Genomic DNA, 57671 nt, shown 5'->3' on the forward strand with positions numbered 1-57671 from the left:
ACCTCCATCACGGCGTTCCTCGGCAGGACCCGCCGCGGCCCGGTGGACCGGGCCACGGTCGTCAACAACTTCGCCGACTACCAGCGGATCTTCGGCGGGCTGTCGACGGACAGCACGGTGAGTTCCGCGGTGCGCGACTTCTTCGCCAACGGCGGCGGTCAGGCTCTGGTGGTCCGGGTGACTCCCGGCACCGTCAAGGCGACCCCTGCCCGTCTCACCCGCCCGGCGGCGACGCCGGGCGGCAAGGACACCGCCGCCGACACCACCGCCGTCGACACCGGCACGGACCTGGTGCTGGTGGCCGCCGAACCCGGTTCGTGGGCCGACCAGTTGACCGCCGCGGTCGTCTACGACAGCACAGTGGACCTGACCGAGGTGGCCACGCGGCTCGGCACGACGGCCGACGAACTGTTCAACCTCGTCGTCACGGACGGCGCCACCGGGCAGCAGGAGACCATCCGCAACGTCACCGTCACCGCCGGCGCCCGGCGGCTGGACCAGGTGCTGCAGGCCGAGTCACGGCTGGTGCGCGTGTCCGACACACCGGGTCTGCCCGAGCAGCGCCCCCGGGAGACGACGGCCGACCAGCCGCTGGCTGTGGCCGAGGCCGACGCCGGCACGGACGGCGGCGATCTGACAGAGGACGACTACACCGCCCCCGCGCTGCAGGCCACCCACGGCGGACTGTACGCCCTGGACCAGGCCGACCTGTTCAACCTGCTGTGCGTACCGCCGCCGGTCGCCGGGGGCGACACCCCGCCGGGCGTCTACCGGGCCGCGCTCGCCTACTGCGTTCGGCGCCGGGCGGTGCTCATCGTCGACCCGCCGGGCGGGATGACCGTGGCGACCGCCGCCACGACTCTGTCCGGCCTCCAGCTCACCGGCTCGGACGCGCGCAACGCGGCGCTGTACTACCCCCGCATCCTCCAGGCCGACCCGGCGGCGGGCGGACGGCTCGGCACATTCCCCGCGTGCGGGGCGATCGCCGGGGTCATCGCCCGTACCGACGCCTCACGCGGAGTGTGGAAGGCTCCCGCCGGACTGGACGCCGCCCTCGCCGGCGCGGCCGATCTCGCGGTCGGCCTCACCGACGCGGAGACCGGCGAGCTCAATCCGCTGGGCGTCAACTGCCTGCGGGCGTTCCCCGGCGCCGGGCTGGTGGTCTGGGGCGCTCGGACGCTGCGCGGTGCGGACCAGCTGGCCGACGAGTACAAGTACCTGCCCGTGCGGCGGCTGGCCCTCCACATCGAGGAGAGCCTGTACCGGGGCACGCAGTGGGCGGTCTTCGAGCCCAACGACGAGCCGCTGTGGGCGCAGATCCGGCTCAACCTCGGGGCGTTCATGCAGGGCCTGTTCCGGCAGGGGGCCTTCCAGGGCACCACCGCCCGCGACGCCTACTTCGTCAAGTGCGACCGCGAGACCACCACGGCGGACGACGTGAACCTCGGGCGCGTCAACATCGTCGTCGGTTTCGCGCCGCTGCGCCCCGCGGAGTTCGTGATCCTGCAGATCCAGCAGATCGCCCAGGCGTAGGCCGCACCGGGCACGAGGAGCAGACCATGGCCCAGTTCAGCGTGAACGCGCAGCGCTTCGATCCGTACAAGAACTTCAAGTTCCGGGTGCGCTGGGACGGCCGCTATGTCGCGGGCGTCAGCAAGGTCGGAGCGCTCAACCGCACCACCGAGGTGGTCACCCACCGGGACGGCGGAGATCCCAGCAGCAGCCGCAAGTCGCCGGGCAGGACCGAGTACCAGGCCATCACGCTGGAGCGGGGCGTCACCCACGACACGGACTTCGAGACATGGGCGAACAAGGTCTGGACGCACGGCTCCGGGCTCGGCTCCGAGGTCTCCCTGCGCGACTTCCGCAAGGACATCGTGATCGAGGTCTACAACGAGGCCGGCCAACTCGCCCTCGCCTACAAGGTGTTCCGCTGCTGGGTCTCGGAGTACCAGGCGCTGCCCGAGCTCGACGCGAACGCCAACGCGGTCGCCATCCAGCACCTCAAGCTGGAGAACGAGGGCTGGGAACGCGACCTCGACGTACCGGAGCCGACCGAGCCCGGCTTCACCCCGCCCGGCGGGTGACGCACATGACGCGGCAGGCAGTGGACACGGCGGACCCGTCGTGGACCCTCGCGGCCTGGGAACGCGGGCTGCGCGAGGACCCGTTGGACCGGGCCGTGACCCTGCTGTCCGCGGTCGCCGGGCTGGGGCGCGAGGACGCCGAACGCACCGAACTGGGCGTGCGGGACGCGATGTTGGCGACGGCGCTGGAGCGGCTCACGGCAGGCACGGCCATCTGGGGCTGCGTACGCTGCGCGAGGTGCGGAGAGCAGCTCGACGTGCCGGTCCATCCGGCGGCGCTGCCCCGCGGGCCGCGGTACGACCCGGCGCGGCCGCTGGAGGTGGAGGTCGCCGGCGTCCGGATCGCCTTCCGGCTGCCCGACACCGGTGACCTGCGGGCGCTGGCCGGCACCGACGATCCGCGGGCCGGCCGGTGGCTGCTGCTCGCGCGCTGTCTGCCGGACGGCGCGGACGGCATCGACGAGGAGGCCGCGGCGCTGATCGAGGCCGCGATGGAGGAGGCCTCGCCGGGCGCCGCGGTGACCCTTGCCGTGGACTGCCCGGTGTGCGCGGCGTCGACCGTCGCGGCCCTGGACCTCCCCGCCCTGCTGTGGGCACAGGTGCAGACCCGGGCCCTGACGCTGCTGCACGAGGTGCACGTGCTGGCCCGCGCCTACGGCTGGACCGAGCCGGACGTGCTCGCCCTCAGCCCGGCGCGCCGCGCCGCCTACCTGGAACTGGCCGCCGGATGAGCGGGCTGCTGACCGGCCTCGTCGAGCGCACCCTCGGGCTCGTGCCCGTGCTGGAGCCGCGGCCGAGATCGCGGTTCGAACCCGTGGCCGAGGACGGTTTCGAGGTCGTCGTGCCCGAACCCGTGGACGGCCTCGTCCTGGCGCGCCAGGACGCACGCCCGCCGGACACCGACGTGGCACCCGAGCATGCCCCACGGCAGGAACGGCGAGCCGAGTTTCCCGCCCCCGGACAGCCGCCGGAGCCGATCGCCCCGACCCGTGAGGCCTCTGACGCCGGCGCGCCCGTAAGCGATATGACGCCGCAGCAGAAGGAGCAGGCCGCCGCGCGGACAGGACACCGGCCAAGCCCGAAGGAGTCCGTCCGTCCGTCGCCTCCGGAGCGGGCCACCGCGCGGCCGGCGTCCCCACGCCGCCCGGACGAGGAGCCCCCAGCCACCGCCCGGCAGACAGGACACCGGCCAGACCGGGAGGAATCTGTCCGGCCGTCGCCTCCAGAGCAGACCTCCGCGCAGCCGCCGTCCCCACGCCGCCCGGACGAGGAGCCCCCAGCCACCGCCCGGCAGACAGGACACCGGCCAGACCGGGAGGAATCTGTCCGGCCGTCGCCTCCGGAGCAGACCTCCGCGCAGCCGCCGCCCCCACGCCGCCCGGACGAGGAGCCCCCAGCCACCGCCCGGCAGACAGGACATCGGCCAGACCCGAAGGAGCCGGTCCGGCCGTCGTCTCCGGTGCGGGCCACCACGGGCCGCGACGTCCCCGAGGAGCCGCCCGCCGCCGTGAGCGGGCGTCCGCGGCCCCGCTTCGCCCACGGGTCCGCCGCGGCCGAAACAGCCCCTCGTACGGAACCGGTCGTCACCAGCCCCGTAACCGCGTCCGGCGCGCCTCTCGGCGAACACGGCCCGCTGATCGCCGGCCGGACGGACGGTGGCGCGGCCGCTCCCCCGGCCGCCGGGGGCACGCACCCGGTCTCCACATCCATGAGCCCCCCAGGAGAGCCGGCCGGCCCGCCGCCGGACCCGGCCGTCGTCCGCGCCGCGCTGCGACAGGCCCTCCCCGCGCCGCGGGCTGGGACGGGCGGTGCCGGGGACCCGGAACGGGCCACCGCGGCGCCCCGCATCACGGTCAACATCGGCCGGGTCGAGCTGCGGACCGTGGCCCGGCCCGCCCCTTCCGGCACCGCCCGGCCCGCCGGCCCCGGACCGCGCCAGGAGCCGGCCGACGGCGCCCGGCCGCTGTCGCTCGCCGACTACCTCGCCGGCCGCGACCAGGGAAGTGGCGCATGAGCAACCACCTCGCCGTCGCGATGGTCACCGCCGTGATCAGCCGGCTGCTGAGCGAGTCGCTGGCGGCGGCCGGACCCGGCGGTGTGGAGAACGCCACCGTGACCACCCTGCGCCCGCAGACCCTCGCGGCAGCGGCGGACGACACCTTGCACGGCATCAACGTCTACCTCTACCGGGTCGTCCCCAACGCGTCCTGGGCGGCGTCCGCGCTGCCGACCCGCCGTGCCGACGGCACCCTGGTGGACCACCCCAGGCAGGCGGTCGACCTGCACTACCTCCTGACCTTCTCGGGCGACGACTCCGCGCTGGAACCGCAGCGGCTGCTCGGGCTCGCGGTCACCACGCTCGCCGCGCATCCGGTGCTCGGCCGCGAACTGGTGCGGTACGTGGTCCAGCAGGCGGCACAGACGGATCCGGCCGGCTGGCAGCAGTACACGGACCTAAACCAGCAGCCGGACGTGGTCCGCACGAGCCTGCTGCCGCTGGACGTGGAGGAGATGAGCAAACTGTGGTCGATGCTCTTCCACAGCCCCTACCGGCTCTCTCTCGCCTACCAGGCGACGGTGGTGCTGCTGGATGCTGCGGAGTCCCCCGCCGCACCGGCGCCCGCGGTGGTCACGCGCGTGGTGACGGTGCAGCCGTCGGCCGCCGCTGCCGCAACCGGCGGAAGCTGAGCGGCCGATGACCGAGCCCGCCGAGCCCACGGACGCCTGGCTGTCGGCCAACCACCGCTATCTGGTCGCGGCCCTGGAGGCCCTGCGCTGCCGGCTCGACGACGACGATGATCCCGCGCCGCTGCGGAAGGCCCAGAGCGCCCGCAACCGGGTGCGGCGTGCCATGACCGAGCCGCCCGCGCTGGACCGGATCGCGGACGGCTTCGGCCTGTCGCCGTTCGAGCGGGACGTGCTGCTGCTGGCCGCGGGCCCCACGCTCGACACGCCGTTCGCGCACGTCTGCGCACAGGCGCAGGGCGACAGTTCGCGTACCTATGCGACCTTCGCCCTGGCCCTGACCAAGCTGCCCGGGGCGCAGTGGAACGCCCTCAGCCCGGCGGGCCCGCTGCGCCGGACACCACTGCTGCGGCTCGCCCATCCCGACATCCCCACGACGAGCGCCCTGTACGTCGAGGAACGGATCCTGCACGCGCTGGCCGGTCTCTCGTACCTCGACCCCGAGCTGGAACCGCACACCGCGCCGCTCGCCGAGCCCGGGGCCCTGTCCCCTGCACTCCAGGAGGCCGCGCGGTCCGTGGCGGCGATCTGGTCGGCCGAAGGGGCGCCGGGGGCGGTGCCGGTGCTGGTGCACGGTCGTCAGCGGGCCGGACTGCGGCATGCCGCGGCTGCGGCCTACCGGTCGGCGGGGCTGCGGTCGGTCTGTCTGCGGGCGGCGGATCTGCCGGCCGACCCGGTGGCGCGGGACCGGCTGGCGCGGCTGTGCGAACGGGAGTCGGTCCTGGCCGGGATCGGCTGGATCATCGATGTGGACGATGCGGTGCCCGAGTGCGGCCGGACGGCGTTGGACCTGGCGGGCCGGCTGGCGGCGCCCGTGGTGGTCACTGCACACGAGCCGTTGGACGGGCCGGGGCCGCGCCGTCCCGTCCGGGTGGCGGTCGGCCGCGCCTCGGCGGACGAACTGCGCACCGTCTGGCGGCAGGCGCTGGGCCCGGCCGCCGCGGGCCTGGACCGCTGGATCGACATGGCCGCCGGTCAGTTCGACCTGGACGCGGACGACGTGGCCTCCGTGGCCGGGCAGGTTCCGGCGGCGGCCGACCCGGACGACACCGGGGCGCGGTTGTGGGACGCCTGCCGCCGCCAGGCCCGGCCCGCCCTGAACGGCCTGGCCGAGCGGATCGAGCCCCGCGCCCGCTGGGAGGACCTGGTGCTGCCGGACGTCCAGCTGCGGGTACTGCGGCAGATCGCCGCCCACGTACGGCACCGGCTCACCGTCTGGGAGGACTGGGGCTTCGCCGCCCGCAGCGGCCGGGGCCTGGGCACCGCCGCGCTGTTCTCCGGGCCCAGCGGCACCGGCAAGACGCTGGCCGCCGAGGTGATCGCGGGCGCGTTACGGCTCGACCTGTACCGCATCGACCTGAGCCAGGTGGTCGACAAGTACATCGGCGAGACGGAGAAGAACCTCAGCCGTGTCTTCGACGCCGCCGAAGCCGGCGGCGCCGTCCTGCTCTTCGACGAGGCCGACGCGCTCTTCGGCAAGCGCAGCGAGGTCCAGGACAGCCACGACCGGCACGCCAACATCGAGGTGGGCCATCTGCTCCAGCGCATCGAGGCCTACCAGGGGCTGGCCGTCCTGACCACCAACCTCAAGGACGCCCTCGACCCGGCGTTCCTGCGCAGGCTGCGCTTCACGGTCCCCTTCCCGTTCCCGGACGCATCAGCCCGCGAGGAGATCTGGCAGCGCGTCTTCCCCGAGCAGACGCCCGCCGAGGGCCTCGACCCGGCGGCCCTGGCCCGGCTGTCCGTCTCCGGCGGCACGATCCGCAACATAGCCCTCGGCGCCGCCTTCCTCGCCGCCGACGCGGGCCGCCCGGTGGGCATGGACCATCTGCTGGCCGCAGCCCGCACCGAGTACGCCAAGTTGGAACGCCCGCTGACCGGTGCGGAGGTGACCGGATGGACGGCGCGGTGAGCGGAGGGGGGCGCTGATGTCCTGGGATCTGAGCAAAAGCCCGAGCAAGTCCGAGTCGGCCATGGTTGCGGTGCGGCGTGTGCTCAAAGCTCGGCGCACCGGGAACCCGCCCGCGCCACGTGACGGCATGGCCTTTGTGGCTCTTAAACCGGCCGCGGGAAAACGCGGACGGGACGACGACGCCTCTGGGCGGGGCAAGAAGGCCCGGGACGAGGAGCCGGAACCCGTCAACAGAGAGAGTCTCCGCGCATGGGCGCAGGGGAGTCTGCAGGTGTCCTGGAACTGGAACACCGGCGTGCTGACCCAGAGTGGCCGGCCACGGCAGCAGTTCAGTTCCGGCGAGGGCACGCATACGGTGGCCTGGACGTCCGTGGACCGGGCGGTGCAGGCCAATCTGAGCGGATCGAAGGACGTCTCCGAGGCGCTCGTCCGGCTGGAGGAAATGGCCGGGCATCTGGCCAAGTCGCCGCTGGCCGGCATCGCGCCGCCGATCGACCAGCAGTTGCGCAAAAAACAGGGAACTGACTACACGGTGAGCGGCGTCGCCGTCGACAACCTGGAGGACAGTCTCGCTTCGGCCAAGGACAAGAAGGACGAGCAGAGCCTGAACGAAGCCATCAAGGACTTCCTGGTGCTGCGCAACACCCTCCCCTTCGCCTCGATCCAGGGACCTGCCCCCGGCGCCGCGGAGGGAACGTACGCACAGCGGCTGACGGAGCGTGAGGCGCTGTTGCAGTCCCGGTTGCAGTCCGGCCGCGTAGCCCGGGCACTTCCGAAACGTACCCAGGCAGAGATCAAATTCGCCACCTGGCGGCTGGTCGACACCGCCGCGCTGTTGGGCGAGCTGACCGACTCGGACGTGACCTACGGATCCGACGTGGCCACCACGACCTTCAGCGCGGTGGTCGCGACCCTCCTGGACGAAATCTCCCGATGGGCTCCCCTGTCGCTGCAAGCGGCGAACTTACTCGTGCCTGGCGCGGGAGCGACGAAAAACGCGGAGGCGGTCGTGGCCTCGCTGGAAAGCTATCTGGGCGAAGAGCTGAGCCAGGCCACCGCCGAGGACAAGAGAGCCGCGGCCCAGTGGCAGCGCGAGACCGGGGGCACTGGGCAGGCGGCTTCCAGGCCCCGTGAGACGGCCAAGGCCTGGCAGGCACGTGCCGACTGGCTCGGCCGTCACAACAAGGCTTTGGAGAAGCAGATCAGGACGCACCTGGAGTGGGTGGGGGTCTACGGGTTCGCGCCGACCCACGTCGTCCGCGGCAAGGAGCCCCTCACGGTGACCGCCGACTTCTCCGGCGGCACCCTGAGAGTGGCGATCTCCGGCAGGCCCCAGTCACCGTACAGCGGCAGCCAAGGCAGTCACATCACCGCCTGGGAGGTGGAGCGGCTCGCCACTGAGAACCGTCTGCAGGACAAGACCCCGGAAGACGTCGCGGAAGAACTCCAGGCCATGTACGACGAGTGCCGGTCGACGCCCAGTGCGAAGCTCGTGAAACGCCTCCCCGAAGATGAGCGGGCTTCCACCGCAACGCTCATGAAGGACGCGCTGGAGGCCCTGGGCGAAGCGATCGAGGATCTTCCGGCAGCGGACGACCTGGCTCCGGTGGTCGTCAAGGCCGTACAGGCTTACCAGGACTACAGGAATGCCCTGCCCTTCGCCACGACCTTCGCCGGAAGCCGCTCGGGGCATGGCGAGGGGACATATCTGAAGAACGCCGGGAAAATGAGCCGCAACGACCTGAGCAAAGCGCTCTTCGACAACGAATCGCTTGAGGACGAGATCGATTACCTGGGCTTGCTGAAATACCGCGAGGCCATCTTCAAGGCCAGGCGTCTGGAGCACCGCACGCAGTTCAACCTGGCCTTCCCGGAGTGATCCGCCGCCACCGGGACCAGAGGGACGACACCGTGACCACCGAAGTGACCGTCGCCATCGACACCCTGGTCGTCGAGGTGGACGAGGCGACCGCGCGCGCCGTCGCCGAGGGCCGTGTCGAGGCCCTGGCGCCGGCGCTGCTGGCCGCGCTGCGCGGTCACCCGGCGTTCACGGACGCCGCTCAGCCGGCGCCCAGCCGGATCACCCACAGTGTGGGCCCGTGCAGGGACGCCGTCGCTCCGAAGGCACCGCCGGTGGCCGCGAACTGCACGGTGTGACTGCCTGCGGTCACCTGGGCGGAGCCGATCGTGGTCGCCGGTACCCACGTCGTGGCTCCTCCCGGAAGGGCCACAAAGCCGACTCCCCACTCCGCTGTGCCTTCCTTGTTGGTGATGGCTCCGTCGACCATGACGTGCAGGATCAGGGGGTGGTTCGGGTCCGTGGTGCTGGCGTGGCCATGGCCGATGAGCAGCAGGGTGGCCGGCGTCTGGAACTGGATCTGCCCGCTGATCATCGTGGCCGTGGACGCGTTGAAGTCGAAACCCCACTGCCCGTTGTCCGGCTTCAGCAATTGCACGCCGAGGGACTGGCTGCTCAGCGCCGGTGCGGTGAGCCCGCCCTGCGCCGTGAGCGGGCCGGTCACCGTGCCGCCCGAGAGGTCGAGCTTGCCGGTCTCGTGCCGCAGTACGGCTGCGGCGATGTCGTTCCAGTCGGCGGACCGCACCGGGTCGCCGGGGGCCTTGTCGGCCAGGTTCTGGTCAAGCGTCATCGCTGTGTCTCCTCATCGGCTCGCCGCCATCGGCAGATCACTGGAAAACTCGCTCGTCGAACGACGAGGCGTCGAACACCGCGCCGTCGGGGGAAAGCTGCACCCAGAACCAGCTGGTGAAGTCGGCGCCGCGCACGTCGTCCACGGTCGGCAGCAGCAGGTCGGTACCGCCGTCCTCGGGCCGGATCCGGCCGAGCGCGAGGCCGTTGAGGACCCGTTCGGGGTCGGCCGCGTGGACCACGGCGCGGCCGCAGACGGTGAGGCGGCAGTAGAGCCGGTCGGCCAGTGCGCCGTCGAGCAGCCGGATCGTCAGCTGTTGCAGCCAGTCGTGGAGCGCGTCGGCCGGCTCCCAGGTCAGCTGCTGTCCGGCGACGGCGGTGCGGCCGGCCAGCGTCACCGGCTGGGTGCCGAGGACCGCGCCGGGAGGCAGGTGCCAGTCGGCGCGGTCGGCGGACGACAGCGGAAACGGCAGGTCCATGGTGACTGTGAGCACCGGACGGCCGGTGGTCACCACCGGGACGGGCGGGCCGTCCAGCGCCACGGCCAGGCCGCCCAGCAGGTCCGCGGGGCTGATCCCGGTGTCGTTGCGCAGCTCCCGGCCGACGCCGGTGAGCCGGACGTCGACGACGTGCAGGCCGGGGGCGAAGGGCGGTGAGGACGCGTCGGGCCGTGTCTCGGCGAGCGGGGTGAACAGCGCCCGGCAGTCGTATGTCCTGGTCCAGACGCCGTCGTTGAGGTCGAGCAGGGCGATGGCGGCGGTGTGGTGCTCGATGCCGTCCGGGGCCTGGAACGCCGGTGTGCCGTCGGGGTCGCGGGGCCATTCCACGGTGCCCGCGAGATCCGGGTCGAGGTCGGTGTCCTCCCAGGCGGCGGTCCTGGCCGGGATCAGCCAGTAGTCGCCGGTGCGGTGCGACGCGCCGTCCTCGAACTCGATCTGTACGCCGTCCTCCAGGTCGACCCATCCGCCGCCGACGGGTACGGCGCCGGGCGAGTCCCAGCGCCGTACGACGACCGGGTCGGCGAGGTCCCCGTCGGCCGGGGCCGGGCCGCTCCACTCCGTCACGCGCAGCGTGGTGCCGTCGGCCGCGTCCAGGCGGCCCAGGAAGCCGTGTTCGCGGCGCCGGGTGCGGGCCAGGTCGCAGACCTCCACCCAGTCGCCCTTGGCGAAGCCGAGCCGTTCGTCGCGGGCGGGGCTGTCGATCGCCAGGGTGGCGGCGGTCGCGTCCGTGGTCAGGCCTACCACCAGGGCGGCCACCGAGCCGTTGTCCCGCGACCACACGAACGACGGGACGTCCTCGCCGCCTCTGTGGATCTCGACCCGGTACAGCTGGTTCTCCAGGCGGCGGTAGCCGGCCGAGGGCGGGATGACGCACGGGGTGGTGGCGGTGGCGTCGGGCTCGGCGCGGGCCCGCAGCCGCCCGGACGGCAGGCTGCTCCGCGGTGCCCAGGGCGCGGCGACGTCGGCGGGCACCGCCTCGGGGCCCGGGGCCGGCTCCAGCCGCACCTGCCAGACGGTACGGCTCCGGGTGCCGGTGTCGGGGCCGCCGAGGGCCACCTCGCGCAGGTCGGGGCGCTCCAGGGCGGTGAGGTGTTCGCGCCACACGTCCAGGTAGGCGACGTAGCGACCGTCGCCGGTGGGCAGCCGGGCACCGGGCAGCTCGGGCTGGGCGGCGAGCGGCACCGGGGCGTCGATCTCGCAGAGCACGCCGTCGACGTAGTAGCGCCCGGCGGACAGCGTCAGGTCCGCGCCGGGAGTGGCGGCCGGGGTGCCGCCGCCGGGAGTGGTGATCGCGAAGCCGGCCGCGTCCTTGGGGCCGCCGTGGACGCCTACGGTGTCCCGGGCGGTGGTCTCGTCCAGGTGCAGCTGGATGTCCAGCTGCTCGTTCCAGTCGGCGTCGAGCGCGACCCGGCCCTGCTGCAGCAGCACGCCGCGGTAGTGGTTGCCGGGACGGAACGTCCGCCGGGTGAAGTCGCCCTTCATCGTTGTACCTCCACCGTCGTGTGAGCCCGCTCGTTCCGCTCAGTCCGCAAGGAAGACACCCGCCTCCAGGCCGAACCGCAGGTGGTCGTCGAGGCGGCCGGCCAGGTCGGCCAGCCGCCTCGGTTGCCGCACGAAGCGGTACGCGCCCATCTCCGCGCCGTTCTCCGCGCCCTCGGCGATCTCCGCGGGGCAGTGTGCGGCGAGCCGCCCGAAGCCGGGCGCGGCCGGGTCGAGGGTGTCGAAGGCCGGGGCGACCCGGCCGGCCGCCGCGTCGTCGGCGGGCTGGCAGCGGTAGCGGCGCGGCACGCGGGAGTCCGGTGGCGCGTAGCTGAACCGCAGGTAGCCCTGCTGGCGCCAGACGACCTCGGCGCGGTCGCGCAGGATGCTGTCACTGACCGTCAGGCTGCGGGCGGTGATGCGGCCCAGGACGGTGCTCGCCTCGATCCCGACGTCCGCCGGCTGCGCGTCGAGGGCGAGCCCGTCGGCGCGGGGACCGAGGATGCTGTCGGCCAGATCCAGCCTGGGGACGTCGTTCAGCCGGACTCCGGCGCAGACGGTGCGCAGCAGCCGTACGGCCAGCCGCGGATTGGCCTCGGCCGAGATCAGACCGCCGTCGGGGAGGGCGGCGGCGCGGTCGCCCGCCAGGGTGCAGCCGGACACCACGAGGCTGTCGAGGTTCCCGGGCGCGACGGTGATCCGGCCTTCGACCGACAGACCGTCCAGGACCAGCTGGGACGGCTGCGCCACCTGGCCGCCGGGGGCCGCCGCCTCGATGGTGCCGGTCAGATGCGGCCGCAGGCCGAAGGCGCCCAGGGCGGCGGGGCGTCCGGCGGCGGCCAGGACGATCAGCCGGCTGCCCGGCGGGATCAGGATGCGCCGGGGGCCGGTGAGGTCCTCGTCGTAGGTGGCGCTGTCCTGGACGGCGATGACGCCGACCTGTCCGGGGCGCGGGTCGGGACGCTCGTTCCAGGCGGTGACGGCGGCGCCGAGGGTGGTGACGGTGGGCACGGACGGGTCGCCGGAACCGGCGGGGTCGCGGCTCACGGCGATCTGCCAGTCGGGCGCGTCGGGCCAGGGGGTGCCGCCGGCGGCGAGGGCGGTCGCCAGGGTGGCCCGGCGGTCGTACGGCCCGGCGCCGAGGTTGCCCGGGGAGCCGTAGGAGTAGGCGACGCGCACCCGCTCCGGCGCGATGCCGGGTGGCAGGGTGAGCCGGCCGAGTGCCGGGTCGACGGCGACCTGCGGGGCCGCGCCGTCGGACGGTGCGGGCGGGCGGTCCCAGCCGGTGAGGTCGGCGCAGATCAGCCGGGCCGGCTCGACCGGGCCGTCGGGCAGCGTGACCGTCAGCAGCGGGTCGGGTCCGTCGAGCAGGGTGGACGGGGATCCGGCGCGGAGCGCCGTCAGTTCCTGATGCAGCCTCAGGCGGCGCAGCGGGGCCGGGGCGTCGGTCTCCTCGGCGGGGGCCGCGGCCGAACGGGGGCGGCTGAACAGCGGCAGGTCGCGCCCGGCCGGGTCGAACGTCCAGCGGCCGGCCGCCGCGTCCACCGCCCGGGCGTCCACGCCGGTGCAGGGATGGGCGGCGAGCCGCCACAGGTGCAGGCCGACCACGCCGATGTTGTACCGGCCGCGTCGGCGGTCGGCGTGGCGGACGTCCACGGTGCGGGAGGTCCGGTCGAAGGGGGTGCCGATGAGGGCCAGCCGGGCGGTGTCCCGCAGGTCGGGGGTGCGGGTGTCGCCGGGGCGCGGATGGTTGACGTTCTGGGTGGTGCCCAGCAGCCGGAAGTACTCCACGACCCGGACCGGCCAGCCGGTGATGTCGCGGGCGGCATCCTGCAGCTCGCCGGGGGTGCCCTTGCGCCGCCGGTCGGCGAGGGTGTGGGCGACCAGGGCACGGCGCGGGACCGCGCCGCCGGGGCCGCCGGTGAGGTCTCCCGGCCCTCCCCGCCCCAGCAGGTCGGCGAGGTAGGGCAGCACCCATGCGGCGCAGGTCTCGACGAACCAGTTGTCGTAGAGCCCGTCGATGTCCTCGCGCAGGCGCAGCAGTTCCTCCTCGACCACCTCCAGCAGGGACCGCAGGGGGTGGCCGAGTTCGGCGTCGCGGCTGCGGTGGACCTCGGGCAGCAGCCGGTAGACGGGGCGGTCGGGGTCGGCGGGGGTCACGGCACCAGCTCCGTCACGGTGATCCGGCCGGGGTCGGCCAGCAGCAGCTCGGCGGTGAGCACCCCGGTCCGCCCGAGGCGGGCAGGGCGCGCGACGAGCACCTCGGCGACGGCGCCACTGTCGGGGGCATCGACGTCGGGGGCATCCACGAGGTGCAGCGCGCGTACGGTGGCGGCCAGCACGCCGGGCACCTGCTGGACCAGGGTGAGCACGCCGGAGGCGGGCACGGGCCGGGCGAAGTCGCCCCGGTCGAAGGAGTAGGCCGTGCGCAGCGCCTCCTGCACCGCGTCGGCGACCTGCCGCCACTCCCGGTCGGGGGCGGCCAGGACGGCGACGGTGACGGCGAAGGACAGCGGCCGGTAGGTGTCCAGGCCGAGCCGGCCGGGTGGCCGTCCGGCCGCGTCCAGCGCGGCGCGCAGGGCGGCGAGCGTGTCCGCGGGCACGTCCGCCCCGCCGGGGCCGGCCACGGTGAGGTGCACGAAGGGGCGGCGCGCGCCCGGCAGGGCCGTGGCCGTGGCCTTGGCGATGCCGGCGAAGGTGCGGGCGAAGTCCTGGTGGTCGCCGAGGGAGACGACCCGGTCGAAGGTGCGCACCGACAGCGGCGCGGCGGTCCTGCCGTCGTCCAGCCCTTCGGGGGCGGCGCCGCCGGTGGCGGGCACGGGGTTCGTCACGTCCCGGATGCCCAGCGGCCGGACCGGGAGCAGGGAGAGCGCCCCGGCGGCCACGTTGCCCGCGGGGCCGGTGCCGCTGCGGTAGTCGGCCCGGACGTTGTCCTGCCCGGACGGCAGGCGGGCGCCGCGCTCGCCGTCGCCGAACAGTACGCCGGCAGAACCGTCGTCGCCGATCCTGACCACGTACCCGCGGTCGTGGGGGCCCAGCTCGTACAGCGAGGCGGCCTCGGTCCACTCGACGTCGTCGACCCGGACGCTCAGCGAGTCGCGCACCCCGCCGGGCACCGCCGCGGTGGTGTGGGTGAGGTCCCCCCGCAGCAGGGTGAAGCCCTGGTTGCCCCTCGCGCCGTCGCCGCTGCCGAGCACCTCGTCGGTGACGCTCTCCCCGGCGGTGGCGGCGACGACGTTGCCCAACACCCGTACCGAGGCCGGATCGAGCGGCAGCGCGAGCGGCTCGGCGAGGGTGAGCCGGGTGCCGTCGGCGGTGACGGCGCTGTCGGCGACGGCCACGGGCTGGGTGGTGGACCGGCCGTCCGGGGTGCTGCCGGTCACCATCACGGTGCTGCCGCGGGTCAGTACCAGCGGCCGCTCCAGCAGCAGGCCGGTCCCGGTCACCGGTGCGGTGACCGGCTCCTCGGCCAGCCGGAGGGGCTCGCTTCGGGCGTCGACCGTCGTGGTGCGGCGGTCGAAGGGAGCGATCGGGCCGGAGCCGCGCAGCCGCAGCCGGGTGGTGGTGGCGGTCAGGCCGAAGTCGGCGGCGGCGGAGAGGTCCGCCGTCACGACCTCGTACAGCTCCACCAGGCCCGGGGCGCGCAGCACCAGCCAGGAGCCGGGCAGCACCTCGGGGTAGGGCGCGTCGAGTTCGAGGACCGGCCCGACGCCGTCGGCGGGGTCGGCGAGCGCGAACCCGGGCCACTGGGCGGGCAGTGGGGTCGCATCACCGCCGTCCGCCGGGCCGGGGGGCGCGTAGTTGCGCCGGACGGTGTCGGGCATGATCCGCCAGTCCGGGGCGTTGTGGCCGAAGACCGCCGCCCGCTGCCGGAACGCGTACACCTCCACCGGCGCGGGATCGCCCGTGGCGGACGGGTCGGTCAGGTCCAGCGGCTCGTCCCAGCGGACCAGGGTGGTCGCCGGGCTCCCGGAGGCGTCGGCGGGGTGCGGCTCGACCTCGGTCAGCACCCGCAGTTGCCACGGCTGCTGGCCGTCCGGGCGGCGGACCAGCAGCGGGTCGCCGGGGCGCAGGCCGGTGGTGACCCCGTCGAGCAGCACCTGGGCGGCGCCGGTGGTGATCCGCTGTGTGCGGCTCAGGCGCAGTCGCAGCGCGTTGCGCTCGGCGCGGGCGGTCAGCTCCTCGGCCGTTTCGAAGGTCTGGGGCAGTTCGCCCTGGCCAGGGATGCTCTGTACCCGGGTGCCGGCCGGGACGACGGCCTGGGCGCCGGGATCGACGACGTCCTCGACGGTGAAGGACAGCCAGGTGGCGGCCGCGACACCGGGAGCGAGTTCGTAGCCGATCGCCCGGGCGAGTTCGAGAACCGACCGGCGCTCGGTGGCAGTGCGCAGATAGCCCTCGCTCGCGATCCGCTCCTGGTAGAAGGTGACGATGTCGGCCACCGTGGCCCACGCGTCCAGCAGGGCGACCGCGGGGTCGTCCGTGTCCTGCCGGGTCAGGGCGGGCAGCCGCAGGCGCAGGGCGGTCAGGGCGCGGTCCAGCACCTCGGCGTGCGTGCCGGCGCGGTGGGACAGGCCGGTGCGGACCGCCGGGCCGGCGGACGGCCCGGCGGCGGCGGGCGCCGCGGTGTCGTCGGGGTTCACGCGCCGCCCTCCGTCAGGAAGTCGATCCGTCCGTGCTCCGGCCGGCTGGGGTCGTTCATGCAGCGGGCGACCTCCTGGCGGCCCATGGCGATCAGCCCGGCCGCCCGCTCGCCCGCGGCCGGCCGTCCCCAGCGCCGGAAGCGGTTGGGGCTGGGCGGGGTGTCGTCGGTGTCGATCCAGAGCACGCCGGGGACGGCCGAGGCGGCCGCGACCATGTGGCTGAGATAGACCGGCCGGCCGAAGGCGAGGTTCGCGGGGTGGAAGAAGCCGGGGGTGCCGTCGGCCCGCAGCCCGGCGCTGAACACCTCCAGCAGGTCCCGTCGCACGTCACTGCCCAGATGTCCGGGCGCGACGTGCACCGTCAGGACGATGTCCAGCGACACCGGCACGACCGCGGTCACCCGTACGTCCCCGCCGGCCATCCGGTAGCCCTCCAGGTACGCGGCGGCCTGGGCCCGGAACGCGCGGTCCGCCGGCAGGCCGTCGGCGCGCTCCACGGTGACCGTCTCGGTGTACCAGGAGCCGGTCCAGCGACGGGCGGCGACCGCCTGCCGCACCTGCGCCAGACGGCCCGTCACCTCGGCGTAGTCGGCGTCGGTGACGGCCCGCTGCCGGACCCGGAAGGCTTGCGGCGCCCATTGCCTGACCTGCTCGACCGGTTCCGGGTCGGTGCCGCCCGCGGCCGGCAGCGGGTTGCCGACGCGGACGCCGGTGACCGGCATGGACAGCCGGGTGAGGGTGTCGCGGCCCACGTTGCCCGCCGTGCCGCCGCCGGTCCGGTAGGCGGCGGTGAAGGCCGTCCCCGGGACGGGGGCGCGGCCGCCGTCCCCGTCGCCGAAACGCAGGAAGGCCCGTCCGTCGTCCTCGGTCTCCACGACGCACTGCGCGGCGTACGGGCCCGCGTCCAGCAGGTCGCGCACCGCGGTCCAGGGGCCCGTCCCGTCGTGCAGCGCGTCCAGCGCGGGCAACGCCAGTGCCGGGTCCACGGCGAGCGCCTCGGCGGCCGGCCGGCCGAGCGCCCGCCGGTGGTCGTACGGTACGGCGTGGGCGAGCCCGGGGCGCGCGAGCCGGGGCCGGTAGCGGCCGCGCACCGGGACCTCGGCCGGAACCAGCGGCTCGGGGCCGACGAGGGTGCCGTGCTCGGCCAGCACGACGTTGGCCCGGGCCACCGTGGCCCCCACGGTGCCGGAGTCACCGTCCGGGAACCGCCACAGCCGCAGCGGGAACGGCGGCGCGTCCTGCCGGTCCCAGCTCACCCGCACCAGCTCGGTGCCGGTCAGCGGGTCGGTGTCCGCGACCGGGTCCGCGTCCAGGCGCACCGCCCGGCGCCGGACCGGGTCGGCCGTCCCGGCGCTCCCGTCGTCGCCGCGCACCTCCTGCAGGACCAGCACGTCACCGGCGGTCAGGCCGAGCCCGGAAGGGGTGCCGACCAGGGTCGCCCGGGTGGCGCCGGCCGGCAGCCAGGCGCGCTCCTCGCCCCAGGCGTACAGGTCGACGGCGTTGCGGGCGGTGCGGGCGGTCAGCGGGTGCAGGGTGCGGAAGACGGCGTCGGTGCCGCCGTCCGCCGCGCCGGCCTCCGTGCCGGCCGGGAACGCGGTGCCGTCCGCGCCCGGGTCGGCGTCCAGGGCGAGCCAGACCCGGGCGGCGGCCCCGTCGTGCATCGGGTAGTCCAGCAGCCGGGCGTGGCGGCGCACCGACACCCGGCGGCGTGCGGTGCCCAGGTAGGCCTCGGTGGCCACGGCGTCCTGGGCGTAGGCGAGTTGGTCACCGAGGTAGGCGAGGATCTCCATGACCGTGATGCCGAGGTCGGCCGGGCTGCGGTCGCTCCAGCCGGGCAGCAGCAGTGACAGCCGGTCCAGCAGCAGCCGGCGCAGCCCGGCGTAGTCGCGGCTGAGGTAGTCGGCGGCCGGCACGGGCGCGGGCACCGCCGGGAGGGTGCGCGGCGGCCGCGGGTCGAGGTCGGCCAGGCAGTCCACCTTGAAGGTGAACGGCACTTGGGAAAGCCGCGGGTCGAAGCCGTACCGCTGCGGGTCGGCGAGCACCAGGGCGTACGGGGAGAAGTCGCCGGAGGAGCCGGTGCGCACCACCAGCAGCCGGTCGGGGTCGGGCAGCGCCGCGAAGGCCGCCACGTCGCCGGCCGTGACCCGGCCCGGGTCCGCGGGCCCGTCCGGACCGGTGGTCTGGGCGGCGGCGAGGCCGTTCGCGGGCAGCGCCCACACCACCGGCACCGGGTTGAGCGTCCGGTCCCCGCGGACGCCGCCCACGACGGTGAGCGAGCCGGCGTCGAGACCGGCCGGCACCGGGCGCAGGCAGCGCACCAGCAGGGTCCGCTGGGGCGGCACCTGCGGCGGATGCCCGTCGTCCACCTCCAGGCCCTCGAACGCGTTGAGCCTGCCGTCCGCGCGGACCGCCGCGAGCCGCAGCGCCGTCGCGTCGCCGGACCCGCCGGAGGTGTCGTACACCGGGGTGGCCATGTCGGACGCCATGTCAGGCCGCCCGGGTGATGACGGCGGTGACGGGGGCGGGCGCGCTGCGGGTGCGGTACTGCACGGTGACCCGGACGGTGCCGTCGTCGGCGACGACGTCGACGGCCTGCACCGCGATCTCGGCTCCCAGCCACTGCTGCAGCGCCGCCTGCACCAGCGCCCGGGTGGCCGTGGCCAGTTCCCCGGAGGCGGGTTGGAACAGCAGCTGCCGCAGGCCGCTGCCGAAACCCGGCCGGTTGACGCGTTCGCCGGGCGCGGTGAACAGCACCTGCTCGATCAGCCCGCGGACGTACTCCTCGCCGTCGGCGCCCGCGGTGCGGCCGCGGTGGTCGACGCGGAAGGGAAAGCCGATGTGCACCGGTCACACCCCCCGCACCCGGCGCTGGACGGCCACCTGCACGGTCAGCGGGGTGCCGGTGGGCGTGCACACCGACGGGCTGTCGGACAGCACCACCGGCACGCCCCCGGCCCGCACCCGGGTCGCGGCACCGGCCCACTGCGCGCTGACGCACGGCCCGGTGCCCGGCTGCGCGGGCAGCGGGCAGCCGAGGACGGTGTACTTGTCGGTGGCGACGGTCACCAGGAACCCGCCGACCTTGACACGGGTATCGGGCGGGGCTGCCGGCGTCGCCTTGCCGGTGTGCGCGCAGGCCACGGTGGCACCGGCGTGCAGCAGGTAACCGGGCATCAGACGACCTCCAGGGCGCCGTCGTTGACCGACACCGAGGCCGGGGTCAGCTTCACGCTGGAACGGCCGTTGGACAGCTCGATGCCAGCGGCGGTCAGGGCCAGCCGCAGCTCCGCGGGCACCAGCGGCGGGGAGACCACGACGGTCAGCCCGCCGGAGCCGGACAGGTCGTCCACGGTCACGGTCACCCCGTCGGTGCGGAACACCTTCTTCTGCGCGAGCGCCGGTGTGACGGGCAGCTGGCCCGTGCTCCAGAAGCAGCCCGCCCAGATCGGGTAGTCCGGATCGCCGCCCTCGAACTCCACCCACACGTCGGCGCCCACCGGGGGCAGCGCGAACAGCCCCACCCCGGGCCCGGCGTAGGGCACGCAGGGCATCGCCCAGACCCTGATGCCGTCCCCCAGGACGGCCGGGCAGCCGACCTGCACCCGGCCGAGCTGTCTGGGGTCGGCGTTGTCGGCCACCTTCCCCCGGTACTTGCCGTAGAAGCGGCTCATCACGCACCCTCCCGCGTTCGGCCGGCGGCCCTGCCGCCGTGGATCATGGCCCGCTTCCGGATCGTCGCGGTCACCGCCTCACCGCCCCGCCCCGGACTTCGGCGGCAGCAGCGGCACGGTGCTCCCGGTGCCCTCGCGGGACAGCGTGAACTGCTGGGTGTGCCGGCCGCGTGCGATGGCGTGGGTGACCTGCCGCACGTAGTACAGCCCGTCGTGCTCCCACCCCGCCCCGCGTACGCCCACCAGGCCGCCCGCGGTGAGCAGCGTCCCGTAGCGCAGGGTGTCCAGCGTCCCGGTGGCCACCAGCGCGTCGTTGGACGCCTCGGCCGTGCCCTGGGCACGGGCGGCCGCCTGCACCGCGCCCGGTCCGCTCTCGCGGAAGGCCACGGTGCGCACGTTCGGCCGGTTCACCGCCCAGTCGGGCGAGGCGGCCAGCGGTGGCCGCAGACTGCCGGCCCCGCGCACCGGCAGCACGGTGTCGCTGAGCGGGTCGAGGACGGACCCGGAGACCTGGACCGGGGCCAGCGGGTCGCTCCGGAAGGTGATCTGCTGCACGTTGGCGGCCGGACCGCGGCCGACCGACAGGGCGGGGGCCGGGGGCCCGACGCGCCTGGGCGGCCCCCAGTAGGCGGTGTTGACCAGCGGTGCCGGACCCGGGGTGACGTAGAAGACGTAGCCGAACCGCCGGGCCGTCGCGGTCAGGTACGCCAGGTCGGTGCCCTGCTGCACCGGGATCCGGTCGATCGGCAGCGGCGGGTCGACCACCGGTGGCGGGATCACCTTGGGCACCAGGCCGTACCGGGGGTAGCCGAGGATGAGCCGGGTCGCGATGGCCGCCTCGTCCTGGGCGGGGTAGGCGGCCGACTTCTCCTCCAGGTCCATCATCACGCTGACGTCCTCGCCGGTGACCGTGAGCCGGGTCGAGCCCGGGACCGTACCCGGCGTCAGCTCGCGGTGGGTGATGACTCCGTCCATCAGGACCAGTGGCCGGCCGCCCGTCGTGACGATCAGGACCACGCGGTCGAACGCCCGCAGCCGGCCGCCGCTCAGCTGCGGGAAGTCGACCAGGCCGGTACCGCGGTCCCGTCCGGCGCCCAGCACCAGCTGGAAACCGGACCGGGTATCGGCGGAGGACGTCACCTGGACCTCCTCGATGCACCGCACCAGTTGCGCGGGAGCGGGAACGGGCACCGACGGCCCGAGAAGCACGGTCAGCCTCGTACTGCCCGACAACATGCCCGGCCCTCCCCTCGTGCCCGCCGCGGCCCGCGGATCACGGCTGCGGAAAGGGGACGCGGACGGTCCCGCCGATCCGGTCGTCGGCGGTGAGCTCGTCCGGGTGGATGACCAGGGCGGCGTCGCACACCCGCCAGAACAGCGTGGGATCGCCGAGGTACGCGGCCGCCACCAGGTCCGGCCGGTCGCCGCGGGCCACGGTGTGCAGCGTGAGCGTCTGAGAGCCGCCGGGCGGTGGCAGGAACCTGCGGCGCAGACAGCGCACCTCGCGGGTGCCGCCGGTGGGGTCGGGAACCTGGGCCGTCGCGATCTCGGTGGTGGCGTAGCGGCTCGCGGGATCGATCACCGTGCCGCTCCTGCGGTGCTGACGCCGGCCGCCAGGGCTCCCAGCCGCAGGGGCGCCGAGACGCTGCCGAGCACGGCCAGCGCCTCCTTCGCGACCTGATGGACGAGAAACAGGTGGTACCCCGGGTCGGTGGCCGGCAGATCGCTGTAGGACAGCACCCGCAGCTCCAGGTCCACGCGGGCACGCAGCGGGGTCAGATCGGCGTCGTAGGCCTGCTCCGCGATCGAGAAGCCGCTCAGCCGCACCGGCAGCACCCGGCCGGGGCCCCAGACGAACAGCGTCAGCGGCGCCTGCTGCGGCACCAGCTCGATCGTGCCCAGCAGTTCGAGCGCGTCGTTCGCGAGAACGGCCGCGTTCTTCGGGTACAGCATCATCTCCAGGGCCGAGAGCTGCGGGTACACGCCCAGCAGCGCGGCCGCCGGATCCTCCGCGGCCGCCCGGTCGTTGGCGTCCAGCTCCACGGCGAGCGAGATCGTCTCGATCGGTGCGCCGTCCAGCCGCAGCGCCTCGTCGCGGGCCCCGCCGTTCGTGTCGACGTCCGTCCCGGCGGCCGATCGCGCCCGCAGCCGACGGGTCATCTCCTCCGGGTTGTACTGGAACACCACCGTGGAGGCCACGGGATTGCTCTCGTCCACCGCGACCAGTGCGCCCCGCAGGGCTCGCGGGGCATCCGTCACACCAGTCACCGGCACCCTCCTCCCCCCACCACTGCTGATCCGCATACGGCGATGGTGAACGGCCCCCGTCACTCCGGCGTCACAGCACCGTCACGCCCCTCGCCGGCAGCCCCCGGGCCCGGCGTCGCCACGGCAACCCGCGCGGAACCTGCCGACGCGGCCGGCCCCGGCCTGCCGGGCGGGCTCGGCCTTGTACGAGAAGCAGCCCGAGCGGGCGCCGACGCGAGGACGCCCACCCCGGACCGTCCCGGTGACACCGCGCGGGCCCGCTTGAGGTCCCCGAACGCCTCGCCGAGAGCGCCCTGACAGAGATCGCCCACCCGCTCCGCAATGACTACGGCCCCTGAGGGGGCACGGCGAGCACAGACCCTCGGCCCAGCGCGGGAGGCATCCGTCCGCCACCCGCCACCCGCCACCCGCCACCCGCCACCCGCCACCCGCCACCCGCCACCCGCCACCCGCAGGTGAACCACAGATGGCTTTGCGCGGTACGGGAGTTGTCCGAATGCGCATCGCGAGAGGCCGCGCGAGACAGCAGGTGCAACCCGGTCACATGGGATGGATTGTGTGGTTTGATGCGCGGGCCGCGACCGCGCGCCGCGTTCTTCCGTATGAGGAGGCCGCCTGAGGCGCCGGGCGGCTCGGGGGAGGGCGGTCGCGGGAGGAGCGCGGTCGCGGGGGCTTCATGTGCCGGGCATCGGAGGGGGTTTTGGTCGTGGATGCTGACAGACGCGGCGGCATACGGAAGAGACGGGCCGGGTGGCGCGGGCTGGTGCTCGCGGTGACGGGCGCGCTGACGGCTGGCGGGCTGATCGGCGTGGGAGTCCCGCAGGCGCAGGCCAGCGAGACCACCGGGTCGGTGGACTCGCTGCGGACCGGCTGGGACCAGGGTGAGGCAGGCCTGAGCGCGGCGGACGTACGGTCGTCGTCGTTCGGGCAGTTGTGGAAGGCCCCGGCCCAGCTGGACGGGCAGATCTACGCGCAGCCGATCGTGGTCGGCGCCACGGTGGTGGCGGTCACCGAGAACAACATGGCCTACGGCCTGGACCGGAGCACCGGCGCCGTGCTGTGGCAGCGGGACTTCGGGCCCGCGTGGCCGGCCGCGACGCTCAGCTGCGGCGACCTGGCGCCGAACGTCGGCAGCACCGGCACGCCGGTGTACGACCCCGCGACCGGCGCGGTCTACCTGACGACCAAGGTCGACGACGGCCCGAACGCGCTCAACCCGCACTGGTACATGCACGCGCTCGACCCGGTCACCGGTGCGGAGAAGCAAGGTTTTCCCGTGCCGATCCAGGGCTCGGCGTCCAACGACCCGAGCCAGTCGTTCCTGCCCGCGTACGAGATGCAGCGGCCGGGGCTGCTGCTGCTCGACGGGGTCGTGTACGCGGGCTTCGGCGGGCACTGCGACACCAAGCCTTACCGCGGCTACGTGGTCGGCGTCAGCACCACGTCGCCCTCGGTGACGTCGATGTGGGCGGCGGAGACCGGCGCCAGCAACAGCGGCGCCGGCATCTGGCAGTCCGGCGGCGGGCTGGTCTCCGACGGTCCCGGCCGGATATTCGTGGCCACCGGCAACGGCGTCAGCCCGGCGCCCGGCCCGGGCACCTCGCCGCCCGGCACACTCGCGGAGTCCGTGGTCCGGCTCCAGGTGCAGCCCGACCAGAGCCTGAAGGCCGCGGACTTCTTCAGCCCGTCCAACGCGCCGACGCTCGACCAGCTCGACACCGACCTGGCCTCCGGCGGCCCGGTGGGCCTGCCGGACAGCTTCGGCACCGCCTCCCACCCGCATCTGCTGGTACAGCAGGGCAAGGACGGCCGGGTGTTCCTGCTGGACCGCGACCACCTCGGCGGGCGCTCACAGGGCCCCGGCGCAACGGACGCGGTCGTCGGCGTCACCGGACCGCTGAAGGGCCAGTGGGGCCACCCCGCGGTCTGGGGCGGTGACGGCGGCTATGTGTACGTCGTCGGCAACGGCGGCTCGCTTACGGCGCTGCACCGCGGCGTGACCGCCAAGGGCGACCCGGCGCTGAGCGTCGCGGGCGCGAGCCAGGACTCCTTCCCCTACACCAGCGGCTCGGCGGTGGTCACCTCCGACGGGACGCGCTCGGGCAGCGCCCTGGTGTGGGTCGTGTGGTCGGGCGGCCCGACGGGCGTGGGCGCCCAGCTGCGCGCCTACAATCCGGTGCCGGACGCGAACGGCGTCCTGAAGCTGGTCTGGTCCGCGCCGATCGGCACCGCGTCGAAGTTCGCCGTCCCGGCGACCGACGGCAACCAGGTCTTCGTCGGGACGCGGGACGGCAAGGTCTACGCGTACGGCAACCCGGTGGGCAGTCCGCTCAAGGGCGGACCGGTCGACTTCGGGACGGCGCAGGTCGGCGACTCGGCGAGCACCGACGTCGTCCTGACGGAGAACCAGAACCCGTCCGAGGAGCTGGCGATCAGGTCGGTGAGCGTCGAGGGCCCGTTCACCGCGGACACCTCGTCGCTGCCGGCCTCGATCCCGGCCGGCGGGCAGCTCACCGTGCCGGTCACGTTCAGGCCGACCGCGGTCCTGGGCGCGAGCGGCACGCTCACCGTCGTCACGGGCGCGGGCACGTTCGCGCTGAGCCTGCACGGCATCGGCACCAGGGCCGGGCTGGCCGCGTTCCCGGGCACGGTGTCCTTCGACAACCAGCCGACCGGGACCGCGGCCACCGCGAACGTCCAGGTGACCAACACCGGCACCGAGCCGGAGACCATCACCTCCGTCGCCTCGCCCACCGGGCCGTTCAGCGCGGACAACCTGCCGAACGCCGACCCGGCGGACCCGACGGTCGTCCCGGCCCAGGGCTCGGTCGTGCTCCGGGTCGGCTACGCGCCCACGGCCACCGGCCGGCACTCCTCGTCGCTCACGCTGACGAGCACCAGCGGCACGCTGACCATCCCGATCGAGGGCAACGCGATCAGCGGGCAGGGGCACCTGCTGCTCACTCCCCCGTCGCTGGCGTTCGGCGGGGTCACCCGCGGCACGTCGGTCACCAAGTCGTTCACCATCACCAACTCCGGGAACGTTCCGGTCACCATCACCAAGGCGAAGGCGCCGGCCGGCGTGTTCACCAGCGCGGACCCGCTGCCCGAGGGCCTGGTCATCGGTCCCGAGCAGAGCGTGCGGCAGACCGTGACCTTCTCGCCGGCCGTCGTCGGCACCTGGTCGGCGTCCTACGAGATCACCGGCGATGCCGGGCAGGGCGCGATGCTGGAGACGGTCAGCGGCACGGGCACCCCGCCGTCGGCGCAGCTCGGCACCCTGCTGGCGCGGGACACCTCCGGGGTGCTGTGGCAGTACCACGGCACGGGCGTGCCGGCGGCGCCACTCGCGAAGCGCCTCGGCGTCGGCCCCGGCTGGAACACGTACAACCTGATCACCAGCGTCTCGCGGGTGATGTCGGACGGCAGCGGCTCGGTCGTGGCCCGCGACGCCACGGGCACACTGTGGCTGTACCAGGGGACCGGAAAGGCGGCGGCTCCGTTCGCGGCCCGAAGGAAGGTCGGGCCGGGCTGGGGCGGCTACACCTCGCTGACCGGCACGGGCGATGTGACGGGTGACGGCAGGGCCGACCTGCTGGCCCGCGACACCACGGGCAGGCTGTGGCTGTACCGCGGCACCGGCAACACCACCACCCCCTTCACCGCCCGCACCCTGATCAGCGGCGGCTGGAACACCTACACCACGCTGACCGGCGCGGGCGATGTGACGGGTGACGGCAGGGCCGACCTGCTGGCCCGCGACACCACGGGCAGGCTGTGGCTGTACCGCGGCACCGGCAACACCACCACCCCCTTCACCGCCCGCACCCTGATCAGCGGCGGCTGGAACACCTACAACGCCTTCGCCGGACCGCGCGACGTCACCGGCGACGGCAGGGCCGACCTGCTGGCCCGCGACACCACGGGCACGCTGTGGCTCTACCGGGGCACCGGCAACGCCGCAACGCCGTACGCGGCGCGCGTCAACGTCGGGCCCGGCTGGAAGGTCTACAACTCCCTCGTCTGAGTCCGCCGCCCCAGGGAACGACGAGCGGCGCGACACCCGGGAAGGGTGCCGCGCCGCCCGGTACGTCCGCGTACATGGTGTGCACGGGCCGAACATGCGTGGCGCGGTCGGGAAACACCTCGGTGGCATCGGTGCCACTGGCGCTGGAGACACTGCGGGGAGAGGGTGCGGCGGGCAGCGGCGAACAGCCCTGCGGCTGGGCTTCGGCGGACAGGTGGTGGCGCTGCCGTGACGGAACGGACGGAGACGGTCCGGCGGGGCGCCGCCGAGGACTTCCGGGCGGCGACGGCAAGGTTCCCGGCCGGAGTCGTGGTGGTGACGCCCGAAGGCGACGGCGGACGGTGGCGTTCAGGCACCAGAACCAGGTCAGGCCACAGCTCCCCGGACGCCGTCCCACGGCGGGTGATCTCGGGGCGCAGTTCCCCTCGCCGGCCCGCGGGAAGGACGAACTCCGGGGTGGTCTCCATTCGTTCGTACCACTCGATGGTGTCCGCGAGGCACGCGTGGCGGAACTCCTCGTCGTGCTCGCCACCTCGCAGGCGGCGCAGTGCGGCGTGGGCACGCCGTGCGTCGTCGAAGACGGCGAGCGGGAGCCGGTGGCGCCGCACGGTTCGGTGCCTGCGGGTGGAACGGTCGTCGAGAAGGGTCACGGTGTGCGCGTGGACCGTCGTGAAACGCAGGCCGAGATCGGTCATCCGCAGCCACAGGCCCCAGTCTTCGAGGCCGGCGCCCACGCGCCCGCCGGCGGCTTCCGAGGCACTCTCAGACGTCCGGTTCCTTTCGAGATCAGCCTGGATCCCGACAAGCCCGCCCCGCCGCGGGGCGACCGGGAGTCATCACCAAGTCGGCACGGGAACACCGAAGGGGCCAGACCCACAAGAGCCTGACCCCTTCCAGCCTGCGCACGTGACGCATCACCCGGCGCAGAGCAGCGAGGTGATCACACGTTGAAGCGGAATGTCTGGCGGCCAATCCTGACCTGCGGCGGAGCCCCGCGCAGGGCTCTGACCTGAGATTTCCTCGTTGGCAGGCGTTGGCACCCGACGGCCGTTTACGGGTGTCCCGCGGACTGGCTGCGGACTGGCTGGGTACGCCGAGGCAGAGAAATCCATGGCACACCGGCGGGACCTGCAACGAGACTGCGCGGGTGAGCGACTCCTACCCCTGCCCCTGCTGCGGACACCGCGTGCTGGACGCGATGCCCGGCTCGTACGAGATCTGCCCCGTCTGCTTCTGGGAGGACGACGGGGTCCAGTTCCGCTGGCCGACCATGGACGGCGGAGCGAACAAGGTCTCCCTGATCGAGGCCCAGCGGAACTACCAGGACTTCGGCGCCTGCGACCAACATGGCCGGCAGTACGTCCGCCCGCCGGCGGCGGACGAGCCGCTCGACCCCGCCTGGCGACCCATCGACCTGACACGCGACTCCTTCGAGGACTGGGAAGCCGAGGACCGCGCCCCGTGGCCCGACGACCGCTCGGTGCTCTGCTGGTGGCTCCCCACTTTCTGGCGCCGGGACCACCCATGACCGCCCACATCGAGAGACTCATCCAGCAGCTCGATGACTCGACCGGCCCGTCGTACGACGCCCGCGCAGAACTGATCGACATCGGCTCCGACGCCATCCCCGCCGTCATCGACGGACTGCCCTCCCTCGGCGGCTTCGGGCAGCAGACCGCCATCGAAGTCTTCGAGGAGGTGGGCGACCCCCACTGCGGTCCCGCCCTCATCGGGCTACTGACAAGCGACAACCCGACCGTCCGCGAATGGGCGGCCATGGCCTTGGCAAGCCTGGATATCGACGGTGCGGTCGAGCCCCTGCGCCGCGCCTACCGCGCATGCCTGGAACGAGCGACCCCGCCCGACTGGACCGAGCCGGGCGGCATCCGCTGGGCCCTGACCGAACTCGGCGCACGCACCCCCGTCGTCCCACCGCTCACCGCTCACCTACGAGCCACCGCGGCGAACGACGCCCCCGGCTGGCCCTTGGCCCGCTTCCCCGAGATCATCAACGACCTGGCCGACCACGCCCAGGTGATCCTCTACTCCCAGTTCTGGCGCGTGGACGCCGGCCGCACGTACGGCGTCTCCGGCACCGGCCTGGACTGGGAACTCGACTGGAGTGCGCCCTGGGAGCACCTGGTCGAAGAGTCCCGCACCTGGTCCCTGCTGGAAGCCTCCGAAGCCCCCGTCGGCGACAACATCTTCGTCGCTCCCACCTGGATCGACCGTACCGACCTATACCCGAAGAGGTGACCGATGCCGTTCCAGCACCCCGAGGAGATCGGCTACGGCCACGTGATCGAGCGCTACGTGACGAGGAAGGACTCGGACCACCCGCGCTACCGCGAACTGAAAAGCGGTCGTGTCCTGCGGCCCGGGTGGCCACACACCGAACGCTTCACCCGTCACCTCATCGACGACGCGGCCACGATCACCGACGCCGAACTGGAGGCCCTCCTCGGCTACGAGTGGCGCTCACGCCTCACCGCTGCGTGGCTGATCGGCGTAGGCCGACGCGCCACCTTCCGCGAACGCATCGGCGACCTGCTCCTGGCCAGCGAGTTCTGCTTCTCCGGCAGCGCCTACTGTTTCGCCCTGGCCCGCTTCGGCACGCACGCGGACGCCGAGATCCTCAGCGCCTACTTGGACCACTACCTCCCCCGCACCGACCTGCGCTACGACCAGCCTGCGGCCCTCGGCGCCCTCCTCCGCCTCGACGCCCAGCTCAGCACACACCACGCCGACCGCTTCACGGAGCCCGACGGCCTCTGGGACCAGTGGGTCCAGGCTCTTGCACACCTTCAGGACTCCCCCTATTTCACCCCCGCCGAGCAGCGCCGCCTGACCGACCTCCACTGCGACTTCACCAACGGCTGGACCCGGCCGTAGCCGCAGCCGCCTGACTGCTGCTACGTGAAGTCCGCGTACGCCATGTATCGGCCGCAAGTGCGGCACATGAAGAGGTAGCCGGTGGGCTGACTGTCCTTGTCCAGAGCACCCAGATAGCTCTCCACTGTCTCGGCAGACCACCCCCAAGCGCTGGCCTCGCTGCGCAGCTCCTCCCAGGCATCTGGGAACGTGGCCAGCTCGGCCGCCCCCACCGCCCCCATGAACGCCGTACCGTCACCGCAGTGAAAGAACCACCGCGGGTCCTGCCAGGAGGAAAAGCCCGGCGTACACGCATCGACGGACATCACGACCTCAAGCGGGACATCGTCCCCAACCGGGTCACCGATGAAGTGTGCGTCGTACTTCGCAGCCGCGCTGCCATCCGCGACGCACCACGGGCACAGCAGGTTGGAAAGTTCCTCGACCGCGTACACCGGGCCCGTGTAGATGAACCCCCGCGCCCTCTCGCAGCAGAAGCACGTCGTGCTGGACGCAACGACCGCCCCGGTCGCCAAGGGGTCGGGGTGGTAGGGAAAACCGGGCAACTCCTCGGACATGCCGGTCACGCTACCTGCGCACAAGAAGGTCGTGCCGGACTGCACCCGCCCTCGGTCCGAAGGCGGTCACGGCCGCAGCAGCTGAGCCTGCGGGTCATAGCAAACGAGCCCCATCGATGCCGCGAGATCGGCGGCGTAGGCCGAAGCCTCCTCGGCCATGCTGTACCGCATCGGGAAGTAGATGAACGGCCCGGACGCCTCGCCGATCAACGGCCCCGTCGACCAGGGGGAGGTGTCCTCCTCGTCCTCCGTGAGATCCACCCATCGCGCCAAGAGCCCAGCAACGTACTCCGCGATACGCGGTGACGGTGGAAACTCTTCCTCCGTATCGATGTAGCGGTCATACAGCTGGGTGAAGACCTCGCCCGCGATCACATCGTCAGCGGGCTTGCTGCCTTCCCACACCGCCAGGTCGTAGCTCATGGCCGAACTGTGCCATGCCCCACTGACAGCCCCCCTTGAGCGTCGATCAGCATGCCAGCCGCACCAGATGTCCGAGGGCGCTGTTACGTTCCACCCATGACCGCACCAGACGATCTACTCCTTCGGATCGAGCAGGAGCCTTCCCTTGCTGCCGCGCTCGCCTGGCCTGGCGATTTCGACGTCGAACGCCGGGACCCCATTGAGGACCTTGCCCTTCCCACCGCTATCCCCCTACACCCGATAGCCGGCTGCGGCGCCGGCGGCACGTACTTCCTGTGCGGGGAAGCCGGGGCCGAGGAGAGGCCCGTCCTGTACGCCGACTCGGAGGGCCAGGCCACACTGATCGGCGCCGACCTCGTCGAGGCCATCACACTCATCGTCGTGCTGCCCTTCTGGCGCGACCTGGCGAAGGGCTTCGCGATCAGCGAGCTCGGCTTGGACCTTCGGGCCGACCACCCGGACTTCGACGCCGAGCGCGACCGCCTTCTGCACGCCCTCGGGCTTGCCTCCATCTCCGAGGAGGAGGCTGCCGCTCGCCTGCTGGCGGTGGCTGCACGCACGGCTCCGGACTACGTGCCGCGCGTACCGGACGACGATTACCTGCCTTACGGGCTTCTGTTTCCGAGTGGCCCTGCATAGCGAAGCCAGCGCTTGACGTCAGTACCGGGCGATGACCTGCCGCAGGTCCGTGCCCAGGAGGTCCTCCAGCGCTTGGACGCTGGCTGGCGGTAGCGGCAGCTCGCATTCTGGATCTCTGGTTACGAGGCTGTACCTGGCGAAACCCGCAGCCCAGACGTAGTCGAGGGCGTTCAAGTCCGTCTGGGCAGAGCAACAGGGCACCGTCACGGCAAGTGAGTCGAAATAGCCGTCCGGAAGGGCTGCCGTGTCCATCGCGTTGCCCCACCAGTCTTGGATGTCGGAGCTGCACACGGGGCACCGAACACCGCACCAGTTCTCCCCGGGGTCGATGAAGGCTGTGCCGGGGATGTCCCAAACTTCGTAACCACCCAACGCTTCAGGAACCAGTTGCTGTAGCTGGGCCTGCGTAGCCTGGCTCGCGGCCGACGCAGGTGAAAAAGTACGGGTCCTTGGGTATGAGGTGGAGCAGCGTGATGCTCACGCTGCCGACCAGCCGTCCAGCGAGACTTCCGAACCGTGATTCAGGTAGTGGTGGAGGGCGCTGGCCGTGGTATCCACGAACGCCTCGGGGATGGCGTTGGCGTCGACCCAGCGGACCTGGGAGTGCTTGCGGGGTTCGCGGTTTTCGGGTTCGCCGGTCCATTCGTGGGCGGCGAACACGACCGTGAGGAAGCCGTTGGGGGCCTCCACGCCCCAGGCGCCGTGGATGATGTGGGCGACCTTGAGGGACTCGGGCTTCACCGTGAGGCCGGTCTCCTCGTACAGCTCGCGGACGGCCGTCTCGGTGATCGGTTCGCCCGGTTCGCTCTTGCCGACGGGGAGGTCCCACATGCCCTGGGCGAACTTGGCGTTCTCGCTGCGCTGGAGGAGGACGACGCGGTTGGTGGCCTTGTCGTGGACGATAACCGCAGCGACCAGCAGGGTCATCGATTCGAGCGCCGGCTTGAGGGCCTTCGGCTGGTCTTCGGTCTGCTGGGTCACGGTGTTCCCTTCGTCGGGCGGGTGTTGGGCATGTTAGGCGAGGGCTTCGCGGGCGCGGCGGGCGAGATCGGCGGCGCCAGGGACACGGCGGCGCTGGTAGACCGCGAGGGTGGAGCGGATCGAGGTGATCGCCTTGCGGGTGCGGTCGGAGGTCATGCCCTCCATGAGGACCAGCGCTTGGGTCCAGGCGGCGACGGCCTCGTCGGCACGGGCCTGGGCGGCGAGGCTGTCGCCGAGGTCGGCGTGGGTGAGGGCGTGGACGCGCTTGTACTTTTCAGGGTCCCAGCGGGTGAGGGCATCGCGGTGCTGTTGTTCGGTGCCGATGTGGTCGGCGAGGTCGGTCAGGGTGCGGGCGGTGTGGCTGGCCACGGTGCCAGCGGCCGGGCCGCTCACGCGGGAGTAGCTGGGCTGGGGGCCGTCGTCCCGTAGGAGGGCGTCCTCGGCGGCGAGGAGGGCGCGTGCGGCCGACGGGTTCTCGTCGGTGGCCGCGTAGGCGCGGGCGTGGGTGATGTGGAGGAGGGCCTCGGTCTGGCCGTCGACGTGGCCGAGTCCGCGCCGCAGGGCGCCTTCGACGAGGTCGACGCAGTGGTGGGGCTGCTTGAGGCTCAGGGCCTGGTGGGCGAGGGCGCGCATCATCCAGGCGGCGTGGCCGTGGGGGTCGGCTTCGCAGGCGAGCTTGTAGCCGACCTGGTAGTAGCGCTGGGCGGCGCCTTCCTGGCCGAGGTCGTGGTGCTTCCACCCTGCGAGGTAGGCGAGTTCGGCGACGGCGCCGAAGGCGGCCCAGCGTAAGGCATCGCTGGGGAAGCGTCCGCGCAGCATGGGGGCCGCTGTGTCGGCGAGGTACGCGGTGACGGTGGTCAGTCCGTGCCCACCGCCGAGGCGTTCGTCGGCGGCGCTGAAGGCCGCGGTGATCTGGCGTACGACGTCCACGTCCTCCGCGCCGACTAGGGACGTGCCGGTGCGGGCTCGGAGCATACGGGTGGTGGCTTCGTGGTCGTAGCCGAGCGGCATGGCGACGCCGGCGGTGGTGAAGGCCGCGATGGCAAGGAAGCGGCGGCGCTCGACGTCGGCCCGGCCCAGGTCGGTGACGGCGAGGACGGGGTCGGATTCCGCCGACTCTTCGTCATCACTGGTCTGGAGGCCGATCTCGGTCTGGGTGATCGTGCGCCCCGCTCGACGGGACAGCGCTTCGGCGAGGTACTGGCCTACTCGGCCCGACGGGGCACGAGTGCCGTTCGCCCAGTGCGAGATGGCCGACTTGTTGGTCTGAAAGATCTCGCCGTTCTCGGCAGCGATGCGCCGCACGTCTCGGGCGAGGGCCTCGTAAGTGCAGCCGGCCGAGTCGATGACGTCCCGCAGACGGGAGTTGGGTTCTCGCTGCGCCGCCACGATCGCCTCCGCCCTGGAGCTGTAAACCGCGTATACCGCTTCAACTGCCTTCCACCGTACCCACTGAGCGTGACCACCGGTTCACTTATCAGCAGCCGCCCGGAACGGCGCGACCGTGATCCAGGCTCCCCCTTGGTCCGGGCGGCACCCCGAAGTTCCGTACGCCCACACCGGGCTCGGGCATTCCTGTGCCCGAACCTGGCCGATCAGAGACGGAGACACGGTGACCACCATCGACACCACGGCCATCACGGTCGAGCTGCCCGAGGCGTTCGACTCGCGCTGGAGCCGGCTGCCCGGCATCCAGGTCGACGGCCGACGCATCACGATCGACCCGGCCGAGTACTTCTTCCGCTTCGAGTCGAGCACGTGGCTCGTCGCCGACTGGGAGCTGGTCAAGGCCCAGCTCCTGGAGGTGGACGAGACGACCGAGAGCGCGGTCGAGCAGTTCGCGCTCGACTTCATCAAGCAGCACAGCGAGTCCACCTCCGATGCGGCCCGCGTTCTGGCCACCGCGTACGAGGTGTACGCGTATCTCTTCCGCGACGAGCACCTGGCCGGCCTCGGCCTGCCGCAGATCACCGCCGATCATCTGCGGATGCTCCGCGAAGCGGCCACGCTCATGGCGCTCAACAAGGTCGAGGTGGACGGGCACATCTCCAACGTCGGCCCGTGCTGGTTCTTCCCTGCCGCCACGTCCGTCGTCTTCGACCTGGACGACGAGATGGGCGGGATGCTCGACGAGGTCTACCACGGCGGCTGGTTCAACGAGCACCGCCGGATCGAGTCCATCAAGGCCCATACGGCGCTCGGTGGCCGGCTCGTGCACGGGTGCCAGTCCGTGCCGGACCAGTCCGGCGGCGTGGTCGCGCCCTACGGTGCCTCGATGGCGAACTTCCGCGACGACCTCGCCGCGTTCAAGGCGGGCTGGATCGAGCAGGTCTACGCCCACCGCGTGAACCCCGCCGCGTAACCCACCATCCGATCAGGCTCCGGGGCGGGCCGGCATCCCTCGCCCGCCCCGGAAGCCACCATCCCCCGGAGCCCTCCCGTGACCACAAACCCCAGCGCCGAACTCCTCGACAGCCTGCTCACCGCGACCGGCCAGACCACCGCCGTACGGGAGGAGGTACGCGTGTGGTCCATGTCCGGCGTCGAGCGCGTGACCTTCCCCGACGGCTCCACGGCCATCTTCAAGTACGCCAAGAAGCCCTTCGACAGCGAGGACCAGGCCCTCCGCCTGGCCCATACCCTCGGCGTACCCGTCCCCCAGGTCCACGCCTCCGCCGTCCTGGACGGCTGGCTCGGCATGCTCATGGAGGACCTCGGACCGTCCGTCCGCGAGACCGACGACCTCGACGGTGTCGCTGCGGCCGTGATCCTGCACGGCACCCGTACGGCTCCGCCCTTGCCCGCCCTCGGCCAGGAGCGCCTGCGCGCACTTCCGGCCCGGGCGCTGGAACACCTCGAACGGCTGCGCAAGGCCGACCGGTGGCAGGACGCCGACGACGTCGAGGACGCGATCGACCGGATCGCCAAGGCCGCCGAAGCCCGCTCGGCCGGAGCAACACTGGAACCGTTCGGCTGGGTGCACTCCGAGTTCCACCCCACCAGCCTCCACATCGGCGAGCGCGGCTGGCGGCTGCTCGACTTCGCCCGCGCCTTCACCGGCCCCGGCCTGCTCGACCTCGCCAGCTGGCACGGCACTATCGAGCCCCCGCACCCTGTGCGCCTGCGCATCTTCCTGGAGCAGTACGTCACTGCCGGCGGCACCCCCGACGCCCTTGCCCCGCGAGGCGGGCTCACCGCCGAGAACTGGGCCCTGGGCTGGCACCGCATGTGGGCCGTCGAGTGGTTCATGGAGCAGTCCATCCGCTGGATCAACGACCCGGCCACCGACCCCGCCTACCTCAAGGCCGTCCGCCGCCACCTCACCGACGTCTTCCACCTCCTGGAGATCTGACGTGCTCGCCCAGGCTTCCCCGTGGCACGCCCACGCGCTTCAGCGCACCGCCGCCGGACTCGCCGAACCCCTCTCCGTACCCGCTCGGATGGAATGGACCACGAGACCCGGCCAAGGGCCCGGAGCCGACGTCCTCGGGCCTGACCTGCGTGGGAAGCGGCTCCTGGAACTCGGCTGCGGCCCCGGCCACAACGCCGCCCACCTCGCCACCCGACACGGCGCCCACGTCACCGGCGTCGACCTGGTCGGCCTGCAGGTCCGCCGCGCCCGCTCCCACTACGGACGGCTGAACAACCTCACCTTCATCGCCGGCCACGCCCTGCACTATCTGCACGCCACCGACGAGCAGTTCGACGCGATCTACTCCGTATTCGGCGCCGTCGGGCTCGTCGCGTCCGAGCTCCTGCTCCCGACCATTGCCCAGCGCCTCACGCCTGGACGAGTGCTCGCCTTTTCCGTCCCCCACCCGCAGCGTGGCGGCCGAAGCCCTTCCGGCGACGACCGGCCTCGCCGCGACGACGTCACCCTCCCCGACCGCACCCGGCTCCCCATCGCCCGCTGGGAGTTCGACACCGACCGCTGGGAGAGGCACCTCAGCCGGGCGGGCTTCTCGCTTACCTCGGCCCAGGAGTTCCACGACCCCCGCATGGGCCACTGGCCCACCACCCTGCTGATCCGCGCTCGCAAGCTCTGACCGCCGCCCCTCGCCCCGGCCCCTGGAGGACCGATGCGCCCGCCCTACTTGCTCCTCGACATCGACGGCGTCCTCATATCCTTCCCCGACGAGCACGGCTCGACCCCGGCCACGCACGCCCGCCACGACGTCGTCCCCACCGGCCGGAGCGCCGACAACCCGGTCACCGTCTGGCTCGACCCTTCCCACGGCCCCATGCTCATGGACGTGATCCGCACCGGCCTGGTCACCCCGGTCTGGTGCACCAGCTGGCGCCAGGACGCCACCACCCTCATCGGCCCGCTCCTCGGCCTTCCAACCCTGTCGTATGTCGATCTCCCGCGTCCACAGATCACCACCAGCCACCCCAACGGCTACCTGTGGAAGCGTGACCACGTCGACGCCTGGCTGGGCGACGCCCCCGCCGTCTGGATCGACGACGACTTCACCGGCCTCGACCACGAATGGGCGGTGGAGCGCACTGCGAAGGGAACGGCGACCCTCCTCATTCAGCCCGACCCGCACCTCGGTCTACAGCCCGAGCACCTGACCGAGGTCACGAGGTGGGTCGCGCAGTTACCCACAGCCCGCGCCGCCTGACGACTGATGCCCTCGCTGCCACGAGCAGCGAGGGCATCAGAGTATTGCTCGAGCGTGAGCCGCCTGCGGTTTGTGGCATGTATCGGCGGCGCTGATGTCGGAGTCGGCTGGAACACTGCGGCCGTGATCAACGAGATGACCCCAGACCTTCCTGATGCTCCCGCCGGCTCTCTGCCACCCAGAGCACAGGCAGAGCTCGCCGGCACCGCCTGGGAGGGGCTGCCGCACGTCTGTACTGGCCAGCACGGTGTGCCTGACACACCGGACATCCTCGGCGCTGTGCTCGCCACCGACCCGGCCCGCCGGGTGCGGGCGGTGGGGGATCTGTATCGGCTGCTCCTCAATCGGGAGCAGGTGTTTCCGGCGACCGCTCCGGCGGCCTTGGTTCTCGCCCGTCTTCTCGACGATCCGCGCACCCTCGCCGAAGGCCGGTGGGAGCGCAGGGCCGGTCGGCGGTCGCTTCGCGCCGAACTGCTGAACTGGCTGGCTTCGTTCGCCGACATCGCCCGCCTGGACGTCGAGGACGGCGTCGGCACGACGCAGGATCTGGCTGCCGCACGTGCGGCAAGGCCGATACTCCACGACCACATCGCGGATTTCTGCGACGACGACGAACCACTGGTGAGGGAGGCCGCGCTCGCGGCCACCGCCCTGCTGCTGGCCGACCCCGCCCTCGCCTCGTCCGTACCCCGGTACGCGCCCGCCGTTCGCGAGGTCCTTGCCGTGAGCGCGGACTCGTACTACCGGTGGATCGCCCGGGAACGGCTGGCTGCCTGGGGGAAGGATGTCACCGGCCTCGTCACTGCGGAGGACGAGCGCCGCGCGGCCCTGGACCGGGCAGGCGAGTTGGCGGAAGACCCGTTCGGCCAGGACCAGGAGCAGGCGATCCGCTGGCTGGAAGAGCAGCCCGAGGACACCGCGGCTCCGGAACGACTCGGCCGTCGGCGTGAGGACCGGACCACGCCCAGATCGGCCGCCTCGCAAGAATCTGCACCCGAGCCGCCCGTGGTCGCCCCGGGGAGCGAGGCGGGGTACTGCGGCCCGTGGCGGATCGCCCGGGAGGAGGAGCGTGCCGAGTGGACGTTCACGCCGTACGTAGGAGTAGGCCCCCTGCACTTCGGGATGACCTTGGAGGAGATCACCCGCGTCCTCGGCGAAGGACCGGCTGTCTCGTCCTACTCCCACCACGGCGAAGACCAACAGCTCAACTACGCCGACTTCACTGAGAGCGGGATCAGGGCCCTCTTCCGTGACAACCGCCTGGGGTGCGTCGCCGCAGACGCTCTCACCGGCCCCCAGGTGAGATTGGACGCGGCCCCGCTGACCGGCTGCGCACCTTCCCAGGTGGAGGACTGGCTCGTCCACCGCCCAACACGGCCCGGCAGCCTGGCGTACAGCGTCGCTGGCGATCCGGTCTTCGCCGACCTCGGCCTGGCGATCCGCTCCCAGCGGGCCGGCGACGTCGTCCTGACCCGCCCCCTCTTCCTGCTCCACGACTGGCTCGACCTGTGGCACGCGCTGCCCAGCGAGGAGTGGAACTGCTCCTGAAGCGTGATTCGCCGGTCGGCCTCACCTGAGTGCGAGGCCGACCGGAGCGACACACCTGTCCACCGGAGCGCGTGGGGAATCAACGTAAGCAGCTTTGTGGCTGGCAAGCAGCCGGCCGTTGAGTCGCCCGGATGTCCCCGCCATGATGTGTGGCGGGGATATCGGGCCGTGGCGTCAGCGGTGTCGACTGCGTTCTTCGGGCCTCGTGGCCACTGGTGTGGCCGGAGGGTGTGGCGTGGCGGACATGGCCGACGTTCCGCTGGTGGCGCTTCGCATGCGAGCCGCTTGCGTCCGCCGGTTCGGCTGAGCGGTGATGCGCCAGTTGAGGACCTCGGCGGGGCGTTCCGCGCTGTCGAGTTCCCGCTGGGTGCCCATCTCGGCTAGGAGACGTCGGGGTTTGTGGCCGGCGGTCTCGGCTTGGGCGAGGGTTGTGGTCAGGGCGGTCCAAGTGGGGTCGGCGAGGATCCGGTCGGCGTAGTCGGGGAGAGCTGCACGAAGATCCTGTTCGAAGCGGCGGGCGGTTGCGGCTCGCGGTGCTCGGCGGGCCAAGTCCGCCAGGACGGGTGTGGCGGCCTGCTGGTAGCCCGCCTGTAGGTGGCGGAGGGCTTCTTCGGCCGCGGCTGCTTGCTGTTCGTGGCCGCGTTGGGCGTGCCAGTGGGCGGCGGCGCGGGCCAGGTGCACGGTGGCGAAGAGCAGGGCGATGGCGAGTCCGCCCGGCTCGCTGGAGGCGTAGGCGAGTTCCTTGGCGGCCTTGCGCAGGGCGGTGGCGGCCTGGTGGTCGGCGCGGGTGGCGGAGCGGCGGGCGCGGTTGAACGCCATCGCCGCCGCTCGTAGTTCCGTCCGGTGTGGGCCGGTCGTGGCGCTGGCGATGTTGTACAGGGCGTCACCGAAGGCGGCCAGGTGGCCCTGGGCGGCGGCATCGTCACCGGAGCCAAGGACGGTGCGTGCCACGTGTATGGCGGTGGTGGTGTGGCGCCATGGGTCGGCTGGGTCCGCCACGTACTGCGGGTGGTCGGCCACCTTCTGGTTGGGGAGGCGTTCGCGTAGACGGTTGATCGAGAGGTCGGGGGCAAGTTTGGAGCCTCCGTACCAGACGGGTTCGCCGGCCGCGTTGGTGTCTCCAGGTGTGGCAAGGCTGTAGCCGATCACATCGCCGGTCTCGGGGCCGAGGCGCGTCTTGACCTTGATGCCCAGGGAGTCCAGCACGGTGAAGTAGTCGGCTTCGGTTTGTACGGTGGCGGCGACCGCGTACGCCTGCTCGCGCAGCCACTGCCGTGCCGTGACGGTCTGGCCCTGGCGTTCCGCCTTGGCGCGTTCGGCTCCGGTGGGGGTGCGGGGCGCGGTGAGGTCGCCGGACTTCAGGCGGCGCAGGCCGAACTCGGCTTCGATCTTGCGGCATTCGGCTTGGGCGCGCTGTCCGTCGTGGTGGGTGCGGGGGCGGCGTCCGTCGGCGCGGACGGTGGTGGCCATGATGTGGATGTGGTCGTCGGCGTGGCGCACGGCGATCCATCGGCATGCCTTGTCGTCGCTTTCGGGGGCGATGCCTGTGGCGTGGACGATGCGTCGGGCGATCTCGGCCCACTCGGTGTCGGTGAGGTAGCGGTCGCCGGGCGCGGTGCGGACCGGGCAGTGCCAGACGTGCTGGGGTGGTTTCTTGCCGCCCAGTTCGCGGGTGCGCAGGTCGACGTAGGTGTCGAGGCGCTTGGCGAGGTGGGTGTAGGTGGCTTCGGGGTTGCGGCCGGGGTCGGGGGCGCCGGCCATGTCCCAGGCGGCGACGATGTGTGGGTTGGTGTGTTCGTCTCGGCGGCCGGGGCCGAAGAGGTAGACGATCAGTCCGCGGGTGTCGGAGCCGGTCGAGACGTCAGGAACCATGGGCGGTGCCTTCCGTCAGGAGCTGGTCGATCAGTCGGTAGCTGTTCTCGGCTGCTTGCTCGACGCGGTCCAGCACCGTCTCGGCGCGCTCGGGCACCGTTCCTCGGTGGATGGCTGCGGTGATCTGGTTGAGGGTGCCGCCGATGCGGTTCAGCGCGACGGTGTGTACTTCGACGGCCTCGATCAGTGGGCGGACCGGGTCGTCCTCCGGGCTGCCGACCAGTCCTGCCTTGCCGAGGGCGACGGCGAGGGCGGCGTCGCCGACGAATCCGGCGAACTTCTGGCCGCGCTGGTGAGCGGCGGCGCTGATCACGCTCACTGCGGTCCGGGTGAAGCGGATGGTCTTCTCCTGGTCGCGCTTTTCCACGGTGCGCTTGCGGTTCATCAGCGCGGGCAGGACGGGGGCGTCGAGGTCCCGCCAGGAGGGCTGCTCGGCGGGCGGCCGGACATCGGTCGGCGTCTGAGTGCTCGGGGCGACGGGGTCGGCTGCCGGCGGGCAGCTGGTCTCGGCTATGCCTTCCTCCGGCTCGGGCGCCCCCAGGCGCTCGGCCTTCTCCTCCGCCACCCCTGGGGGGGCAAGCGCGGACGAAGCCTCGTTAGAGGCTCGTTCGCTCCAGCTTGCTGCTGATCGGCGGGTCAGGCCGAAGAATCCCTTGCGGCGGCGGGTGAGGGAGTTGTCGGTGCTCGTTTCGGGCATGGTGGTGCTCCGGTGTTCGTGTGGGGTGGGGCTTCGTCACGTCCGTTGCATCCGTCCCGTAGCTGGTCAGGACAGGTACGGAGGCGGTCGCAGGTACGGAGTGATCCGTATCGGCGAGGAACTCCGTCCCCGCGCTGACCTGCGCGGGGACGGATGCGACGGATTGATACGGAGCTGGTGTCAGCGAGTGGGCCTGGGGCCTGCATGCCCACCGGGCGGGCGGATGGGCAACGTCCTCGACGGAGGGGCGGGCGGCTTGCCCGGGGCTCGACGTGCGGGCACGGGCCCCGCTGCTGCGGGAGCCGGTGGGGCAGGGTCGGGGCAGTAGCGGGCCCAGGCGTCGAGGAACTGGTTGCGGGCGTACGCCTTGGCCTGCCTGCCGCTCTCGAAACGGTGGTTGGCCGGGCTGATGCCGAAGTCACGCAGCAGGTTGGCCAGGTGGTAGGCGTTCAGGCCCTTCGTCCCGTACTCGGCCCACGGCGCCTCGGCGTCCTGGACCAGGGCGGCGAGCAGGTCCTGGCTGCGCAGAGCCTCCTTGTGACCCACCTGTTCGAACACGCGGCGGACGTCGCGTAGCAGCCGCGTCTTCAGCGTCGTCTGTTCGTCCTGGACCACCTCGTTGCGGGTCATAGCCAGGCAGGCGGCGCGGGCCCGCGAGGGCCAGTGTCCGCCGGCCAGGTCGGCGACGATGACCAGGGGCTCCCAGGTGTCCGCAGCCCGGTCCTCGACCGGCATCGGCGGCACCAGCCGCTCCGCTGCCCCGCGCAGCGGGGTCAGCCACGCGGTCAGTCGGTCGCGCAGCTCGTTCAGTTCCGGGACGGAGTACCGGGAGCGGAAGGCAGCGATCTTCTCGCCGGGCTTGCGCTTCTGCATGCGGAGGACGATGGCACGGTCAATGATCGTGTCCGGCAGGTCGCCGATCCCGGCTAGCGCGGCCATGGCGAAGGTCGGGAACGCGGTCGGCTTGTGTTCCGGGCCGGAGATTCGCCAGGCCGGGCGGTTGCGCTGGTGCCCGGCGTTCAGCAGGCCGCGCAGGTCCTCCTTGTCGCCAGCCTTGGGGCCGAAGATGGTGTCGGCCTCGTCCACCAACAGAGTCGGCGGGTTCTTGCCGATGACGCGGAAGACCACCGCAGGCGAGGTGTTCACCGTCATCATCGGCTGGTACACGGTCTCGTGGAGTACGTCGAGGACGCGGGACTTACCGCATCCCTTGATCGGGCCCACCACCGCCAGGCGCGGCGCGTGCTGGAGGGCGGGCTGAGTGTGGGAGGCCGCCACCCACAGCGTGACCGCCGACAGGGCCTCCTCGCTCGGCAGCACCACGTAACGGCCGATCGCCGCACGCAGGTCATCCAGCAGCGAGGCTCCTTCGTCGGCCGTCTCGTGGCTCGTACCGGCGCGGTCCCCGGTCCCCGATCCGCCGTCAGGGACCACGGTCCCCGCAGATGAGTGGGGACCATGACCCTCACCAACGACTCGGAGAGCGGCGTGCTCGCCCGGGATTCGGGGACCGGGTTCGGGGACCAGGGGACCGAAAGTCTCCGTCCGGTCCCCGGCTTCCGCTCCCACGGGACCGGTCCCCAGGGCACTGACCTGCGCATGTTCCGCGCTGGGGGTGTTTCGGTCCCCGACCGGAACACCCGTCGAAGCATCGCCGCTGGCGGGGGCAGCAGGGGACCGTGACTCCGTTCGGTCCCCGCTTCGGTCCCCGTTGCGCCAGGAGATGCCCTGACCGGGGACCGCGGGGGTGGGCCAGACAACCTCGGATGCGTTCGAGGTGGTGGGGGACGTAGGGTCCTCCATAGACGTTCCTCTCAGGTGAGGGACGGGACGGGCAAGGTCCCGCCCCTCACCGGTTCGTTCGTTCAGGGATGGGCGACGTTCAGGGGAATCTCCGGCCCTCGGCGTTGGCGCGCCGGGGGCCGTTGCTGTGTCTGGGCCTGTCGGTGGCTCACGAGGCCAGGCCCCATTCCTCCTGGCCGTCGATCAGGGTGCGCTCGTAGCGCAGCAGCTCGGCCTCGGGGTACAGCACCCGCTTGCCGACCTTGATGCCGCGTGGCCCCTTTTGGATGTGGCGCCAGTAGCGGACGGTGCTCTCGGCCGTGCGGTAGCGCTCGGCGACCTCGGCGGTGGTCAGGTATCGCATGCATTCCCATTCGGCTAGGCGGCGATTCGATCTGCATAAGGTGTACCCCAGGATCGACGGTTACCCAAATCGGGAAGCTCATGTTTCAATTGGGATAGCGATGGTGACGATGGAGGTTCGATGGCAGGCGACAAGCCCGAGGGTGGCGAAGTGCCGCTGCTCTACAGCGAGGGGAACGTGGCCGCACGCGTCGCCCTAGAGCGTGAGGTCAGAGGGTGGAGCACGACCGAGCTGGCGGAGCGGGTGACCAGAGCCGGCATCAAGATGAACCAGACGGCGGTCTGGCGCATCGAGAACGGCACCCCCCGTCGGCGCATCAACCTCGACGAGGCCCTCGCCTTCTCCCGCGTCTTCGAGCTCCCCCTCGAAGAGCTGATGTCACCGCCCCCGGAAGGGCTCGACATCGACAGCCGGCGCCTCGTCCAAGAGGCCGTCGAGGCGTTCTACGAGGCCCGCGACGCGCGCGACCGCCTCCACCACGCCGTGGTCGCCATCGCCGACCACATCAAGGCCCACCCCGACAGCTCGCGGGCCATCCACGAGCAGTGCCTCCGCCTCATGGGCGACGAGCGGGACGCTCGCACGCTCAGCAACGACATCGCGGACGGCGGCCACTACTGACAACCGACACGAAGGAGAGGCCACTTGGCCAACATCCAGAAGCGCCCCAACGGCAAATGGCGGGCCCGCTACCGCGACCTCGACGGCAAGGAGCACGCCCGCCACTTCGACCGCAAGATCGATGCCCAACGGTGGATCGACGAGGTCACGGCCAGCCTGGTCACCGGTCAGTACGTCGACCCGCGATCGGCGAAGAAGCCCTTCAAGGAGTACGCGGAGGAATGGCGTGCCATCCAGCCCCATCGACCTTCTACGGCCAAGGCGGTGGCCCAGCACCTGCGCTGCTACGTCTACCCGGCCTGGGAGAAGCGGGCACTCGGCGCCATCAAGCCTGGCGACGTACAGAGCTGGGTCACCAGCCTGACCACCACGCACGGGCTGGCCGCCAGCACCTCACGGACGGTCTTCAACACGGTCAACGCCGTCTTCCGGGCGGCCGTCCGTGACCGGATGATCCCTCACAACCCGTGCGCCGAGGCGAAACTGCCCTCGGTACCACGGAAGAAGATCCTGCCGCTGGCCGTCGAGCAGGTGCGGATCCTGTCCGAGGAGATACCCGCCCGATACAAGGGCCTCGTGCTGCTCGGCGCCGCCACCGGGCTCCGCCCCGGCGAGTTGTTCGGCCTCCAGCTCCGGCACGTGGACCTGCTGCACGCGACCGTCTCGGTCGAGCAGCAGATCCAGCAGACCACCAAGCACGGCGTGTACGTCTGCCCGCCCAAGACCGCTCGCTCGCACCGCACGGTTCCACTCCCCCGCATAGCGGTGGATGCAATGAAGGCCCACCTGCGGGACTTCCCCGCCGATGGGCCCGAAGGCTGGATCTTCACGGCACCGCAAGGCGGGCCCGTGGTCTACACGCACTTCATGGACGGGTCCTGGCGGCCCGCCTGCGCGAAGGCTGGCATAGCGAAGGGCACCGGACCCCACGCCCTCCGGCATCACTACGCCAGCCTCCTGATCAAGCACGGCGAGTCCGTGAAGACGGTCTCCGAGCGCCTCGGCCACACCAACGCGGCCATGACGCTGAACATCTACACCCACCTGTGGCCCGACTCCGAGGAGCGGACCCGGGCCGCCGTCGACAAGGCGTACGCGGACCAGTCCGCCGATGCCCAGCCACAGGTCGACGAAGCGGCGTAACCGCTCCCCCGCGTGCCGGACTCATCCAGCACGCTGCGGACTCTGCGCGGACAGCAAAGGCCGCCCAACCCGCTCCGCCGCAGGTCAGACGGCCTTCCGCAAGATCGACTAGACGTTGAAGCGGAACTCCACCACGTCCCCGTCCTGCATGACGTAGTCCTTGCCCTCCATGCGGGCCTTGCCCTTGGCGCGGGCCTCGGCGACCGAGCCGGTCTCGACCAGGTCGGCGAAGGAGATGACCTCGGCCTTGATGAAGCCCTTCTGGAAGTCGGTGTGGATCACACCGGCCGCCTCGGGGGCCGTGGCGCCCTTCTTGATGGTCCAGGCGCGGGATTCCTTGGGGCCGGCCGTGAGGTAGGTCTGCAGGCCGAGGGTGTCGAAGCCGACGCGGGCGAGGGTGGCGAGGCCGGGCTCCTCGGCGCCGACCGACTCCAGGAGCTCCAGGGCGTCCTCCTCGTCGAGTTCGGCGAGGTCCTGCTCCAGCTTGGCGTTGAGGAAGATCGCCTCGGCGGGGGCGACCAGGGCGCGCTGCTCGGCCTTGAAGGTGTCGTCGGTCAGCTCGTCCTCGTCGACGTTGAAGACGTAGAGGAACGGCTTGGTGGTCAGCAGGTGCAGGTCGTGGAGGAGCTCGGCGCGGTCCGAGCCCTGGACGATGCCCTGGGAGAACAGGGTGTCGCCCTTCTCCAGGATCTCCTTGGCCTCCTCGACGGCCTTGACCTTGGGAGCCACGTCCTTCTTGATCCGCGACTCCTTCTGGAGGCGCGGGAGGACCTTCTCGATGGTCTGGAGGTCGGCGAGGATCAGCTCGGTGTTGATCGTCTCGATGTCGTCCTTCGGCGAGACCTTGCCGTCGACGTGCACGACGTTCTCGTCCTGGAAGGCGCGGATGACCTGGCAGATCGCGTCGGACTCACGGATGTTCGCGAGGAACTTGTTGCCCAGGCCCTCGCCCTCGGAGGCGCCGCGCACGATGCCGGCGATGTCGACGAAGTCGACCGTGGCCGGGAGGATGCGCTCCGACTTGAAGATCGACGCCAGCTGGGCCAGCCGGGCGTCGGGGACGCCGACCACACCCACGTTGGGCTCGATCGTGGCGAACGGGTAGTTGGCCGCCAGCACGTCGTTCTTGGTCAGGGCGTTGAACAGGGTCGACTTGCCGACATTGGGCAGGCCGACGATTCCGATCGTGAGCGACACGTTGCGACTTCCCGTAGTGAGTGGGTGAGTGAGCCGGGGGGCTGCCAGTGCCGGCGGGCCGGCCGATCCACCAGTTTACGGGGTTCGGGGCCCCGGGCCGGCGGCCGCGTCGAACACCTGGACAAGCTCTGCGACAAGCTCTGCTCTTCGGCTTGCTTTCGGCGTGTCTGGGCCCCGATTGGGCACATTAACCGACCTAAGTTGGTCCAATGGAGCAGCACAGGACCCGTCCCCGACAGCAAGGACCGCGCCGCGGCGCCCCCCGCGCGCCCCTGCCGCCGCAGGCCGGACGGCGGCCGGGGACGGCCGAGCGGCGGCCCGCCCCCGGAAGGTCCCGTCCGGCACCGGCGGCACGGCCCCGACAGCTCCCGAACCCCCGGCTCACCGGACTCGGCGGCGGCCTGTTCTGCGCGGCCGCGATGTTCCTGCTCGGCTTCCTGGACGACCTGCTCCTCGGGGCGTCCCTGACGGTGTACGGCGTGCTGTTCCTGCCGGTGGCGGCGCTGACCGCGCTGTGGGTGCGCGGAGGCGATCTGCTGACCGCCCCCGTGGTCGTGCCGATCGCCTTCGCCGCCGGCCTGCTGACCGTCGCCGACGGCGGCGGAGGCTTCCTGGGTGGCCTGATGGGCCTGGTGACGGGCCTGTCCACCCAGGCCGGCTGGCTCTACGGCGGGACGCTGGTCGCCGGGGCGATCGTCCTCGTCCGCCGGGCCCGGATCATCCGGCGCCGGCGCAGGGTCTGATCACCACCGGCGCAGAGACTGATCCGCTGTCGGCGCAGGGGCCGGTCCCGGCTACCGGGCGTGGAGCGCCGCTCGCATCGCCGCGCCCACGATGCCCGCGTTGTTCTGCAGCTGGGCCGGCACGATCTCGGCCTTCACGCCCGTGAGGTACGGCAGGAACTTCTCGGCCTTGCGGCTCACCCCGCCGCCGATGATGAACAGGTCCGGGGTGAAGAGCATCTCGACGTGCGCGAGGTACTTGTTCACCCGGCCGCCCCACTGCTCCCAGCTGAGGTCGTTGTCCTCCTTGGCCTTGCTGGAGGCCTTCTTCTCGGCGTCGTGGCCGTCCAGCTCCAGGTGGCCCAGCTCGGTGTTGGGGACCAGCTCGCCGTCCACGAACAGGGCGCTGCCGATGCCGGTGCCGAAGGTCAGCAGGAGGATGACACCCCTGCGGCCGCGGCCGGCACCGAACTCGATCTCGGCCACACCGGCCGCGTCCGCGTCGTTGACGACGGTCACCGGAAGGCCGCCGAGCCGCTCGCTGAACAGCGTGCGCGCGTCGGTGTCGATCCAGCTCTTGTCGACGTTCGCCGCCGTGCGGATATGGGTGCCGTCCGAGATCACGCCCGGGAAGGTGAGCCCGACCGGGCCCCTCCACCCGAAGTGGTCGACCACCTGCTTGACCCCGTCGGCGACGCCGTCGGGCGTCGCCGGATGCGGGGTGAGCACCTTGCAGCGCTCCTGGGCCAGGTCGCCCTTGTCCAGGTCCACAGGAGCGCCCTTGATCCCGGAACCACCGATGTCCACGCCGAAGATCTGCATGGCTCCACGTTACGTCGTACGACTGACAGTCACGACGTCGGTCGGTCCCGCAGTCACACAGTCGTACGACGGGCGGTCACGCCCCGGCGCCGGTCCCGCCGCGCTCGGCGACCAGGGTGGCCGCCTCTTCGCGCAGGTCACGGCGGAGTTCCTTGGGCAGCGAGAAGGTGATGGACTCCTCGGCCGCCTTGACGATCTCGACATCGCCGTAGCCGCGTTCGGCGAGCCACTCCAGGACCTGCTCGACCAGTACCTCGGGGACGGAGGCGCCGGAGGTGACGCCGACGGTGGTGACGCCCTCCAGCCAGGCCTCGTCGATCTCGTCGGCGAAGTCGACCAGGTAGGCGGCGCGGGAGCCGGCCAGCTTGGCGACCTCGACGAGCCGCTTGGAGTTGGAGGAGTTGCGGGAGCCGACCACGATGACCAGCTCGGCCTCGGCGCCCATCTGCTTCACGGCGAGCTGACGGTTCTGCGTGGCGTAGCAGATGTCGTCGCTGGGCGGCGAGATGAGCTGCGGGAACTTCTCCTTCAGGGCGTCGACCGTCTCCATCGTCTCGTCCACGGAGAGGGTGGTCTGGGAGAGCCAGACGACCTTGGACTCGTCGCGGACCTCGACCTTGGCGACGTCGCCCGGGCCGTCGACCAGCTGGATGTGGTCGGGGGCCTCGCCGGAGGTGCCGATGACCTCCTCGTGGCCCTCGTGCCCGATCAGGAGGATGTCGTAGTCCTCGCCTGCGAAGCGCACGGCTTCCTTGTGAACCTTGGTGACCAGTGGGCAGGTGGCGTCGATGGTGGCGAGGCGGCCGCGCTCGGCCTCCTCGTGGACGACGGGGGCGACACCGTGCGCGGAGAACATCACGATGTTCCCCGGCGGGACCTCCTCGGTCCGCTCGACGAAGATCGCGCCCTTCTTCTCCAGGGTCTGCACGACGTACTTGTTGTGGACGATCTCGTGCCGGACGTAGATCGGGGCCCCGTACTGTTCGAGGGCCTTCTCGACGGCGATCACGGCGCGGTCCACACCCGCGCAGTAGCCACGGGGGGCGGCGAGCAGGACACGGCGGCCAGGCGAAGCAGTCATGGCACCCATCGTAAGGCCGCGTTCGGGGCGCCGAGATCGCGTCCGGGTGACGGTCCGGGGGAGACCGGATCGGTTCGCGGTACGGCGGGACGGCAGTCCTGTCAGTCCGCGCCGTTACGCTCGCCGCATGGCTTTGAACACGTCAGCCGAAGCACCGCTGCCCGTCGGTGAGATCTCCCGGCTCATCGGCGGATGGATCGACCGGCTCGGTGCGGTGTGGGTCGAGGGGCAGATCACCCAGCTGTCGCGGCGGCCCGGCGCCGGGGTCGTGTTCCTGACGTTGCGGGATCCGTCGCACGACATCTCGATCGGCGTCACCTGTTACCGCCAGGTGTTCGACTCCGTCGCCGATGTCGTAGGGGAGGGCGCCCGGGTCGTCGTCCACGCGAAGCCGGAGTGGTACGCGCCGCGTGGGCAGCTGTCGTTGCGGGCCGCCGAGATAAGGCCCGTCGGGGTCGGGGAGCTGCTGGCGCGGCTGGAGATGCTCAAGAAGGCGCTGGCCGCGGAGGGGCTGTTCGCCGCCGGGCGGAAGAAACCGCTGCCGTTCCTGCCGCAGTTGATCGGGCTGGTGTGCGGGCGGGCCTCGGCCGCGGAGCGGGATGTGCTGGAGAACGCCCGGCACCGGTGGCCGGCGGTGCGGTTCGAGGTGCGGAACGTGCCGGTGCAGGGCGTGCACGCGGTGCCGCAGGTCGTGCAGGCCGTGAAGGAGCTCGACGCGATCGAGGAGGTGGATGTGATCATCGTCGCGCGCGGGGGCGGCAGCGTGGAGGATCTGCTGCCGTTCTCCGACGAGCAGCTGGTGCGGGCGGTCGCGGAGTGCCGTACGCCCGTCGTGTCCGCCATCGGCCACGAGCCCGACACCCCGCTGCTCGACTATGTCGCCGACCTGCGTGCCTCCACCCCCACCGACGCGGCGAAGAAGGTCGTACCGGACGTGGGTGAGGAGCTGGAGCGGGTGCGGATGCTGCGGGACCGGGCCCGGCGGTGTGTCGACGGGCTCGTGGCGCGGGAGGAGCGGGGGCTGGCGCAGGCGCTCGCACGGCCGGCCATGGAGGATCCGCAGCGGATGGTCGACGAGCGGGCCGATCACGTCGCCTCGCTGGTCGACCGTTCGCGGCGCACCCTCGGGCATCTGCTCGACCGCGCCGTCTCCGAGCTGACGCACACGCACGCGCGCGTGGTGGCCCTCTCCCCCGCCGCCACCCTGAAGCGCGGGTACGCCGTGCTGCAGAAGGACGACGGTCATGTGGTGCGGGACCCGGCGGACGTCGAGCCGGGCGAGGCCTTGCGGGCGCGGGTCGCCGAGGGCGAGTTCACGGTGCGGGCCGATGGCTAGAGCGATGTCCCGGGCGTTGTCGTACGGGCGGATCAGAAAGGCAAGTGCATGAGCGGCAAGACCGAGGAAGCCCTCTCCTACGAGCAGGCGCGGGACGAGTTGATCGAGGTCGTACGGCGGCTGGAGGCCGGCGGGACGAGCCTTGAGGAGTCCCTCGCGCTCTGGGAGCGGGGCGAGGAGCTGGCCAAGGTGTGCCGACGGTGGCTGGAGGGGGCGCGGGCCCGGCTGGACGCGGCGCTGGCCGGGGACGAGGACGGAGAAGAGGGGGAGTGAGGGGCGGGGGAAGAGGGAGCGCGGGGCACGCAAGGGCGGCTCGGATGTGAGGCGGATCACTGCGGTCCGCATTTTGTTGAAGCTTGAATCTTCCTTCGTCTAAGGTCGTACCGTCAGCCCATCCGGACCACGGTCCGTTTTCGACCGGGACGCGACCTCTAGGAAGTTCTCATGTCTCTCGTTCTCGACCCCGCCGCTCAGGACCTGCTGTTCCGTGAGGCCCGCACCGCCAACACCTTCACCGACGAGCCGGTGACCGACGAGCAGATCCAGGCGATCTACGACCTGGTCAAGTTCGGCCCCACCTCCATGAACCAGTCGCCGCTGCGCGTCGTCCTGGTCCGCTCCCCCGAGGCCCGTGAGCGCCTGGTGCAGCACATGGCCGAGGGCAACCAGAAGAAGACCGCCACCGCCCCGCTGGTCGCGATCCTCGCCGCGGACAACGAGTTCCACGAGGAGCTGCCGGAGCTCTTCCCGCACTTCCCGCAGGCCAAGGACGCCTTCTTCGGCGACCGCGCGGTGCGCGAGGGCAGCGCGGCCCTGAACGCCGCCCTCCAGGCCGCGTACTTCATCATCGGCGTCCGCGCCGCCGGCCTCGCCGCCGGCCCGATGACCGGCGTCGACTTCGCGGGCATCCAGAAGGAGTTCCTGGACGACGACCACACCCCGTTCGTGGTCATCAACATCGGCAAGCCGGGCCCGGACGCCTGGTTCCCGCGCTCCCCGCGCCTGGCCTACGACGACGTCGTCACGACCGTCTGAGCCACCCCGCAGACACGCGGGACACACGAGAGGCCCCCGGCAACGGCGCCGGGGGCCTCTTGTGTCGCACGCACGGGGCAGGTACGTCAGGACGTCCGCAGCGCCGCCGCCATCTTCGTCAGCTGGGCGAAGGAGGCGGTGCCCGCCACCACCGTGGTGGAGCCGGTGGTGCCGTCCAGCACCAGCGCGTCGTAGCGGCCGCCGGTGTAGTGGGTCCAGGTGCGGTCGCCGATCTTCTCGGTCGTCTTCGTCGCCGTCGCCCCCTGGCTGGCGTCGTCGATGAAGTCCGCCCGCTTCTGAGTGGACTGCTCGATCTGGACGTACTGCCCGTCGGGGGTCTGGTAGCCGAGGTGCCAGCGGTCGCCGTCCTCGCCCTGGAAGCGGACCGAGGTGGCCTTCCAGGCACCGGACAGGCCCTCCGGTGCGGCCACCGGATAGCTCGCGGCGCGCCGCGCCGTCAGCAGCTCGACCCGGTAGTCGACCCTCGGGAGGTCGGGAGAGTGGTCGTCGTGCGGGACGAGAAGGTAGATGAAGCCCGCCGCGAGACCGATCAGGGCCAGGGAGAGAATCATGTCCCGGACCGTCTTCTGCTTGCCGTTCGTGCCTGCCACGCCCCCTATCGTCGCAGGTGCCCCTTGCGCTCATCCGTGGGGTCCCCTGCTCATTTTGTCAGCCTGACGATAGAGTCGACGGGAAACCCTCATCCGGCCGTCGTCGTATCAGAAAGGTGCGCTCCGATGACCGAGAATCATCATCACCTGCCGTCCGAACTCGATGTTCCCTCCGAGGCCCCCGACCGCAACCTCGCCCTGGAGCTCGTCCGCGTGACCGAGGCCGCCGCGATGGCGGCGGGTCGCTGGGTGGGCCGCGGCGACAAGAACGGCGCCGACGGTGCCGCCGTGCGCGCCATGCGGACCCTCGTCTCCACCGTGTCGATGAACGGCGTGGTCGTCATCGGCGAGGGCGAGAAGGACGAAGCCCCGATGCTCTTCAACGGGGAACGTGTCGGTGACGGCACCGGACCCGAGGTCGACATCGCCGTCGACCCGATCGACGGTACGACGCTGACCGCGAAGGGCATGCCCAACGCGATCGCCGTGCTGGCCGCGGCCGAGCGCGGGGCCATGTTCGACCCGTCCGCCGTGTTCTACATGGACAAACTGGTCACGGGCCCGGAGGCGGCGGACTTCGTCGACATCAACGCGCCCATCTCCGTCAACATCCGCCGGGTCGCCAAGGCGAAGCGGTCCTCGCCGGAGGGCGTGACCGTGGTCATCCTCGACCGGCCTCGGCACGAAGGGATCATCAAGGAGATCCGGGAGGCCGGCGCGCGTATCAAGCTGATCTCCGACGGTGACGTCGCCGGGTCGATCTACGCGCTGCGCGAAGGCACGGGCGTCGACATGCTGCTCGGCATCGGCGGCACGCCCGAGGGCATCATCTCGGCGTGCGCGGTGAAGTGCCTGGGCGGGACGATCCAGGGCAAGCTGTGGCCCAAGGACGACGCGGAGCGGCAGCGGGCGATCGACGCCGGGCACGATCTGGACCGGGTCCTGACCACCGAGGATCTGGTGACCGGCGAGAACGTCTTCTTCGTCGCGACCGGCATCACCGACGGCGAGCTGCTGCGCGGGGTCCGGTACCGGTCGGAGACCGCGCTGACCGAGTCGATCGTGATGCGGTCGAAGTCGGGGACGGTGCGGCGGATCGACTCCGAGCACCGGCTGCGCAAGCTGCGGGCGTACAGCACGATCGATTTCGACAAGGCGAAGTAGCGCCCAAGGGGAGGGGGCTGAGGGCGCGTCGGCGACTGCGGGTGCGTAGTGGCTGGTCGCGCAGTTCCACCCCCAGCCTTCGGCCGGGGGTGCCCCCAGCGCCCCTTTGGGGCGCGCTGTCCCCGAGGCAAGTCCAAGGCGCCCTCTGTGCGGAGAGGGCGCCTTTTTGTCAGCCTGCCTGGGCTATGTGGTTCGCCGCTGTCGCTCGGGCCGCCTTCTTCAGTTCCATGTCGCGGCGCCTGCGCCTCGCCAGGACCACCCGGCGCTCCGCCGCCGTGAGGCCGCCCCAGACTCCGTAGGGCTCCGGCTGGAGCAGCGCGTGTTCGCGGCACTCGACCATCACCGGACAGCGGGCGCAGACCCGCTTCGCCGCCTCCTCCCGGGACAGCCGGGCGGCGGTGGGCTCCTTGGAGGGTGCGAAGAACAGGCCTGCCTCGTCGCGCCGGCACACCGCCTCGGTGTGCCAGGGGGCGTCTTGGTCCCTGTCCCGCACTGGCACCCGCTGGGCCGGAACGGCAGCTACCTGCGCGGACGAATGCGGCGGTTGCAGCACGGTCTACTCCTGACGACGGCTTCGCGAGCGAGAGACGATGCAGCAAGCCCTACCCGCTGTGCGCAGGCCTATGCACAGCGTCCCCAACGGCCGTAGCGCGGCGGCCGGTTCACGACCCCGGACGCCGCCGACCAGGGAGCGATTCGCGACCGTCAACGGTCCAGGTGTTTGCGCAACTTCCTGTCGACCTTGTCGTGGACCCGGTCCAGGATGTCCTCGACGAACTTCCCGCGCTTCGGCCGCGCCTCCACATTGCCGAGGACGGCCCACCCGTCGACGTAGACGACCGGCGCGTCGGAGTCGACCGAATCCAGCGTGTCCGCCTCGAAGTTGCCCAGCACCCCGCCGCCGGTGCCGCGCAGCGACACGTTCTCCGGGACCCGGATCTGGACGTCGCCGAAGACCGAGAACGCCTTGATGACAACCTGCTGGTACTCGAAGATCGCCTCGGTGAGGTCGATCTCGACGGAGCCGAAGACCGCGTACGCGTGCAGCCGGCGGCCCGCGCGCCAGCGGCCGCGACGGCGGGCGCTGCTGAAGACGGCCACGACGTTGGTGTCCGCCTCGACAGGGATGGCACCGGGCGTCGGCCGGGGCGGCACCGGTGTGTAGGCCGGGGCGGCCTGGCCGGCGTGGGCCGCGGGCAGGTCTCGTATGAAGACCTCCAGCTCGCCCACCGTCTTGGCGTTCAGCACCCCCTCCACGCGCTCGGCGTGCTCGTCGGCGGTCAGGCGCCCCTCGGCGAGGGCCTCCCGCAGGATGTCGGCGATGCGGTCACGGTCGGCGTCCGAGGCGCGCAGCTCGGCGACCGGCGCCCCGGCGCGCTCCTCGGGGGTGTGCTTCTGAAGGTCCACCGCAGCAGGGTACCGAAACGCGATAGATCGCGACTAGGGGTTGGCGTCGGTCCGGGCGTGTCGAACTGAGCCTTACCTCACAGGTTCCGTGTCGGTCGCAGGTTCTAGGCTGGACAGCGCCCGCCAGCGTCGGCGGGCAGCCGTCCGTCAGAGTGAGGAATGGGCTGAGATGCCTGAGTTCGCGTATACCGATCTGCTCCCCCAGGGCGAGGACACCACGCCGTACCGGCTGGTGACCTCGGAGGGTGTGTCCACCGTCGAGGGACCGGACGGGCGGACGTTCCTCAAGGTGGAGCCGGAGGCGCTGCGCAAGCTGGCCGAAGAGGCCATCCACGACATCCAGCACTACCTGCGGCCCGCCCACCTCGCCCAGCTCCGCCGGATCATCGACGACCCGGAGGCGTCGAACAACGACAAGTTCGTCGCGCTCGACCTGCTGAAGAACGCGAACATCGCGGCGGCCGGCGTGCTCCCCATGTGCCAGGACACCGGCACCGCGATCGTCATGGGCAAGCGCGGACAGAACGTGCTGACCGAGGGCGGCGACGAGGCGGCGCTGAGCCGCGGCATCTACGACGCGTACCTGAACCTCAACCTGCGCTACTCGCAGATGGCTCCGCTCACCATGTGGGAGGAGAAGAACACCGGCTCCAACCTGCCGGCGCAGGTCGAGCTCTACGCCACCGACGGCGGCGCCTACAAGTTCCTCTTCATGGCGAAGGGCGGCGGCTCCGCCAACAAGTCCTTCCTGTACCAGGAGACGAAGGCGGTCCTCAACGAGGCCTCCATGATGAAGTTCCTGGAGGAGAAGATCCGTTCGCTCGGTACGGCGGCCTGCCCGCCGTACCACCTCGCGATCGTCGTCGGCGGTACGAGCGCCGAGTACGCGCTGAAGACCGCGAAGTACGCCTCCGCGCACTACCTGGACGAGATCCCGGCCGAGGGCTCGGAGCTCGGGCACGGCTTCCGGGACCAGGACCTGGAGCAGAAGGTCTTCGAGCTGACGCAGAAGATCGGCATCGGCGCGCAGTTCGGCGGCAAGTACTTCTGCCACGACGTGCGCGTGGTGCGGCTGCCGCGGCACGGCGCGTCCTGCCCCGTCGCCATCGCGGTCTCCTGCTCCGCCGACCGGCAGGCCGTCGCGAAGATCACCGCCGAGGGCGTCTTCCTGGAGCAGCTGGAGACGGACCCGGCGCGCTTCCTGCCGGAGACCACCGACGAGCACCTCGACGAGTCCTCGGACGTGGTCAAGATCGACCTCAACCAGCCGATGGACACGATCCTCGCCGAGCTGACCAAGTACCCGGTGAAGACCCGGCTCTCCCTCACCGGTCCGCTGGTCGTGGCACGTGACATCGCGCACGCCAAGATCAAGGAGCGCCTCGACGCCGGCGAGGAGATGCCGCAGTACCTGAAGGACCACCCGGTGTACTACGCCGGTCCGGCCAAGACCCCCGAGGGTTACGCGTCCGGCTCCTTCGGTCCGACGACCGCCGGCCGCATGGACTCCTACGTCGAGCAGTTCCAGGCGGCGGGCGGCTCCAAGGTGATGCTCGCCAAGGGCAACCGCAGCAAGCAGGTCACGGACGCGTGCGACGCGCACGGCGGCTTCTACCTCGGCTCCATCGGCGGCCCGGCCGCGCGCCTCGCCCAGGACTGCATCAAGAAGGTCGAGGTCGTCGAGTACGAGGAGCTCGGCATGGAGGCGGTCTGGAAGATCGAGGTCGAGGACTTCCCGGCGTTCATCGTGGTCGACGACAAGGGCAACGACTTCTTCCAGGACCCCGCGCCGCAGCCGACCTTCACGACCATCCCGGTCCGGGGCCCCGGGCTGGCGTAGCACCTCGGGTGCGGCGGGGACGGAATTCGCCCCCGCCGCCCCTACCCGTCCCGTCACCAGGGGGCCGCGGCCCCCTTCGGCCCCCGCCTGCGTCCCGTCGGCTCACTGTCCTGGGGGCTGCCGCCCCCCCCAGACCCCCGCCTCGGCCTGAACGGCTTCGTCCCCAATCGCCGGACGGACTGGAGGGGGTGCGGTGCGGCCTTCGTCCTTGAAAGCCGCACCGGCTGGAGGGGGTGCGGACCGGCCTCCACCCTCAGAAACCACACGGGCTGAGATATGGCGCGGACCGGCCTTCATGCCCAAAAGCCGCACGAGCTGAGATGCGGCACGGACCGGTCCTCGTCCCCAAGGACCGCACGAGCTGAGATGCGGCGCGGATCGGGCTGTGGCCTCAACAGTCGTCGGCTGGGGTGAGTGCGCTGGGTCACACACCCTGGCGGAGTACTCGGCGGAACATCCCCACCCCCGCGATCGCTGTACCGGGCATGAGCGACTACCGCATCGAACACGACTCCATGGGCGAGGTCCGGGTCCCCGGGCAAGCGAAGTGGCGGGCCCAGACTCAGCGGGCCGTCGAGAACTTTCCCGTCTCCGGGCAGCGGATCGAGCGGGCGCACATCGAGGCGCTGGCCCGGATCAAGGGGGCGGCGGCCAAGGTGAACGCCGAGTTGGGAGTACTCGACAAGGACATTGCCGCGGCGATCCAGGACGCGGCCGGGGAGGTCGCCGACGGGAAGTGGGACGAGCACTTTCCCGTCGACGTGTTCCAGACGGGGTCCGGGACCTCGTCCAACATGAACACCAACGAGGTGATCGCGACCCTCGCCAGTGAGCGGCTCGGGCGGGACGTCCATCCGAACGACCACGTCAACGCCTCGCAGTCCTCCAACGACGTGTTCCCGTCGTCGATCCACATCGCCGCCACCGCCGCCGTCACCCGGGATCTCATCCCGGCCCTGGAGCACCTCGCCGGCGCGCTGACCCGGAAGTCGGAGGAGTTTTCCGACGTCGTGAAGTCGGGGCGGACGCATCTCATGGACGCCACGCCCGTGACGCTCGGACAGGAGTTCGGCGGGTACGCCGCACAGGTACGGTATGGAATCGAACGGCTGCAGGCCTCCCTGCCCCGGCTCGCCGAGCTGCCGCTCGGCGGTACCGCCGTCGGTACCGGGATCAACACCCCGCCCGGGTTCTCCGCCGCCGTGATCGAGGAGGTCGCCCGGGCCACCGGACTGCCGTTCACCGAGGCGCGCGACCACTTCGAGGCACAGGGCGCCCGGGACGGGATCGTGGAGACCAGTGGGCAACTGCGCACCATCGCCGTCGGGTTGACGAAGATCGCGAACGATCTGCGATGGATGGCCTCGGGGCCCCGCACCGGGCTCGCCGAGATCGCGCTGCCCGACCTCCAGCCCGGGTCCTCGATCATGCCGGGCAAGGTCAACCCGGTGATCCCCGAAGCCGTGTTGATGGTGTCCGCCCAGGTCATCGGCAACGACCAGACCATCGCCGTGGCCGGTGCGGCCGGCAACTTCGAGCTCAACGTGATGCTTCCGGTCATCGCGAAGAACGTCCTGGAGTCCGTCCGGCTGCTCGCCAACGTCTCACGGCTGCTCGCCGACCGGACCGTGGACGGGATCACCGCGAACCGGGAGCGGGCCCGGGAGTACGCCGAGTCGTCGCCGTCCGTGGTCACGCCGCTGAACAAGTACATCGGGTACGAGGAGGCCGCCAAGGTGGCCAAGAAGGCGCTCGCGGAACGTAAGACGATCCGCCAGGTCGTCATCGAGGGCGGGTACGTCGAGAAGGGCGAGCTGACCGTCGAACAGCTGGACGAGGCGCTGGATGTCCTGCGGATGACGCGGCCGTAACCGCGTGCGAACGTTTCACGCCGCCCGGCCGGAAGCGTGACGTCCGCCGCAGCGTCGTGTGCCTACGGCACCTAATATCTGTGCATGGCAGACGGTGGAGCGGTGAGGCGCGTGATGCGCGGGGAGACGGGCGGCGCGACCGGTAACGGAACCAGGAACGGGAACGGCTTCTGGGTGCCGGGGAGCCAGATCCTGTGGCGGTACCGGGAGAACGCCGGACACGGCTTCCATATCGCGCGCCCCGTCACCGTCGTCCGGGACGACCAGGAGCTGCTCGCCGTCTGGCTGGCCCCCGGCACCGAGTGCGTCAGACCCGTGCTGGCCGACGGCTCGTCGGTCGGCGAGGAGCCGCTGGAGTCCCGCTACACCAAGCCCCGGTCGGTCACGCACGGCCACTGGCGGGGCACGGGCGTGCTGAAGCTGGCCCGGCCCGGCCAGCCCTGGTCGGTGTGGCTGTTCTGG

Annotated in this window: 53 protein-coding genes (2 of these 53 only partly in view); 28 read left to right on the plus strand and 25 right to left on the minus strand. The window is 71.8% G+C overall.

Going from position 1 to position 57671, the window contains the following annotated elements:
* The 8 genes from EDD90_RS20415 to EDD90_RS20450 all read left to right on the plus strand — a co-directional run.
* Positions 1-1533: the 3' portion of a phage tail sheath subtilisin-like domain-containing protein gene (locus tag EDD90_RS20415; protein WP_260327958.1), read on the plus strand. The gene continues 78 nt to the left of window position 1, outside the view; the window shows 1533 of its 1611 coding nt (coding positions 79-1611); its start codon lies beyond the left edge, outside the window; it ends in the stop codon at positions 1531-1533.
* 26 nt (positions 1534-1559) lie between these two features.
* Entirely contained in the window at positions 1560-2087 is a 528-nt protein-coding gene (locus tag EDD90_RS20420; protein ID WP_123974405.1) for a phage tail protein, read from the plus strand.
* Positions 2088-2092: 5 nt separating this feature from the next.
* Positions 2093-2818 (plus strand): hypothetical protein, encoded by a 726-nt coding sequence (locus EDD90_RS20425; RefSeq protein WP_123974406.1) that lies wholly within the window; start codon positions 2093-2095, stop codon positions 2816-2818.
* Positions 2819-3594: 776 nt separating this feature from the next.
* Positions 3595-4101, plus strand: coding sequence for a hypothetical protein (locus tag EDD90_RS20430; RefSeq protein WP_123974407.1), 507 nt, complete (start codon positions 3595-3597; stop codon positions 4099-4101).
* Positions 4098-4775, plus strand: coding sequence for a DUF4255 domain-containing protein (locus tag EDD90_RS20435; RefSeq protein ID WP_123974408.1), 678 nt, complete (start codon positions 4098-4100; stop codon positions 4773-4775). The genes EDD90_RS20430 and EDD90_RS20435 overlap by 4 nt, the downstream gene beginning before the upstream one ends.
* Before the next feature lie 7 nt (positions 4776-4782).
* Positions 4783-6744, plus strand: a complete 1962-nt coding sequence (locus tag EDD90_RS20440; protein ID WP_123974409.1) for an ATP-binding protein — start codon at positions 4783-4785, stop codon at positions 6742-6744.
* A 16-nt stretch (positions 6745-6760) separates the two neighbouring features.
* The gene (locus EDD90_RS20445) at positions 6761-8623 is read left to right on the plus strand and encodes a hypothetical protein (RefSeq protein ID WP_123974410.1); all 1863 of its coding nucleotides are present in this window, start codon (positions 6761-6763) and stop codon (positions 8621-8623) included.
* A gap of 32 nt (positions 8624-8655) precedes the next feature.
* Complete coding sequence (locus EDD90_RS20450; RefSeq protein ID WP_123974411.1) at positions 8656-8901, plus strand: hypothetical protein; 246 nt, start codon at positions 8656-8658, stop codon at positions 8899-8901.
* Here the strand turns inward: EDD90_RS20450 and EDD90_RS20455 are convergent.
* The 11 genes from EDD90_RS20455 to EDD90_RS20505 form a co-directional block, all read right to left on the minus strand.
* Positions 8805-9392: a hypothetical protein gene (locus EDD90_RS20455; RefSeq protein WP_123974412.1), complete on the minus strand. Its 588-nt coding sequence runs from the start codon at positions 9390-9392 to the stop codon at positions 8805-8807. The two genes, EDD90_RS20450 and EDD90_RS20455, sit on opposite strands and share 97 nt — an antisense overlap.
* A gap of 37 nt (positions 9393-9429) precedes the next feature.
* Positions 9430-11373 carry a DUF6519 domain-containing protein gene (locus EDD90_RS20460; protein ID WP_123974413.1) on the minus strand — a complete coding sequence of 648 codons (1944 nt, stop codon included), beginning with the start codon at positions 11371-11373 and terminating at the stop codon, positions 9430-9432.
* Between the two features lie 39 nt (positions 11374-11412).
* A complete protein-coding gene (locus EDD90_RS20465; RefSeq protein WP_123974414.1) occupies positions 11413-13530 on the minus strand; it encodes a hypothetical protein in 2118 nt (705 codons plus the stop codon).
* Entirely contained in the window at positions 13527-16013 is a 2487-nt protein-coding gene (locus tag EDD90_RS20470; RefSeq protein ID WP_123974415.1) for a putative baseplate assembly protein, read from the minus strand. Before EDD90_RS20470 ends, EDD90_RS20465 begins: the two co-directional genes overlap by 4 nt.
* Complete coding sequence (locus EDD90_RS58600; RefSeq protein WP_123974416.1) at positions 16010-18499, minus strand: putative baseplate assembly protein; 2490 nt, start codon at positions 18497-18499, stop codon at positions 16010-16012. Before EDD90_RS58600 ends, EDD90_RS20470 begins: the two co-directional genes overlap by 4 nt.
* 1 nt (position 18500) lies before the next feature.
* Positions 18501-18857, minus strand: a complete 357-nt coding sequence (locus EDD90_RS20480) for a GPW/gp25 family protein (protein ID WP_123974417.1) — start codon at positions 18855-18857, stop codon at positions 18501-18503.
* A 3-nt stretch (positions 18858-18860) separates the two neighbouring features.
* Positions 18861-19187, minus strand: coding sequence for a hypothetical protein (locus EDD90_RS20485; protein ID WP_123974418.1), 327 nt, complete (start codon positions 19185-19187; stop codon positions 18861-18863).
* Positions 19187-19684: a phage baseplate assembly protein V gene (locus EDD90_RS20490; protein ID WP_123974419.1), complete on the minus strand. Its 498-nt coding sequence runs from the start codon at positions 19682-19684 to the stop codon at positions 19187-19189. Before EDD90_RS20490 ends, EDD90_RS20485 begins: the two co-directional genes overlap by 1 nt.
* 78 nt (positions 19685-19762) lie before the next feature.
* Positions 19763-20920, minus strand: coding sequence for a hypothetical protein (locus EDD90_RS20495; RefSeq protein WP_123974420.1), 1158 nt, complete (start codon positions 20918-20920; stop codon positions 19763-19765).
* Positions 20921-20957: 37 nt separating this feature from the next.
* Positions 20958-21266 (minus strand): LysM domain-containing protein, encoded by a 309-nt coding sequence (locus tag EDD90_RS20500; RefSeq protein ID WP_123974421.1) that lies wholly within the window; start codon positions 21264-21266, stop codon positions 20958-20960.
* Entirely contained in the window at positions 21263-21952 is a 690-nt protein-coding gene (locus EDD90_RS20505; protein ID WP_221305116.1) for a hypothetical protein, read from the minus strand. Before EDD90_RS20505 ends, EDD90_RS20500 begins: the two co-directional genes overlap by 4 nt.
* A 706-nt stretch (positions 21953-22658) precedes the next feature.
* On the opposite strand from EDD90_RS20505, the gene EDD90_RS20510 reads away from it, so the two are divergent.
* The 4 genes from EDD90_RS20510 to EDD90_RS20535 all read left to right on the plus strand — a co-directional run bounded on the left by EDD90_RS20510 (position 22659) and on the right by EDD90_RS20535 (position 28871).
* Positions 22659-25979: a choice-of-anchor D domain-containing protein gene (locus EDD90_RS20510; protein ID WP_185149169.1), complete on the plus strand. Its 3321-nt coding sequence runs from the start codon at positions 22659-22661 to the stop codon at positions 25977-25979.
* Between the two features lie 1147 nt (positions 25980-27126).
* Positions 27127-27507 (plus strand): CPCC family cysteine-rich protein, encoded by a 381-nt coding sequence (locus EDD90_RS20525; RefSeq protein ID WP_123974425.1) that lies wholly within the window; start codon positions 27127-27129, stop codon positions 27505-27507.
* Positions 27504-28235 carry a HEAT repeat domain-containing protein gene (locus EDD90_RS20530; protein WP_123974426.1) on the plus strand — a complete coding sequence of 244 codons (732 nt, stop codon included), beginning with the start codon at positions 27504-27506 and terminating at the stop codon, positions 28233-28235. Before EDD90_RS20525 ends, EDD90_RS20530 begins: the two co-directional genes overlap by 4 nt.
* A gap of 3 nt (positions 28236-28238) precedes the next feature.
* A complete protein-coding gene (locus EDD90_RS20535) occupies positions 28239-28871 on the plus strand; it encodes a DUF6000 family protein (protein WP_185149170.1) in 633 nt (210 codons plus the stop codon).
* Positions 28872-28891: 20 nt separating this feature from the next.
* On the opposite strand, the gene EDD90_RS20540 is transcribed toward EDD90_RS20535, so the two are convergent.
* Positions 28892-29428, minus strand: coding sequence for a CbrC family protein (locus EDD90_RS20540; RefSeq protein WP_123974427.1), 537 nt, complete (start codon positions 29426-29428; stop codon positions 28892-28894).
* A 66-nt stretch (positions 29429-29494) separates the two neighbouring features.
* Positions 29495-29851 (minus strand): hypothetical protein, encoded by a 357-nt coding sequence (locus EDD90_RS20545; protein ID WP_123974428.1) that lies wholly within the window; start codon positions 29849-29851, stop codon positions 29495-29497.
* Positions 29852-29947: 96 nt separating this feature from the next.
* On the opposite strand from EDD90_RS20545, the gene EDD90_RS20550 reads away from it, so the two are divergent.
* Positions 29948-30490 (plus strand): hypothetical protein, encoded by a 543-nt coding sequence (locus EDD90_RS20550; RefSeq protein ID WP_123974429.1) that lies wholly within the window; start codon positions 29948-29950, stop codon positions 30488-30490.
* 477 nt (positions 30491-30967) lie between these two features.
* Here EDD90_RS20550 and EDD90_RS20555 read toward each other — a convergent pair whose 3' ends face one another.
* Both EDD90_RS20555 and EDD90_RS20560 read right to left on the minus strand, forming a co-directional pair.
* Entirely contained in the window at positions 30968-31471 is a 504-nt protein-coding gene (locus tag EDD90_RS20555) for an NUDIX domain-containing protein (RefSeq protein ID WP_123974430.1), read from the minus strand.
* A gap of 33 nt (positions 31472-31504) precedes the next feature.
* Positions 31505-32860, minus strand: a complete 1356-nt coding sequence (locus EDD90_RS20560) for a tetratricopeptide repeat protein (RefSeq protein ID WP_123974431.1) — start codon at positions 32858-32860, stop codon at positions 31505-31507.
* 223 nt (positions 32861-33083) lie between these two features.
* Here EDD90_RS20560 and EDD90_RS20565 point away from each other — a divergent pair, with 223 nt between their 5' ends.
* The 5 genes from EDD90_RS20565 (at position 33084) to EDD90_RS20585 (ending at position 37644) form a co-directional block, all read left to right on the plus strand.
* Positions 33084-33833 (plus strand): hypothetical protein, encoded by a 750-nt coding sequence (locus EDD90_RS20565; RefSeq protein ID WP_123974432.1) that lies wholly within the window; start codon positions 33084-33086, stop codon positions 33831-33833.
* 78 nt (positions 33834-33911) lie between these two features.
* Positions 33912-34823: a phosphotransferase family protein gene (locus tag EDD90_RS20570; RefSeq protein WP_123974433.1), complete on the plus strand. Its 912-nt coding sequence runs from the start codon at positions 33912-33914 to the stop codon at positions 34821-34823.
* Between the two features lies 1 nt (position 34824).
* Positions 34825-35517, plus strand: coding sequence for a bifunctional 2-polyprenyl-6-hydroxyphenol methylase/3-demethylubiquinol 3-O-methyltransferase UbiG (locus EDD90_RS20575; protein ID WP_123974434.1), 693 nt, complete (start codon positions 34825-34827; stop codon positions 35515-35517).
* Positions 35518-35550: 33 nt separating this feature from the next.
* Positions 35551-36096 carry an HAD domain-containing protein gene (locus tag EDD90_RS20580; protein ID WP_123974435.1) on the plus strand — a complete coding sequence of 182 codons (546 nt, stop codon included), beginning with the start codon at positions 35551-35553 and terminating at the stop codon, positions 36094-36096.
* 249 nt (positions 36097-36345) lie between these two features.
* Positions 36346-37644, plus strand: a complete 1299-nt coding sequence (locus EDD90_RS20585) for a hypothetical protein (protein ID WP_260327960.1) — start codon at positions 36346-36348, stop codon at positions 37642-37644.
* 174 nt (positions 37645-37818) lie between these two features.
* Here the strand turns inward: EDD90_RS20585 and EDD90_RS20590 are convergent, their stop codons facing one another.
* From EDD90_RS20590 to EDD90_RS20605, 4 genes are all read right to left on the minus strand, one after another.
* A complete protein-coding gene (locus EDD90_RS20590; RefSeq protein WP_123974437.1) occupies positions 37819-39516 on the minus strand; it encodes a relaxase/mobilization nuclease domain-containing protein in 1698 nt (565 codons plus the stop codon).
* Positions 39506-40081, minus strand: a complete 576-nt coding sequence (locus EDD90_RS20595) for a hypothetical protein (protein ID WP_123981422.1) — start codon at positions 40079-40081, stop codon at positions 39506-39508. The genes EDD90_RS20590 and EDD90_RS20595 overlap by 11 nt, the downstream gene beginning before the upstream one ends.
* Positions 40082-40393: 312 nt before the next feature.
* Positions 40394-41647: a DUF3631 domain-containing protein gene (locus tag EDD90_RS20600; RefSeq protein ID WP_123974438.1), complete on the minus strand. Its 1254-nt coding sequence runs from the start codon at positions 41645-41647 to the stop codon at positions 40394-40396.
* A gap of 517 nt (positions 41648-42164) precedes the next feature.
* Positions 42165-42359, minus strand: coding sequence for an AlpA family transcriptional regulator (locus tag EDD90_RS20605; protein WP_123974439.1), 195 nt, complete (start codon positions 42357-42359; stop codon positions 42165-42167).
* 120 nt (positions 42360-42479) lie between these two features.
* Here EDD90_RS20605 and EDD90_RS20610 point away from each other — a divergent pair, with 120 nt between their 5' ends.
* Positions 42480-42980 (plus strand): helix-turn-helix domain-containing protein, encoded by a 501-nt coding sequence (locus tag EDD90_RS20610; RefSeq protein WP_123974440.1) that lies wholly within the window; start codon positions 42480-42482, stop codon positions 42978-42980.
* 24 nt (positions 42981-43004) lie between these two features.
* Positions 43005-44123 carry a site-specific integrase gene (locus EDD90_RS20615; RefSeq protein ID WP_123974441.1) on the plus strand — a complete coding sequence of 373 codons (1119 nt, stop codon included), beginning with the start codon at positions 43005-43007 and terminating at the stop codon, positions 44121-44123.
* A gap of 108 nt (positions 44124-44231) precedes the next feature.
* Here EDD90_RS20615 and ychF read toward each other — a convergent pair whose 3' ends face one another.
* Positions 44232-45320 carry a redox-regulated ATPase YchF gene (ychF, locus tag EDD90_RS20620; RefSeq protein ID WP_123974442.1) on the minus strand — a complete coding sequence of 363 codons (1089 nt, stop codon included), beginning with the start codon at positions 45318-45320 and terminating at the stop codon, positions 44232-44234.
* A 209-nt stretch (positions 45321-45529) separates the two neighbouring features.
* Between ychF and EDD90_RS20625 the strand changes: the two genes are divergently transcribed.
* The gene (locus tag EDD90_RS20625) at positions 45530-46063 is read left to right on the plus strand and encodes a DUF6542 domain-containing protein (RefSeq protein ID WP_123974443.1); all 534 of its coding nucleotides are present in this window, start codon (positions 45530-45532) and stop codon (positions 46061-46063) included.
* 51 nt (positions 46064-46114) lie between these two features.
* Here EDD90_RS20625 and ppgK read toward each other — a convergent pair whose 3' ends face one another.
* Positions 46115-46864, minus strand: a complete 750-nt coding sequence (gene ppgK, locus EDD90_RS20630; protein WP_123974444.1) for a polyphosphate--glucose phosphotransferase — start codon at positions 46862-46864, stop codon at positions 46115-46117.
* Positions 46865-46940: 76 nt separating this feature from the next.
* Positions 46941-47954 (minus strand): 4-hydroxy-3-methylbut-2-enyl diphosphate reductase, encoded by a 1014-nt coding sequence (locus EDD90_RS20635; protein WP_123974445.1) that lies wholly within the window; start codon positions 47952-47954, stop codon positions 46941-46943.
* Positions 47955-48072: 118 nt separating this feature from the next.
* On the opposite strand from EDD90_RS20635, the gene xseA reads away from it, so the two are divergent.
* The 3 genes from xseA to EDD90_RS20650 all read left to right on the plus strand — a co-directional run bounded on the left by xseA (position 48073) and on the right by EDD90_RS20650 (position 50316).
* On the plus strand, positions 48073-49281 hold the full coding sequence (gene xseA, locus EDD90_RS20640) for an exodeoxyribonuclease VII large subunit (protein WP_123974446.1): 1209 nt from the start codon (positions 48073-48075) through the stop codon (positions 49279-49281).
* 48 nt (positions 49282-49329) lie between these two features.
* Positions 49330-49554 carry an exodeoxyribonuclease VII small subunit gene (locus EDD90_RS20645; protein ID WP_123974447.1) on the plus strand — a complete coding sequence of 75 codons (225 nt, stop codon included), beginning with the start codon at positions 49330-49332 and terminating at the stop codon, positions 49552-49554.
* 171 nt (positions 49555-49725) lie between these two features.
* Positions 49726-50316, plus strand: a complete 591-nt coding sequence (locus EDD90_RS20650) for a malonic semialdehyde reductase (protein ID WP_123974448.1) — start codon at positions 49726-49728, stop codon at positions 50314-50316.
* 86 nt (positions 50317-50402) lie between these two features.
* On the opposite strand, the gene EDD90_RS20655 is transcribed toward EDD90_RS20650, so the two are convergent.
* A complete protein-coding gene (locus EDD90_RS20655) occupies positions 50403-50927 on the minus strand; it encodes a DUF4245 domain-containing protein (RefSeq protein ID WP_123974449.1) in 525 nt (174 codons plus the stop codon).
* Between the two features lie 126 nt (positions 50928-51053).
* Here EDD90_RS20655 and glpX point away from each other — a divergent pair, with 126 nt between their 5' ends.
* Complete coding sequence (gene glpX, locus EDD90_RS20660) at positions 51054-52091, plus strand: class II fructose-bisphosphatase (RefSeq protein WP_123974450.1); 1038 nt, start codon at positions 51054-51056, stop codon at positions 52089-52091.
* Between the two features lie 169 nt (positions 52092-52260).
* Here glpX and EDD90_RS20665 read toward each other — a convergent pair whose 3' ends face one another.
* The gene (locus EDD90_RS20665) at positions 52261-52644 is read right to left on the minus strand and encodes a WhiB family transcriptional regulator (RefSeq protein ID WP_123974451.1); all 384 of its coding nucleotides are present in this window, start codon (positions 52642-52644) and stop codon (positions 52261-52263) included.
* Between the two features lie 152 nt (positions 52645-52796).
* Positions 52797-53498: a DUF1707 domain-containing protein gene (locus EDD90_RS20670; protein WP_123974452.1), complete on the minus strand. Its 702-nt coding sequence runs from the start codon at positions 53496-53498 to the stop codon at positions 52797-52799.
* Between the two features lie 169 nt (positions 53499-53667).
* Between EDD90_RS20670 and EDD90_RS20675 the strand changes: the two genes are divergently transcribed.
* From EDD90_RS20675 to EDD90_RS20685, 3 genes are all read left to right on the plus strand, one after another.
* A complete protein-coding gene (locus EDD90_RS20675) occupies positions 53668-55338 on the plus strand; it encodes a fumarate hydratase (RefSeq protein WP_123974453.1) in 1671 nt (556 codons plus the stop codon).
* A gap of 485 nt (positions 55339-55823) precedes the next feature.
* Positions 55824-57209: an aspartate ammonia-lyase gene (locus EDD90_RS20680; protein ID WP_123974454.1), complete on the plus strand. Its 1386-nt coding sequence runs from the start codon at positions 55824-55826 to the stop codon at positions 57207-57209.
* Positions 57210-57293: 84 nt separating this feature from the next.
* Positions 57294-57671: the 5' portion of a DUF402 domain-containing protein gene (locus EDD90_RS20685; protein WP_185149171.1), read on the plus strand. Its footprint extends 348 nt past the window's final position; 378 of the gene's 726 nt are visible here — the first part of the coding sequence; the start codon lies at positions 57294-57296; its stop codon lies beyond the right edge, outside the window.

The sequence above is a fragment of the Streptomyces sp. Ag109_O5-1 genome (assembly GCF_003814875.1).
GTDB classification, from domain to species: domain Bacteria; phylum Actinomycetota; class Actinomycetes; order Streptomycetales; family Streptomycetaceae; genus Streptomyces; species Streptomyces sasae.

What these genes read in the sequence shown, in the direction of transcription:
- EDD90_RS20420 (WP_123974405.1), top strand. Translation starts at nt 1,560, where the DNA reads ATGGCCCAGTTCAGCGTGAACGCGCAGCGCTTCGATCCGTACAAGAAC.
- EDD90_RS20425 (WP_123974406.1), top strand. Translation starts at nt 2,093, where the DNA reads ATGACGCGGCAGGCAGTGGACACGGCGGACCCGTCGTGGACCCTCGCG.
- EDD90_RS20435 (WP_123974408.1), top strand. Translation starts at nt 4,098, where the DNA reads ATGAGCAACCACCTCGCCGTCGCGATGGTCACCGCCGTGATCAGCCGG.
- EDD90_RS20440 (WP_123974409.1), top strand. Translation starts at nt 4,783, where the DNA reads ATGACCGAGCCCGCCGAGCCCACGGACGCCTGGCTGTCGGCCAACCAC.
- EDD90_RS20445 (WP_123974410.1), top strand. Translation starts at nt 6,761, where the DNA reads ATGTCCTGGGATCTGAGCAAAAGCCCGAGCAAGTCCGAGTCGGCCATG.
- EDD90_RS20455 (WP_123974412.1), bottom strand. Translation starts at nt 9,392, where the DNA reads ATGACGCTTGACCAGAACCTGGCCGACAAGGCCCCCGGCGACCCGGTG.
- EDD90_RS20460 (WP_123974413.1), bottom strand. Translation starts at nt 11,373, where the DNA reads ATGAAGGGCGACTTCACCCGGCGGACGTTCCGTCCCGGCAACCACTAC.
- EDD90_RS58600 (WP_123974416.1), bottom strand. Translation starts at nt 18,499, where the DNA reads ATGGCGTCCGACATGGCCACCCCGGTGTACGACACCTCCGGCGGGTCC.
- EDD90_RS20485 (WP_123974418.1), bottom strand. Translation starts at nt 19,187, where the DNA reads ATGCCCGGTTACCTGCTGCACGCCGGTGCCACCGTGGCCTGCGCGCAC.
- EDD90_RS20490 (WP_123974419.1), bottom strand. Translation starts at nt 19,684, where the DNA reads ATGAGCCGCTTCTACGGCAAGTACCGGGGGAAGGTGGCCGACAACGCC.
- EDD90_RS20495 (WP_123974420.1), bottom strand. Translation starts at nt 20,920, where the DNA reads ATGTTGTCGGGCAGTACGAGGCTGACCGTGCTTCTCGGGCCGTCGGTG.
- EDD90_RS20530 (WP_123974426.1), top strand. Translation starts at nt 27,504, where the DNA reads ATGACCGCCCACATCGAGAGACTCATCCAGCAGCTCGATGACTCGACC.
- EDD90_RS20535 (WP_185149170.1), top strand. Translation starts at nt 28,239, where the DNA reads ATGCCGTTCCAGCACCCCGAGGAGATCGGCTACGGCCACGTGATCGAG.
- EDD90_RS20540 (WP_123974427.1), bottom strand. Translation starts at nt 29,428, where the DNA reads ATGTCCGAGGAGTTGCCCGGTTTTCCCTACCACCCCGACCCCTTGGCG.
- EDD90_RS20545 (WP_123974428.1), bottom strand. Translation starts at nt 29,851, where the DNA reads ATGAGCTACGACCTGGCGGTGTGGGAAGGCAGCAAGCCCGCTGACGAT.
- EDD90_RS20550 (WP_123974429.1), top strand. Translation starts at nt 29,948, where the DNA reads ATGACCGCACCAGACGATCTACTCCTTCGGATCGAGCAGGAGCCTTCC.
- EDD90_RS20580 (WP_123974435.1), top strand. Translation starts at nt 35,551, where the DNA reads ATGCGCCCGCCCTACTTGCTCCTCGACATCGACGGCGTCCTCATATCC.
- EDD90_RS20590 (WP_123974437.1), bottom strand. Translation starts at nt 39,516, where the DNA reads ATGGTTCCTGACGTCTCGACCGGCTCCGACACCCGCGGACTGATCGTC.
- EDD90_RS20605 (WP_123974439.1), bottom strand. Translation starts at nt 42,359, where the DNA reads ATGCGATACCTGACCACCGCCGAGGTCGCCGAGCGCTACCGCACGGCC.
- EDD90_RS20610 (WP_123974440.1), top strand. Translation starts at nt 42,480, where the DNA reads ATGGCAGGCGACAAGCCCGAGGGTGGCGAAGTGCCGCTGCTCTACAGC.
- EDD90_RS20625 (WP_123974443.1), top strand. Translation starts at nt 45,530, where the DNA reads ATGGAGCAGCACAGGACCCGTCCCCGACAGCAAGGACCGCGCCGCGGC.
- ppgK (WP_123974444.1), bottom strand. Translation starts at nt 46,864, where the DNA reads ATGCAGATCTTCGGCGTGGACATCGGTGGTTCCGGGATCAAGGGCGCT.
- EDD90_RS20635 (WP_123974445.1), bottom strand. Translation starts at nt 47,954, where the DNA reads ATGGGTGCCATGACTGCTTCGCCTGGCCGCCGTGTCCTGCTCGCCGCC.
- xseA (WP_123974446.1), top strand. Translation starts at nt 48,073, where the DNA reads ATGGCTTTGAACACGTCAGCCGAAGCACCGCTGCCCGTCGGTGAGATC.
- EDD90_RS20645 (WP_123974447.1), top strand. Translation starts at nt 49,330, where the DNA reads ATGAGCGGCAAGACCGAGGAAGCCCTCTCCTACGAGCAGGCGCGGGAC.
- EDD90_RS20650 (WP_123974448.1), top strand. Translation starts at nt 49,726, where the DNA reads ATGTCTCTCGTTCTCGACCCCGCCGCTCAGGACCTGCTGTTCCGTGAG.
- glpX (WP_123974450.1), top strand. Translation starts at nt 51,054, where the DNA reads ATGACCGAGAATCATCATCACCTGCCGTCCGAACTCGATGTTCCCTCC.
- EDD90_RS20675 (WP_123974453.1), top strand. Translation starts at nt 53,668, where the DNA reads ATGCCTGAGTTCGCGTATACCGATCTGCTCCCCCAGGGCGAGGACACC.
- EDD90_RS20680 (WP_123974454.1), top strand. Translation starts at nt 55,824, where the DNA reads ATGAGCGACTACCGCATCGAACACGACTCCATGGGCGAGGTCCGGGTC.